Annotated in this window: 57 protein-coding genes and 3 tRNA genes (1 of these 60 running past the window's edge); 19 read left to right on the top strand and 41 right to left on the bottom strand. The window is 57.6% G+C overall.

The genetic code is table 11. From position 1 onward, the window contains the following. Positions 1-49: 49 nt before the first annotated feature. The 8 genes from ABF990_RS08965 to ABF990_RS09000 all read right to left on the bottom strand — a co-directional run bounded on the left by ABF990_RS08965 (position 50) and on the right by ABF990_RS09000 (position 7,111). On the bottom strand, positions 50-364 hold the full coding sequence (locus ABF990_RS08965) for a hypothetical protein (protein WP_415506556.1): 315 nt from the start codon (positions 362-364) through the stop codon (positions 50-52). A 21-nt stretch (positions 365-385) separates the two neighbouring features. Next, a complete protein-coding gene (locus ABF990_RS08970) occupies positions 386-763 on the bottom strand; it encodes a plasmid mobilization protein (protein WP_415506557.1) in 378 nt (125 codons plus the stop codon). 164 nt (positions 764-927) lie between these two features. Beyond that, on the bottom strand, positions 928-2,535 hold the full coding sequence (locus ABF990_RS08975) for a DUF6538 domain-containing protein (RefSeq protein ID WP_415506558.1): 1,608 nt from the start codon (positions 2,533-2,535) through the stop codon (positions 928-930). Positions 2,536-2,757: 222 nt separating this feature from the next. Continuing rightward, positions 2,758-3,384 (bottom strand): recombinase family protein, encoded by a 627-nt coding sequence (locus tag ABF990_RS08980; protein WP_415506559.1) that lies wholly within the window; start codon positions 3,382-3,384, stop codon positions 2,758-2,760. Next, a complete protein-coding gene (locus tag ABF990_RS08985; protein WP_415506560.1) occupies positions 3,381-3,926 on the bottom strand; it encodes a hypothetical protein in 546 nt (181 codons plus the stop codon). Before ABF990_RS08985 ends, ABF990_RS08980 begins: the two co-directional genes overlap by 4 nt. 292 nt (positions 3,927-4,218) lie before the next feature. Continuing rightward, positions 4,219-5,979 carry a hypothetical protein gene (locus ABF990_RS08990; protein WP_415506561.1) on the bottom strand — a complete coding sequence of 587 codons (1,761 nt, stop codon included), beginning with the start codon at positions 5,977-5,979 and terminating at the stop codon, positions 4,219-4,221. Then, on the bottom strand, positions 5,976-6,377 hold the full coding sequence (locus ABF990_RS08995; RefSeq protein ID WP_415506562.1) for a hypothetical protein: 402 nt from the start codon (positions 6,375-6,377) through the stop codon (positions 5,976-5,978). Before ABF990_RS08995 ends, ABF990_RS08990 begins: the two co-directional genes overlap by 4 nt. Positions 6,378-6,691: 314 nt before the next feature. Next, entirely contained in the window at positions 6,692-7,111 is a 420-nt protein-coding gene (locus tag ABF990_RS09000; protein ID WP_415506563.1) for a hypothetical protein, read from the bottom strand. 422 nt (positions 7,112-7,533) lie between these two features. Between ABF990_RS09000 and ABF990_RS09005 the strand changes: the two genes are divergently transcribed. Continuing rightward, positions 7,534-8,184 carry a hypothetical protein gene (locus ABF990_RS09005; RefSeq protein WP_395582538.1) on the top strand — a complete coding sequence of 217 codons (651 nt, stop codon included), beginning with the start codon at positions 7,534-7,536 and terminating at the stop codon, positions 8,182-8,184. Between the two features lie 36 nt (positions 8,185-8,220). Here the strand turns inward: ABF990_RS09005 and ABF990_RS09010 are convergent, their stop codons facing one another. Together ABF990_RS09010 and ABF990_RS09015 are read right to left on the bottom strand one after the other, a co-directional pair. Further along, positions 8,221-9,342 carry a hypothetical protein gene (locus ABF990_RS09010; RefSeq protein ID WP_415496662.1) on the bottom strand — a complete coding sequence of 374 codons (1,122 nt, stop codon included), beginning with the start codon at positions 9,340-9,342 and terminating at the stop codon, positions 8,221-8,223. Positions 9,343-10,160: 818 nt separating this feature from the next. Next, positions 10,161-11,522, bottom strand: a complete 1,362-nt coding sequence (locus tag ABF990_RS09015) for a hypothetical protein (RefSeq protein WP_415496661.1) — start codon at positions 11,520-11,522, stop codon at positions 10,161-10,163. A 508-nt stretch (positions 11,523-12,030) separates the two neighbouring features. Here ABF990_RS09015 and ABF990_RS09020 point away from each other — a divergent pair. Then, positions 12,031-12,384 carry a hypothetical protein gene (locus ABF990_RS09020; protein WP_415496660.1) on the top strand — a complete coding sequence of 118 codons (354 nt, stop codon included), beginning with the start codon at positions 12,031-12,033 and terminating at the stop codon, positions 12,382-12,384. 15 nt (positions 12,385-12,399) lie between these two features. On the opposite strand, the gene ABF990_RS09025 is transcribed toward ABF990_RS09020, so the two are convergent. Continuing rightward, entirely contained in the window at positions 12,400-13,164 is a 765-nt protein-coding gene (locus ABF990_RS09025) for a DUF4755 domain-containing protein (RefSeq protein WP_415496659.1), read from the bottom strand. Between the two features lie 211 nt (positions 13,165-13,375). Here ABF990_RS09025 and ABF990_RS09030 point away from each other — a divergent pair, with 211 nt between their 5' ends. Both ABF990_RS09030 and ABF990_RS09035 read left to right on the top strand, forming a co-directional pair. After that, entirely contained in the window at positions 13,376-13,948 is a 573-nt protein-coding gene (locus ABF990_RS09030) for a recombinase family protein (RefSeq protein ID WP_048854559.1), read from the top strand. Between the two features lie 144 nt (positions 13,949-14,092). Beyond that, a complete protein-coding gene (locus ABF990_RS09035; RefSeq protein ID WP_415506564.1) occupies positions 14,093-15,634 on the top strand; it encodes a P-loop ATPase, Sll1717 family in 1,542 nt (513 codons plus the stop codon). A gap of 48 nt (positions 15,635-15,682) precedes the next feature. On the opposite strand, the gene ABF990_RS09040 is transcribed toward ABF990_RS09035, so the two are convergent. The 7 genes from ABF990_RS09040 to ABF990_RS09070 all read right to left on the bottom strand — a co-directional run bounded on the left by ABF990_RS09040 (position 15,683) and on the right by ABF990_RS09070 (position 21,455). After that, positions 15,683-17,284 (bottom strand): DUF6538 domain-containing protein, encoded by a 1,602-nt coding sequence (locus tag ABF990_RS09040; protein ID WP_415506565.1) that lies wholly within the window; start codon positions 17,282-17,284, stop codon positions 15,683-15,685. 95 nt (positions 17,285-17,379) lie between these two features. Further along, positions 17,380-17,465, bottom strand: a tRNA-Leu gene (locus tag ABF990_RS09045). A 92-nt stretch (positions 17,466-17,557) separates the two neighbouring features. Beyond that, a complete protein-coding gene (locus ABF990_RS09050) occupies positions 17,558-18,253 on the bottom strand; it encodes a M48 family metallopeptidase (protein WP_415491882.1) in 696 nt (231 codons plus the stop codon). Beyond that, positions 18,240-18,761 (bottom strand): YcgN family cysteine cluster protein, encoded by a 522-nt coding sequence (locus ABF990_RS09055; RefSeq protein ID WP_415500722.1) that lies wholly within the window; start codon positions 18,759-18,761, stop codon positions 18,240-18,242. Before ABF990_RS09055 ends, ABF990_RS09050 begins: the two co-directional genes overlap by 14 nt. Further along, positions 18,758-19,183 carry a hypothetical protein gene (locus ABF990_RS09060; protein WP_415491880.1) on the bottom strand — a complete coding sequence of 142 codons (426 nt, stop codon included), beginning with the start codon at positions 19,181-19,183 and terminating at the stop codon, positions 18,758-18,760. Before ABF990_RS09060 ends, ABF990_RS09055 begins: the two co-directional genes overlap by 4 nt. Then, on the bottom strand, positions 19,180-20,157 hold the full coding sequence (locus tag ABF990_RS09065; protein ID WP_415491879.1) for an extracellular solute-binding protein: 978 nt from the start codon (positions 20,155-20,157) through the stop codon (positions 19,180-19,182). Before ABF990_RS09065 ends, ABF990_RS09060 begins: the two co-directional genes overlap by 4 nt. 179 nt (positions 20,158-20,336) lie before the next feature. Beyond that, the gene (locus ABF990_RS09070; protein ID WP_415491877.1) at positions 20,337-21,455 is read right to left on the bottom strand and encodes an ABC transporter ATP-binding protein; all 1,119 of its coding nucleotides are present in this window, start codon (positions 21,453-21,455) and stop codon (positions 20,337-20,339) included. Between the two features lie 75 nt (positions 21,456-21,530). On the opposite strand from ABF990_RS09070, the gene ABF990_RS09075 reads away from it, so the two are divergent. The 6 genes from ABF990_RS09075 (at position 21,531) to ABF990_RS09100 (ending at position 25,707) form a co-directional block, all read left to right on the top strand. Continuing rightward, positions 21,531-21,833: a hypothetical protein gene (locus tag ABF990_RS09075; RefSeq protein ID WP_415500723.1), complete on the top strand. Its 303-nt coding sequence runs from the start codon at positions 21,531-21,533 to the stop codon at positions 21,831-21,833. A gap of 40 nt (positions 21,834-21,873) precedes the next feature. Further along, a complete protein-coding gene (locus ABF990_RS09080; RefSeq protein WP_415491875.1) occupies positions 21,874-22,299 on the top strand; it encodes a phage holin family protein in 426 nt (141 codons plus the stop codon). A 146-nt stretch (positions 22,300-22,445) separates the two neighbouring features. After that, positions 22,446-23,006: a MarR family winged helix-turn-helix transcriptional regulator gene (locus ABF990_RS09085; protein WP_415500725.1), complete on the top strand. Its 561-nt coding sequence runs from the start codon at positions 22,446-22,448 to the stop codon at positions 23,004-23,006. 31 nt (positions 23,007-23,037) lie between these two features. After that, positions 23,038-23,232, top strand: coding sequence for a DUF1656 domain-containing protein (locus tag ABF990_RS09090; protein WP_415491872.1), 195 nt, complete (start codon positions 23,038-23,040; stop codon positions 23,230-23,232). A gap of 26 nt (positions 23,233-23,258) precedes the next feature. Beyond that, the gene (locus ABF990_RS09095) at positions 23,259-24,170 is read left to right on the top strand and encodes a biotin/lipoyl-binding protein (protein WP_415491870.1); all 912 of its coding nucleotides are present in this window, start codon (positions 23,259-23,261) and stop codon (positions 24,168-24,170) included. 22 nt (positions 24,171-24,192) lie between these two features. Beyond that, positions 24,193-25,707 carry an efflux transporter outer membrane subunit gene (locus ABF990_RS09100; protein WP_415500726.1) on the top strand — a complete coding sequence of 505 codons (1,515 nt, stop codon included), beginning with the start codon at positions 24,193-24,195 and terminating at the stop codon, positions 25,705-25,707. A gap of 446 nt (positions 25,708-26,153) precedes the next feature. Here the strand turns inward: ABF990_RS09100 and ABF990_RS09105 are convergent, their stop codons facing one another. From ABF990_RS09105 to hpnA, 7 genes are all read right to left on the bottom strand, one after another. Further along, on the bottom strand, positions 26,154-26,861 hold the full coding sequence (locus tag ABF990_RS09105; RefSeq protein ID WP_415500727.1) for a hypothetical protein: 708 nt from the start codon (positions 26,859-26,861) through the stop codon (positions 26,154-26,156). Positions 26,862-26,866: 5 nt separating this feature from the next. Then, positions 26,867-28,837 carry a squalene--hopene cyclase gene (shc, locus tag ABF990_RS09110; protein WP_415491867.1) on the bottom strand — a complete coding sequence of 657 codons (1,971 nt, stop codon included), beginning with the start codon at positions 28,835-28,837 and terminating at the stop codon, positions 26,867-26,869. Between the two features lie 80 nt (positions 28,838-28,917). Beyond that, positions 28,918-30,216, bottom strand: a complete 1,299-nt coding sequence (gene hpnE, locus ABF990_RS09115; protein WP_415491866.1) for a hydroxysqualene dehydroxylase HpnE — start codon at positions 30,214-30,216, stop codon at positions 28,918-28,920. Between the two features lie 17 nt (positions 30,217-30,233). Then, positions 30,234-31,133: a presqualene diphosphate synthase HpnD gene (gene hpnD, locus ABF990_RS09120; RefSeq protein WP_415491865.1), complete on the bottom strand. Its 900-nt coding sequence runs from the start codon at positions 31,131-31,133 to the stop codon at positions 30,234-30,236. A gap of 109 nt (positions 31,134-31,242) precedes the next feature. Then, a complete protein-coding gene (hpnC, locus tag ABF990_RS09125; RefSeq protein ID WP_415491864.1) occupies positions 31,243-32,103 on the bottom strand; it encodes a squalene synthase HpnC in 861 nt (286 codons plus the stop codon). Positions 32,104-32,263: 160 nt separating this feature from the next. Next, the gene (locus ABF990_RS09130; RefSeq protein WP_415491863.1) at positions 32,264-33,520 is read right to left on the bottom strand and encodes a glycosyltransferase; all 1,257 of its coding nucleotides are present in this window, start codon (positions 33,518-33,520) and stop codon (positions 32,264-32,266) included. 17 nt (positions 33,521-33,537) lie between these two features. Continuing rightward, entirely contained in the window at positions 33,538-34,533 is a 996-nt protein-coding gene (gene hpnA, locus ABF990_RS09135; protein ID WP_415491862.1) for a hopanoid-associated sugar epimerase, read from the bottom strand. 211 nt (positions 34,534-34,744) lie between these two features. Here hpnA and ABF990_RS09140 point away from each other — a divergent pair, with 211 nt between their 5' ends. Continuing rightward, positions 34,745-35,851 (top strand): lysylphosphatidylglycerol synthase domain-containing protein, encoded by a 1,107-nt coding sequence (locus ABF990_RS09140; RefSeq protein WP_415491861.1) that lies wholly within the window; start codon positions 34,745-34,747, stop codon positions 35,849-35,851. Positions 35,852-35,984: 133 nt separating this feature from the next. Beyond that, on the top strand, positions 35,985-36,884 hold the full coding sequence (locus ABF990_RS09145) for a prephenate dehydrogenase/arogenate dehydrogenase family protein (protein WP_415491886.1): 900 nt from the start codon (positions 35,985-35,987) through the stop codon (positions 36,882-36,884). Between the two features lie 106 nt (positions 36,885-36,990). Here ABF990_RS09145 and ABF990_RS09150 read toward each other — a convergent pair whose 3' ends face one another. The 3 genes from ABF990_RS09150 to ABF990_RS09160 all read right to left on the bottom strand — a co-directional run bounded on the left by ABF990_RS09150 (position 36,991) and on the right by ABF990_RS09160 (position 39,080). Then, complete coding sequence (locus ABF990_RS09150) at positions 36,991-37,698, bottom strand: hypothetical protein (protein ID WP_415506567.1); 708 nt, start codon at positions 37,696-37,698, stop codon at positions 36,991-36,993. 94 nt (positions 37,699-37,792) lie between these two features. After that, a complete protein-coding gene (ykgO, locus tag ABF990_RS09155) occupies positions 37,793-37,918 on the bottom strand; it encodes a type B 50S ribosomal protein L36 (RefSeq protein ID WP_003625637.1) in 126 nt (41 codons plus the stop codon). A gap of 193 nt (positions 37,919-38,111) precedes the next feature. Then, positions 38,112-39,080: a hydrogen peroxide-inducible genes activator gene (locus ABF990_RS09160; RefSeq protein ID WP_415500497.1), complete on the bottom strand. Its 969-nt coding sequence runs from the start codon at positions 39,078-39,080 to the stop codon at positions 38,112-38,114. Between the two features lie 190 nt (positions 39,081-39,270). Here ABF990_RS09160 and ABF990_RS09165 point away from each other — a divergent pair, with 190 nt between their 5' ends. Further along, positions 39,271-39,813: a peroxiredoxin gene (locus tag ABF990_RS09165; protein WP_415491682.1), complete on the top strand. Its 543-nt coding sequence runs from the start codon at positions 39,271-39,273 to the stop codon at positions 39,811-39,813. A gap of 345 nt (positions 39,814-40,158) precedes the next feature. Then, complete coding sequence (locus ABF990_RS09170) at positions 40,159-40,686, top strand: carboxymuconolactone decarboxylase family protein (RefSeq protein WP_415491683.1); 528 nt, start codon at positions 40,159-40,161, stop codon at positions 40,684-40,686. A 399-nt stretch (positions 40,687-41,085) separates the two neighbouring features. Here ABF990_RS09170 and ABF990_RS09175 read toward each other — a convergent pair. Beyond that, positions 41,086-41,162 (bottom strand) — tRNA-Asp (locus ABF990_RS09175). Between the two features lie 207 nt (positions 41,163-41,369). After that, the gene (gene ppa / locus ABF990_RS09180) at positions 41,370-41,897 is read right to left on the bottom strand and encodes an inorganic diphosphatase (protein WP_415491684.1); all 528 of its coding nucleotides are present in this window, start codon (positions 41,895-41,897) and stop codon (positions 41,370-41,372) included. Between the two features lie 178 nt (positions 41,898-42,075). On the opposite strand from ppa, the gene ABF990_RS09185 reads away from it, so the two are divergent. From ABF990_RS09185 to ABF990_RS09195, 3 genes are all read left to right on the top strand, one after another. Continuing rightward, a tRNA-Ile gene (locus tag ABF990_RS09185) sits at positions 42,076-42,149 on the top strand. Positions 42,150-42,211: 62 nt separating this feature from the next. After that, positions 42,212-43,891 carry an energy-dependent translational throttle protein EttA gene (ettA, locus tag ABF990_RS09190; RefSeq protein ID WP_415491685.1) on the top strand — a complete coding sequence of 560 codons (1,680 nt, stop codon included), beginning with the start codon at positions 42,212-42,214 and terminating at the stop codon, positions 43,889-43,891. Between the two features lie 51 nt (positions 43,892-43,942). Next, a complete protein-coding gene (locus ABF990_RS09195; protein WP_415491686.1) occupies positions 43,943-44,440 on the top strand; it encodes a GNAT family N-acetyltransferase in 498 nt (165 codons plus the stop codon). A gap of 13 nt (positions 44,441-44,453) precedes the next feature. Here the strand turns inward: ABF990_RS09195 and ABF990_RS09200 are convergent, their stop codons facing one another. The 8 genes from ABF990_RS09200 to queA all read right to left on the bottom strand — a co-directional run bounded on the left by ABF990_RS09200 (position 44,454) and on the right by queA (position 52,176). Continuing rightward, entirely contained in the window at positions 44,454-45,149 is a 696-nt protein-coding gene (locus tag ABF990_RS09200; protein ID WP_415491687.1) for a VIT family protein, read from the bottom strand. A 502-nt stretch (positions 45,150-45,651) separates the two neighbouring features. After that, positions 45,652-46,281, bottom strand: coding sequence for an MlaC/ttg2D family ABC transporter substrate-binding protein (locus ABF990_RS09205; protein WP_415491688.1), 630 nt, complete (start codon positions 46,279-46,281; stop codon positions 45,652-45,654). A gap of 25 nt (positions 46,282-46,306) precedes the next feature. Beyond that, positions 46,307-47,140 carry a VacJ family lipoprotein gene (locus ABF990_RS09210; protein WP_415491689.1) on the bottom strand — a complete coding sequence of 278 codons (834 nt, stop codon included), beginning with the start codon at positions 47,138-47,140 and terminating at the stop codon, positions 46,307-46,309. 279 nt (positions 47,141-47,419) lie between these two features. Next, the gene (locus tag ABF990_RS09215; RefSeq protein WP_415491690.1) at positions 47,420-48,247 is read right to left on the bottom strand and encodes a TerB family tellurite resistance protein; all 828 of its coding nucleotides are present in this window, start codon (positions 48,245-48,247) and stop codon (positions 47,420-47,422) included. A 116-nt stretch (positions 48,248-48,363) separates the two neighbouring features. Continuing rightward, positions 48,364-48,648 carry a ribbon-helix-helix domain-containing protein gene (locus tag ABF990_RS09220; RefSeq protein ID WP_415491691.1) on the bottom strand — a complete coding sequence of 95 codons (285 nt, stop codon included), beginning with the start codon at positions 48,646-48,648 and terminating at the stop codon, positions 48,364-48,366. A gap of 61 nt (positions 48,649-48,709) precedes the next feature. Next, positions 48,710-49,819 carry a tRNA epoxyqueuosine(34) reductase QueG gene (gene queG, locus ABF990_RS09225; protein ID WP_415491714.1) on the bottom strand — a complete coding sequence of 370 codons (1,110 nt, stop codon included), beginning with the start codon at positions 49,817-49,819 and terminating at the stop codon, positions 48,710-48,712. 123 nt (positions 49,820-49,942) lie between these two features. Next, positions 49,943-51,103, bottom strand: coding sequence for a tRNA guanosine(34) transglycosylase Tgt (gene tgt, locus ABF990_RS09230; RefSeq protein ID WP_415491692.1), 1,161 nt, complete (start codon positions 51,101-51,103; stop codon positions 49,943-49,945). After that, entirely contained in the window at positions 51,100-52,176 is a 1,077-nt protein-coding gene (gene queA, locus ABF990_RS09235) for a tRNA preQ1(34) S-adenosylmethionine ribosyltransferase-isomerase QueA (RefSeq protein WP_415491693.1), read from the bottom strand. The genes tgt and queA overlap by 4 nt, the downstream gene beginning before the upstream one ends. A 209-nt stretch (positions 52,177-52,385) precedes the next feature. Here queA and ABF990_RS09240 point away from each other — a divergent pair, with 209 nt between their 5' ends. Together ABF990_RS09240 and ABF990_RS09245 are read left to right on the top strand one after the other, a co-directional pair. Then, positions 52,386-52,598 carry a hypothetical protein gene (locus ABF990_RS09240; RefSeq protein ID WP_415491694.1) on the top strand — a complete coding sequence of 71 codons (213 nt, stop codon included), beginning with the start codon at positions 52,386-52,388 and terminating at the stop codon, positions 52,596-52,598. Between the two features lie 13 nt (positions 52,599-52,611). Then, the gene (locus tag ABF990_RS09245; protein ID WP_415491695.1) at positions 52,612-53,106 is read left to right on the top strand and encodes a kinase inhibitor; all 495 of its coding nucleotides are present in this window, start codon (positions 52,612-52,614) and stop codon (positions 53,104-53,106) included. Between the two features lie 184 nt (positions 53,107-53,290). Here ABF990_RS09245 and ABF990_RS09250 read toward each other — a convergent pair whose 3' ends face one another. From ABF990_RS09250 to ABF990_RS09260, 3 genes are all read right to left on the bottom strand, one after another. Further along, positions 53,291-54,040 carry a methylenetetrahydrofolate reductase gene (locus ABF990_RS09250; protein ID WP_415491696.1) on the bottom strand — a complete coding sequence of 250 codons (750 nt, stop codon included), beginning with the start codon at positions 54,038-54,040 and terminating at the stop codon, positions 53,291-53,293. Continuing rightward, positions 54,037-54,960 (bottom strand): bifunctional methylenetetrahydrofolate dehydrogenase/methenyltetrahydrofolate cyclohydrolase, encoded by a 924-nt coding sequence (locus ABF990_RS09255; RefSeq protein ID WP_415500496.1) that lies wholly within the window; start codon positions 54,958-54,960, stop codon positions 54,037-54,039. The genes ABF990_RS09250 and ABF990_RS09255 overlap by 4 nt, the downstream gene beginning before the upstream one ends. Before the next feature lie 112 nt (positions 54,961-55,072). Beyond that, positions 55,073-55,589: the 3' portion of a GNAT family N-acetyltransferase gene (locus ABF990_RS09260; protein ID WP_415491698.1), read on the bottom strand. It continues 644 nt past the right edge of the window; only the last 517 of its 1,161 coding nucleotides appear in the window; the start codon falls outside the window, past its right edge; its stop codon occupies positions 55,073-55,075.

A 55,589-nucleotide genomic window follows, 5' to 3' on the forward strand; every position in this document is an offset into this window, starting at 1 on the left:
ATAAAAAACGGGAACTCTCCTTTTGAGTGGATACAAAAAGGGGGGCACGTCAGTGGCCATGAGTGCTGCCATCCTTCTGATGGATGACCAGAGTCATGTGCTCCGGGTCTCCATGGAATTCGTGACAAATCCTTCTGGCAAACTCTTTCAGTTGGGCGTCTGTCATGGGTTCATCGGGATTGAACGCGATGTGACGCAGACCGTAAGTTAGTTTTTCCCGTTTTGCTTCTCGCATAGCATCATGAAGCAACCAGTCTGACCCGATCATGATTCTTATGGCTTCATTTTTTGGGCCATGGAGAACATGTCGGGCAATGGCGTCGGCACCGCTTTTTGTCCTGATCCGACTCTCCTGAATAATCATGGCTCACGACCCGGACAGCTTTCAATGAAGTGTCTTGGCAGACCGGGCGCACCTGCGCCGGGGTGGGCGGCTTCGTGATTGTACCAGAAGTCCGTCAATCTGATGCAGTCTGTCCTCAAGTTCGATGAGTGTTTCCCCGTAGTGGATATGGTCACCACAATGAGCGGAGTGGGCCAACTGATTCAGATTGTTGCCAATGCGTGAGAGGGCATGACGCAGACTGCGAAGTTCTGAGCCGACCTGCTGGCCATCGTCGCCAGCCAGTTCAGAGGTCGTCAGGAGTGCCCTGATCCAATGGGCGGTGGTGGCGTGACCGAGGTGGCGGGCAACGCTATTCCAGCGTGCTAATTCAGAAGGACTGGCTCTGACAGAGAGGCGGGAAGTTCGGGTAATCGGCATAACAAGGTTCTCCTTAAAGGGGGTCAACGGGGGAAGTATTCCCCCTTGTCAGATGTTGAATGGGTAGCCATTCAATACTGCTGGCTCCCTGTAAGGGTAACCTATTCAGATACCTGATTTCCGAACTTTCTTTTTATACGAAAGAGACTGTCACCATAAGGCTTTCAGAAAGGCATAATGCACTTGGGCGGATAGGTCAGGGCTTCAATAACTTGCTGAAGATTGGCAACGTCAATTCCGCTTGTGTAGTTCATGGTTCCTTGAGATTTGTGGGATGCTTCATGTCCCAGAACAGTGTCGATCCACAACCCTCTGATATGAGCTTCCTGATTGCGCAAACGGGTGGAAACGGTATGGCGGAAGGAATGAAACGTCACATCTTCGGGGATGCCAATGCGCTTTTTGTGCTTCGAAAAAGCCCGAGCAAAATTGTCTCCACGCTCACCTGTCGATGAAACCGTGAGGTCAGGAAACAGGTAGTGCTCCCCGGTATCCCTGAGCAGGTCGAGCCCTTCCATGGTGAGCAGGTGCGAGTGAATGGGAATGATCCGTGTGCCCGCTGATGTTTTGGGAGACCAGTTGTCCTCGGGGTGCGGGCGGACATGAAAGCACGGAACCCCTTCAATAACGTCTATATCCTGCTTTCTCAGATTGCAGATTTCGCCCAGACGCATTCCCGTGAACATGCCAACGTTGATGATCCCCGCCCATGTGGCTCGGGAAACCGATGTGCCATTCCATGGCGTGTGGGCAAGCAGTGTCAGCTCATCATCTGTCCAGCCTCGCCGTACGATCTTCTTTGTGATGTTGAAGTCCCAACCAGCCCACGGATTCCGGTCAGCCATTTCTCGTTGCACAAGATGCATCCATAGAGCGGACAGACGGGAGAAATGGTTTTTCACAGTCTTCCCGCTGACGGTTTCCTGCCCACGTTCGCGGGCTTGCGCAACGGCTTCACGGATGGGGAGGCCGGTTCCTCCTTTGCCGTGTGTTGCCGGGAGATCAGAGAGCAGGTCGAAAAATTCCCCAGCAACCGTGCCCGTGATCTGTTTCACCGGCATGTCCCCGAAGGCTTCAATAAAGAGGTCCACGGTTTTGCGTGTAGATTTTCTGGTATCTTCGCTCTTGTCTTTGTCTCCAAAGACAAACTTTTCTGCCATGATAGACAGAGGTGGAGAGGTTGGTTTGCGGGCTTTGGGCTGTTCATCTTCAATCGCGCTTCCGGCTGGTGCATCTGTCGAACCAGCGGAGCGATGTTTGCCCAGATCGACAATCAGGGTGGAGAGGCTCTTGATCTGCTCGCGCAACATGTCCTTTTCTTTTTTGCTCACGGCTCTGTCCGTAAAGACTTTCTGCATCATGCTCTGAAGCCGGGCTTCCAGTGCCTTGAGTGAATCTGTGGCGAAAGAGATGAAAGCGCCTTCCTTCTGCGCCTGATCCATCAGGGTCATGGCGTGATCGGCTTGCAGGGCGCGTTTTTCGGCCCGGAAGGCATCATCGGCAAGGGTGAGGAGTTCTTCCTGTTCCGCGATGATTTTGCCCTGTTCGGTCAGGAGAGCAATCAGTTCCTCGCGTGACAGGTCAGTCTCCATCGTCTTTGCCTTCTCAAAAAGTGCGCCGGTTCGGGCGTAAAGGGCTGCTGCCCGTTCACGGGCCACCAGCTTACTCTGAGTCTGCAAGGAGAGAGAAATTTCGGTTCGGCCCAGTCTGGCCTGAACGGCAACGGGCACAGCACGGCGGAAATGGTAATGAGACCCGATAAGGCGGAGCATCTGCGGGATTTTCCCGTTCTGGGAAGACAAACGGGAAAATCCCGCAGACCCGTCAAATTCTCATTTTACTGTTATATTTCAAGTGGTTAGTGGTGCGAACTGCGGGACTCGAAAGTCAAGAATCCCGCAGTCTCCTAAATAACATACTGATATTAAAGACTTTTATAATCCTGACGTGAAGGAAATTGTAGAAGACCTTCGTAGAAAATCAAGACCTTTCTGTCAGGAGGCTTCCTGCTTCAGTGTCTCAAAAATACTGGTCTGGCGTGTAAACTGGTTTTTCTGTTGCATGGACTGAACACGCCTGACCAATGTGGCTAAAGACACACCAGCAATGGAAGAGGCATGTCTGTAACTTTTCCCTGATGCTAAAAGATCAAGAGCATGTTGCACTTTTGCAGAACTGGCTTTGGGTCTGCCTATGGGACGACCTGTTTTTGTTCCATATTTCTGAGCATGGTCTATGCCACTTCTAATGCGCTCATTAATCGTCTCGCGTTCATTCTGGGCAATGACAGACATCAACAGATAACTGACACGGCTTGACCTGTCTGACGTATCCACACCCTCTGTCAGACTTCTGACTGTTATCCCTTTCTGATCAAATTCTTCCAGCAATCGTGCGAGATGGGCTGTCCTTCTTCCAAGCCTGTCCACCTTCCAGACAGTCAGAACATCCCCCTTGTTTAACAGAGACAGCAAACTGTTTAACTGTGGCCTGTCTTCTGTTGCACCGGAAATGATATCCATGAAAATTCTTTCTTTTGGAATCCCGGCTTCCAGCAATCGACTGACCTGCATATCAGTCGACTGATCTCTGGTGCTGACACGTGCATATCCATAAATCATTGCACACCGCCAAAGACATGCAGGGCTGTCACTCTGTCCGCAAGGAAATAGCGGGCCAGATAATCTCCCAATGCATAATCATCAGCAAAGTAGCTCTTCAGGACAGAAGCACAGCCACAATCAAGGTCAAGATTGAAATAGGACATGCGATTTTTGCCATCCCCCTTTATGATTTCAATGTCCCTTAAAACGCTTTCCAGAAAAGCCACTATGAAAACGGATAACTGGTCTTCGCCATATTTTTCAATAAGCTGTGGAGCGAGCACGTCCAGAATATTCTGGATGGCATCAGAATGATATAAATCCAATAATTTATAGGCTTGGTCTTCTATCGTGCCTTCAAGCTTGTTGCTTTCGGAATATACCGGGAATTCACGCAATGCGGAAATATAGGCTTCCTGCATTGTTTTTGTAATTTTGGATGATTGCAGGAATGTCCTAAAGTCTTTGACATATCCTGGTGCGATGTCATCAAATCCCTCAACAGGTGAAAAAATATGATGGACGGTCAGGTTTTTAGTGCGGAATGTAATTTCACTCATAAAATATCTCCTTAAATTGTTAATCAGGGATTATTTTCTAAAATACTTTTGAATATACAATATTGAATACGATTTTCCCTTTGTATTTATATGATAAGGGTTATGTATTCAAAAAGTCAAGTTTTTGAAGCAGTATTTATTTAATTATTTTAAATAAAATAGATTTATTTCCAGTAATCATGTCTTTTTAATTTTTGGCACTCTCTCACAAGGAAGAAACTCTGTTTCTGACTTGTCACGCACAAAGCAGGGGAACAGGAGATTTGTAAAATCTCCGGCGTGCGTATGGTGCCTAGATTTTTAAAATATTCTCATGGCTTTCAACCTCTGAATTATTCTGTTTCACCCATGTCATGGCGTTATTTGTTTCCTGAAGAATTTTCGCATTTTCCGCGTCCATCTTTCTGTTCTGCCAGTCGATGAATTTGTTTTTCAGATAGTCCGTATTTTTGGAAACCATCTGTGTCAAAACATCCTTTCCATGCAGGTTCAGAAAATACTCAAACGTAACAGGAATCCTGTTCTGTTGGGCATGTAACTTCTGATGATTCCTGTAGGATGCCCTGTATAAAAGGAAGCTCTGAAACAGGATATTTTCCTGCTGATCATCACTCATCATGTTCCATGTCGCATCACTGATGGGAGCAGGAAGTCCAAAATTCATGGCAATGGGATAAGGCTTGTTTCTGATAGTCACAGACCCACCAAAAAACAGGCTTAGGAACAGTTCCACCAACAAAAGCAGAATGTTGCTGTCAATGCTGTTGGTGCATTGGTCAAGCCAGTATTGCTGGTCTTTAAGGTTCTGATAGGCTCTGCGATAAAAATACCAGTCTTCCTGTTTTGTCTGTTTCAATCGTGCTTTTATGTCCTTGATATAATCCGGAGTAATCAGAATAATATGGGATAGACTGGCAACGTGGGTGACGCCTCTGTTCAGCTTTCCAGTGCTGATAGCCTTTGCAAAATTTTCCCCTGTGATGACAGGATTTGAACCTGTTGCTGTGCGATGGTTTCGAGCAACTGCTGTATCTGGTCGATGGGTGAGGGTTTGTCTCCCACTTCTGCCAGTAAGCCCAGGATTTCCTTTGCTGTGCTGTTGGCTCCAGAGGCTTCCTGATAGGTCTGTTGATAAAGAGTGATTCTGTTTTTCTGTTCGTTTTCCTTCATGATTTTTCTCCTTTTTTGCATTTGAATAGAGGGGTAAATTAATATGATTAAAGTAGGTTCTGGCTTGTTCCATGGTCATTTTCAGAGGACGTTTATGTCCACTGGCTTTTGAGCCAAGATTGACCAGCCTGTTAAAGGCATGAACGTTACCTGACTGGTCAATCACAACAGGACCTTTCTCGCCCATACAGATACGACAGTTAAATTGTGCCAGTTTTGCCATGAGTAATTCGGGTTTGTATTTTTTACAGCCAGTCAGAACAAGACGGGCAAGACCAGCCTTATCAATATGGGTGCGTTCCTGTTGAGCACGTTCCTGGGGCTTTAATCGGGCTTGAGGCTTCTGAATTTCCCAAAGACCTGCATCTCTTAAACGTTGTGCTTGGGCTGTTTTCCCTTCTGCTTCCAGAGCCTTGATGACCGAACGATTATGGGCACCCGGTGTTATGGCTTCCCCTGTGCGAAGTTCTGCCAGTCTGTTGATTTTCTCGCGTCTGGCATGGTCATGATCCATGCGAAGACAGGAGCCGGATGGAAGGAGCAGGGAATAAACCCTGTGTCTGTGTTCCCTGCCATGTTTGACATGGATGGATTCAGAGAAGGGCTGTTTTGTCAGAGAAAATTCTTTCTCGTAATCCTGCCAGTAGGCTTCCCATTCCTGAGCCGTCCAGTCCTTCGCAGGGTCAGCGTGAACATGGTAGAGAGGTTTGGAGTGGCTGGCATAGCGTCCAATGTTCGTAAGCTCTTTAATCTGGTCTGTAATGCCCTGCTGAACCAGACCACGTGACGCCCCTGCAAAGGTCGCATCATTCTGCTTTTTGTCATCGCGGAGATGACGCCAGAGGTTAGACCCTCCCTTGCCTCGGGTGGCTCCTCCAATCATCCATGTCTCTCAAGCTTTCTACGTAGGGTATCAAGATTGAGCACAGCCTGACGCACATCAGGAATAAGTTTCTCGGCCTCCTCATGCGCCATGACATGACCATCCTGACGTGATTTGATGGCATACTGAACCAATGCTCCACACAGTTCAGCCGTGCTTTCCCTGAGCCTGTAAAGTTCCTTGATGTATTCCGGCTTGGGTGGTGTGCGTGGACTATAGGCTTTGACTGGCTTGATCCTCTGATATGTATCAGAGGGATAAAGAGCACCAGCCAGACACTCACGGACCAGACTGTTGGCTGTGATGTCACGTTGTCTGGCATGGTTTATGATGCACGCATATTGCTCATCATCCAGACGAACCAGTAATGATTTTTTCAGTTTTCTTTTTTCACTCATGCAATGGGTCTCCTGCTTAAATGGGGGTCAACGGGGGAAAAGCATTTTCCTCCTTGCCAGCTACCAGAAGACGCGAAGCGGATACTGGTATGGCTGGCTATATTCAAAAGATAACAAAGGAGATGGCAAACAAGATAAGAAAACAGACAATAAGGAAAAAAGGTATTTTACAGGTATAATGCAGGTGATTTTTATAAAATGTGTTTCTTGTCTGGAAACTTAAACAGCATTGTGTGTTGATGAAACATTATAAAAATAGGGAAACAGTCAACATTAAACACTGTTGACTATGAAAGAGAAAACATAAGGAAAGGTCAAGCGGGAACGCTGTTGACTGCTTCCTGATTTTTCTGTTGGCGTGACTTCTTGCGAACAACCTTGCTGACAGCCTCTTTCAACGCATAAGCATGGTTTTTGAGTTCTGCCAGGTCTTCAGGACTATCCTGGATAACGTCCAGTAAGGTGCCAAGGTCCTGGAAGATGGAAGGAAGGGTTGTAATCTGTCTTCTGACACGTTCCCTGTTCACGGCTTCACTGGTGACACGCCACCATTCCAGAACCTCAGCCTTTTCCTGCGTGGTGCATTTATCCAGAATGGCACTTGAAACCATGGAATAACGGCAGGGGAAAGAGCCAAGGGTTTCCTTGATGGCTCGCTTCTTTTCAGGGCTGTAGGTCCAACGACTGATTTCCCATTTGGGTCTGGCTTTGTTCTCTAATAATCGAAATTGCATGGTAAAATCTCCTTATAAAATAAATAGTCAACATTTTATGAACGTGACGTTCAAATATAATTATAAATAAATATCAGGAATAATTTCAAATATATTAATTCTATTATTTGATATTATATAATCAACAGGATTGCATGGTGATGTGTCATGCTGTTGTTTGCAGGATACTCAACACGAGAGAGCCACCAGAATATGGTTCATCAGCCTATCCCGAGAGACGACTTTTCATCGTCGCGCCAGAAGCTATAGTGGCTGGATAAACATTTGTCTGACCCATTCAAGGTGCGTATCCTGATGTCTGCTCTGTCTGAACTGCTTGATCCCCTTCGTGATTCTGCTGTGAGTGAGAGAGTCACCCATTTTGATGGCTGTCATTGTCAGCTTAGAAACTATAAATAATTTTCCATCACTGGATATCTTTGATGATTAATCAAATTGATATTGAAATAGAAAAAATCCGTAATAAGGAGCTTTCTGTTTTTGCGAGAACAATTAACGATGCAATGAAAAGCTGGGAGACATACAAGGTGTTGCAGAAAAGCAGTATGTTTTTTCAGTCAGTTTTTGACAGAAGCAGTGCTCTTCATGCATATAATAACATTCAGTATTCATTAATTATCAATACATGGATGTCACTTTTTAAACTCTGGGATAAAAGAACGAGAGGTAAAGAGAACGTCGTATTTTCTCGGATATATACATTAATCAAGCCCAATACATTTCTTTTGCATGTTTCTCAGATATATAAAAATGATAACATAATAGAAAAATATAGGATAAACATCGATTTTTTTATAAGAAAATATGATAAATATACTAATGGAGAGAGAAAAAATTTATATAAAGAGTTTGAGGGGATTAGGAATGAATTTATTGCTCATGCTGGACCAGATGGTTTGTTGACGTATGAACATACCCTTAACGATCTTGATGAATTTTATCAGGATTCTATAAAAATGATAGAATCAGTTTATATAATATTTAATAATTTTATATCTTTTAATGATATTTGTCACTCTTATCAGAAGCAGGCAGAGAAATTAGTAGATATACTTAGACAATCAACGACATAAAAATTATATGACTGGCATTATGTAAATTTTAATGTTTTAAAAATTAATAATGTTTTCCTCTGAAAACTGTTGCCAACGGTGAGCCGGAAAAGGAATAATCTGAGCCGGTTCATCAGTGGCTTTTTCATACTTTGCAACCAGTTCTCCGGCTAACTCCCTGCCAATACGGGTAGCAGAGTTCAGGAACAGGTTCATGTCTTTCCACTGACAGGTTTCCATCCAGGCCGTATCAAGATTAAAGGCTCTACAGCTACTTTTGATCATGTAGCTGTCAAAATCCACCCTGTAAGCCCTGATGGTTCTTCCTTCAAGCAGACTGACAATCTCAGGGTAAATCTCCGGCCATGTGGAGACCTTGTTATTATCCATACTCGCACCATACTGGAGCACGTCTTTGGTCATGTGATGGTAGTTGCTGGCTCCCTTTGCAATCGCCACAGAAGGCTTGCAGAAACGATTAAGCACCAGTTGCCCCTTATGGTCTGTAATCGTAATCTGAAGCACCTGGTCATGGGGTCCCTGACCTGTTGTTTCCACGTTCAGCACCAGATGCGTTTTTGCGTGAATTTTCTTCCTTTCTGACATGGGACACTGAGCCAGTTTTCCGGGTCTTTCTATCTGTCTCAACAGGGCTTTCAACGCCTTGTCAGTGTCCAGACTGGTCATGAGACGGGAAAAATCATTGTTCCACCACAACATGGAAATCTCTGCGGGTTTCAACCCTTCCCATATGGCTCTGAGAGTGGCTTTCTGAACCTGTGAAAACGATTTACGACAATCACCCAATGCGGGCATCAGCATCCTGTCATAGGTAAAATCCATGCCTTTTTTGATGATGAAAGGCTGAAGATAAGGTTCAACCAGTTGTTCCAGCACTGTGCGTCTGTAGGCAGTTCTATCCTGAACTGTATCAGGAACCTCTATGAACTCAGGAAACATCCAAAGAATGTCACGTCCCAACTCTACCAGTTTATTGACAACAGCCGTTCTTGGGGCATTCACCATGACAAAATCACGAATGTAGAAACTGCTACTATATCCGACTTCACGCGCAGAAGAGAAACAACGCAGGTAACGTCCAGCCAAAGGACAGGAACGATTATCCGGGATTCTGATGCCTTCAGATAACAGGGAAAAAACAGTGCTGTAATTTATCATAATATTACTCCATTCAATAACTCCTTAAATATACGTTATTTATAAACTATATTTATAGGTATTGCAATATTTATATGTATTTATATAAATAAATATATCAAATAGTTATAATATTAATGGGGATAATCAACGAGTTTGTTTGTTGTTTCAGTGGTGTGTTTTGCATGAAATGGTCAACAGGATTTTCTGTTGACTGATAAGAGAAAAAACACAGCAAGGTTCAACAGGAAACCTGTGCGACTATGTGTTGAAAAAATCAGAAATAGACAAAATACCCTGGATATCATTCGAAAACAGGTTTGCAGGAATAACCCGGATGGGAAAGCATCGGACATGCTGTTTCAACGAGCAATAAGCCACGGAGAGAAACAGAACAGACTTTCAGGGAAGATTATAGCCTTCACGGGAAAACCATGCTTCTACGGTTCATTTATGGAGGAAACCGGAAGTTCACTACAAAATAAAAAAATCTGTAGTGACCTTTGAAACCAGAAACAGGTTTTCCAGATGAATCTGGTGAATCAGATAAAACGCGAAATAAGCCACACAGAGACACGCAACAGGAACGAAGGGTATAATCTTCCCCTGTCGGGTAAAAACTCTCTCCACGGGTCAATTATGGAGCTTTACGGGGGATATGGAACGAACCTGATAGAGTGAATCACAAGAAACAGAAAAAATGAGCTTGATTCATCTGAAAGTGATATGGAAAAAGAAAAGAACCAAAAGAAATAAAGAAAAAAAAGAATGTTGGGTGGATTTCATAATCCATAGTTATCCGTCCACACCTGTCTCACGTCAAAAACAAAACCAGAACCTTACAAAACTCCTGATTTTTTCATTCTGTAATAAGTTGCTCTGGAAATGTTCAGGGCTTCCCATGGTTTGGAGACTGACAGATTATTGTCCGCAAGCCATGCTTCTCTGCTTTGTCCCTGACTGGTTGGTCTTTCCACATTTCCCTGTTCATGACGTTTTGTGCGTTTTCTGAACAATCTTTCCTCATGGTCAATGAGAACGCTCAGATGTTTCATTTCCTCGCGGGAAATGCCTAATTTCTGAATGATGGTCTTTGTGCCAGTCGTGTAGCCCTTGTGTCGTTTTTTGGCTGAATAGTCCTGACCGGCTTTCTTGTAGAGGGTCTGCATGGCGTTGTGCATATGTTTGGCAATATATCCCTCATCAATCACGCCTTCAGCCCATTGTTCCAGATTGGAGGGAAGATTGTCAGGATTGGATATCTGAGCCAGCAGGATGCCCGCTTCATGGCAGAAAATATCACATTCCCCTTTGCGAACTGGTCCCCTGTAGCGCAGGAAGCCAAGCGTTTTCAGGTCACACAGTCCTTTCTTGGCCCATGAGGCCCATCCCTTGAAACCCTGGGCTCCACGTTCGTCAGGAACAAGCGCATTGGTTTTCCTGCGAGCCAGATATTCAACTCTGGCTTTTTCACGTCTCTCCTGTCTGGCTATCTTCTGTTTTTTGTAATCCTCGTATTTCTTTGGAAGAACCATGTCGCACAGATTCGAGAAGTCATAGAACTGACCTCTGTAATCAAGGAACTCGCATCGATGACGCCTTGGATGATGGGAGTTCACACTCCCAGGAAGACGAAAGACACGTGAAAAATCATAGGTTGCCTGGTCTGCTCCCCATGGGATGAATTTTCTTAACAGTTCTCTGTGGGTGGCCTGAAAGCGTCCCTTGCATCGTGCTGGAACAGGACATTCAAACGTATAATGCAGATAAATCCCTCTGCCAGAACTGAGGATATTGGAGGGACGGGGGATATTGTTGTCATCACAGAACTTGAGCAGGATTTCATAATTCTCCCCAAGGTCATGATATTGAATGGTGGGGTTGGTTTCATATTTGTAGCAATCAAGATCGATGCAGATATGGTCAAAAACCGCGACAAACTCGCCCCTGCGACTGCATTTGTAAAACCAGTTCATGGAGATATAGGAATCTTCAATGTCCTGGGCCATGTCAAAAACGGTTTCGTATTCCGAGATATGGTAAGGTTTATCCCACCATGTTCTGCCTTTTGCATCAGGCTGTTTTAATTTCTGACCCATGATGAAAAACAGATTGGCATTGTAAGGCATGAACCTTTTCATTCTCCAATCGTATGGATATCTGTCGAGGGCTACTTCAGGTTTTTTAAATGCTAATCCCATAAAATTCTTCTCCTTTAATCAGGATGAAGAAAAAATCACGAGAACTACATTTTTTTACTTGACTAATTCATTTAAATACTACATAATCAATTCATAAAAACAGTGCTTGTTTTGCTCTCGGTGGTTTCGTCTCCATCGCATTTGTTAAAGTCAGATGTTTCTTGCATCTGGCTTTTTCCATTATTAAAGCATGAAATGTTAATTTATGCAAGTAAAATATAAACTGTAGTTATATACACATCATAAAATTGATAAATATGTATTTTTACTTGACAAAATACCCAAGATTGTGCATGATGAACTTACACAAAACAGTAGTTTGGATAGATTAGTTCCCCATCTGTGTTATGGAAGCCAGATTCTCACAAGTCTGGCTTTTTTGTTGTCCGGATTTCAGAGCATCTTTTGTTAAACTGGTTGTTGAACCATTCTTTGCAATATCCAGTCTTCCTTGCTTGTTTTGCTGTCATACTGGTTGGACAGGTCTGTTCAACAGGGAAGGAAACATATGGAAGACACTACGAAAACATGGGGCATCAGGGGAATTTCTGCTGATGTCCGGCAAGCTGTCATTACACAGAGCCAGAAGCAGGGCATGAAAGCCGGAGAGTGGCTGACATTGGCTATTCTCGAAAAAATCAAACAGGACAGAAACGCAGGGAAAGCCTTGGTGGCTTCCAATGGGAAACCTGCTGTCAGTGCAGAGGATGCCTCTGCTGTTCTGGCTTTGCTGGAACGTCTTCAAGGTATGGGGATTGAACCTCCTGAGCGCATGAAGAAGCAAGCCACCATGCTGGTCAGGAAGTGCATATCCTCCGTCAGAAAAGGAACATCAGCCAGACAGGAAATGGGAGGTGTCTGACTGATGTGAATTCATTCAGGCCTGGAGTTTCAGGGTTCCGTCTTTGACCTGACGGAAGATTTCCATCCATTTGTTTTGGAGAGCTTCATTTGTAGTCGTGAACTGCCATTTAGGTTGATTGACATCCTTGATGGTCACAAAGAAACCACTGGCTTCTGCATTTTCTATTCTCTGTTGGATATTAGCAAATGCATTGCTAATCTGATCGGATTGGGTTCCACCATATAACATTCCACCTGTTTGTGTGCCGTTACTCCACTGGCGAACGTCATCCCAGTTAAACTTGACCATGCGACCTATATTGTCGGTCATGAAGAAGTCTCGTCCATTGAACGCAATGAAGTTGGGGTAGCCAATGACTTTTGACCAACTGTGCTTAACAGTGTTCGAATTAAGCGGTTGCATATCAAAATAAATCAGGGGTTTTTGATATTTTTCGGCGAGGTATTTTTTAATTCTTGAATACTCACTCTCACTCAAGGGGAGTAATCTGTTGTGTGCTCTCTTGCCCCCGTAAGAAATTATATAAAACATACGGAAAAAATAAAATAGTGGTAGAGATACAAAGAAAAAACCATACATAAACCATAAGGTATAAAACAAATCATACAGGTAAGAATGTGCAGGTATCCCCCGATAATCTTCGGAAGAACGGTGAATGAAAAAAGCTATGATCAGGGAAGCAAAAATAGGCATTTTAATGCAAATAGTCACAAGAATATGCTTGTCTGTTGCCTGTTTGATATTGATTCCATCCGAGATTTTTTCAATAACAATCATGACAAAATTCCCATGTCAGAGGACAGGGAACAGCACATCTTTTTGAGCCTGTTAAACGTCACGCAAGTCTCCATCATGTAAAAAATTCTTTCAATATAGTATACCAGAAACACATATTTCTGATATTGTAGAATAAGTGCATTTTTATTGATGAAACTTCTGTATCGTAAATCTGTATCACCAATGGAGTAATTATTGATGGAGAAATAACATGGATTATGGCTATGCCCGCGTATCAACTGATGACCAGACCAATGACCCACAAATCAAGGAACTGGTGCGTTATGGTCTGACTTCCCACACAATCAGGACAGAGAAAATTTCAGGGAGTGTGCTGGCGAACCGGAGACCTGTGCTCTCAGGACTGCTCAAGGCTCTGAGGAAGGGGGATACGCTGACAGTGGTGAAACTGGACAGGCTTGGCCGTAATGCAGTGGATGTCCTGTCTTTGATTGATACGCTTCATGAAAAAGCCATAAGCGTGCGTATTCTCAATCTTGGGGTTGATACGGCCAAACCATCGGGAAGGCTGTTTCTGACCCTTCTGGCTGGCTTTGCGGAGTTTGAGAGGGAGATTATAAGGGAACGCTGTATAGCTGGTCTGGAGTCAGCCAGGGCCAATGGTGTGCATCTCGGGAGAAAGAGTTCCCTGACCAAACATCAGAGAACACACGCCCAGAGGCTCAGGGAGGAAGGGAAGTCTGTCAGTGAGGTCGCCCGTATCCTGAATACCTCACGCATGACAGCCTGGAGAGCCATGAATCCCGCTCAGGCTGTATCATAAACCGCAGTTCTGATATGAAATCCAGACATGACAGCCAGAGCTTTTCTGCCATGTCCCGGAAACGTGGGGTTTTGATACAGATTGACAAATGGTAATGTTATATAGAAATTTAGGTTAAATTTGGAGATACTGGGAGTTTTTGTAATGGCCCTACCTATTAAGCTGTTAAATATTCATTTTGGGGAACGCGACGCACTTCATGAGTTTATGAAGCAAGATAAGGATGATTTATCTATACTTGATAATTCTTTTGTTGTGCCTCCAAGAGTGCGTATAGCTGAATTAGAGTCGGGCTCTAGGTATTTTGTACTGGGACCAAAAGGGAGTGGTAAAACGACTCTTCTTTGGCATCTTATGAGAAAAGAACAAAATTCTAGTCATCGAATTATTTTATTTAAATCTGAAATAAGGAAAGAAGATAGAGATCGCTTGGATAAAATGGTAGGCTGGGTAGTAGTTGAAGATCAAAAAAAGATAAAAACCGAATCTGATTATAAATCAGTTTGGGAGTGGTATTTACTAAAAAACATATTTTCTCTAATAAAAAGAGAAGATATTATATCTGGGCATAATATATTCCATGATATTCAGAAAATACTAAATATAAAAACAAATAGAATAAATACTATATTTGATAATTTTCATATTAATTCAGTAAAAGGAAAAATTAATTTTGGATTTGCGCATGGTGACTTCAAGTCAGAAATCGGTGCTGAAATAGAGGCACGACAAAAGGACGCAAATGCGAATCTTGATTTTCTGGATGTATTGAGAATTGTAAAGCAATTCACCCAAGAAATAATTTTCAGAAATACTACTCGTGTAAGGCTATATTTTGACGAATTAGAGTTTTTTATGAGTAGTGATGATGATGGAGAACGTGATAGAAGATTAATTCGTGATCTAATATTTGCTATTTACTATATTAACACTTTATTTTCAAAATGTGATGCTAATATATGTATCTTGGCAAGCTTGAGAACTGAAATATTAAATTCCTTACATGCAAACAACCAAGAGGTGGAAAAAATAATAGATGCATTTGGTGTTAAAATAAGTTGGTATAATAAATCTGAGGCAAAGCAAAAAATTATAACAATATTTGAAAATAAAATTAAATATTCTGAGGTGATGTTAGAGGCGCGTCATTCATATCATCCTTGGGCAACATATTTTCCGGAAGCAGTCGAAGGAAAAGAAATAAAAAGTTACCTTTTGGATTTGGGCTTGCATCGTCCGCGAGGTGTCCTTTTACGGCTTGCTGCGGCTCTAGAGGTTATTGAGGATGATGACTGTAAATTTGAGGAAAGTCACTTTCTTGATTCCGAAGAGAGTTTTGGACGATTCATGCTCCAAGAGTTTACAGAGGAAATGTCAGCATTCTTTGATAATAAAGAGAGAGAGTGGATATTGTCTCTCTTTAGAGGGCATGATTTCGCTTTTGATTATGAGGAGTTGCAGAAGAGAGTTTTGTATTCAAAAAGGAAACACAATCAAATTTCAGCAGAATATATAATAAAATCTTTGTATAGAATTGGAATGATTGGTAATCAGTTTACTGTAAATTCTGATTCTGGTTATGAAAACTATAGAGCATATTGGTCATATAGGGGTAATATTGATCCTATAATTGAAGAGAGATTCGTTTTGCATCAGTCTGTCAGAAAGGTATTGCAAGCAGTGTAATTTCTTGCTTATCTTTCTTAATATTTCTTGAAAGATAAGCATGTTTTTCTATCCATTACTTTTCATTGAAAACAAACTTCCGGCATCCCAAAACTCAGGATATTTCACGCTTTCCGCAACCCTTTTGAGGTTCACAATATCCACATCATCAAAATAGACAGTGCTTCCGACTGACTTGTCGTGGCTTTCATGCCCCAGAAAGTCATCAATCCAGGATTCACGTAAGCCACCCTCGCCATGCTCATGAATGTTCCTGAGTTTGGTAGACACGTTATGCCTGAAAGAATGGAACACCACGCTCCTGCCGATGCCCAGACGTGATTTGAACTTGCTGAAGTCCCTTTGGAAGTGTGCAGAACGCTTGTTGTCCTGCCCCTTAAAATCAATGTCATGGAACAGATAGTGACGTTTCTGGTTCGTGGCTCTTTGTGCAAGGTCCAGCAATCCGGCTTCCTGTAAGGCCGTGCAGATGGGAACGACACGTTTCCCGGCTTCAGTCTTCGCACTCCATTCTGTCCAGGGTTTGCCTTTCAGGGCAGGGTGATCCTGCACCAGAATGCAGGGAATACCTTGAATCTCCTGAATGTCCTGTGGTCTTAAACGACAGATTTCTTCCAGTCGCATTCCTGTGTAAGAGGCAATCCCCACAATCATGGACGCTGTCTTGTGGCTGATGGTGCCAAACTGCCAAGGCTGACCAGCAATGGCCTTTAAGTCGTTATCACTCCAGCGCACACGATTGGTTTTGGACTTGGTGTCAAACTGCCAGCCACCTGTGAACACATTGCGATCCACAAGGTCACGCAGAAGGAAATGCTTCCAAAGTCCCGAAAGCTTGGTGAAATAGTTTTTGACTGATTTCCCGGAAATACGGGCCAGTTTGCGTTTCTTCGCATCTGCCACAAATTCCTGAACTGTCCGGGTGTCATTGCGCTGTTTGCCATAACTTTCCGGTAGCTGTTCCATCAGGGCTTTGAAATGCCCAACATCTGCCCCGGTATAATCTCGCATGGGTTTATCCCCACAGACCTCCAGAAAGCGTTTGAAGGTGCGTTCGTAGGATTTGACCACAGTGGATTTGACTGTGGTGTCCTTGCTTTCCAGGAAAATTTTAATAGCTTCTGAAAACAGAGGAGAAGGTTTTTCCTTCGGAGCCAGAAAGGCTTTCATGTCCTTAATCTGGCTCTGGATATCCGTCAGGGCTGGAAGGCTGGCTTTGGCCTTTTTCAGGTCTGTAACGGTGCGTTCCAGCAGATGCACACTTCTGCCAGTCAGATTTCTGGCTTTCTCCAGCTTTTCCACCTGTTCCAGACTTTCCATGGAATGTCTGAGCTTCTGATGGTCGTATTGCGCCTGTAAGGATGCAATCCTGTGCTGGTAGTCCTGAATAAGCAGGTCAAAAAGTTCCTGCGCGTCTTCGGGCAGTTCATTCCTGATAAAATTTTCGTTTTCGCTGAGTTCTGTTTTGAGGTGCATTACGGAACGGAACAGCCTTTCGGTCTCTGCGAAAACTGCACACGCATATGGTTTGGCAACCTCGCGTTTGTTAGTCCCAAGAGAGAGCCATAGCTCCTTTTTGCCTACAATATCACGGATATGTGAAGGAACGGCTCTGCGGAAATGATACCCGGATTGGAGACGAATCAACATACAGACGGCTCATTTTGTAGAAGCCGATTGTAGAAGGTTCGGCTTTTATGGTTATGGAAAGACCATAAAAGTCAATTAAATCAATATGTTATGAGTGGTGCGAACTGCGGGACTCGAACCCGCACGCCCGTACGGGCTGGAGATTTTAAGTCTCCTGCGTCTACCATTCCGCCAAGTTCGCGCAGGCTGGGGGTGTATTTGCCATGCCGCGTCAGTGAGGTGCTTGTAGCAACGCTTTGGAGGTGGGGCAACTCTTGCTTTGATGACTGTCGGTCATCCCGCGCGCAGCAGGAGGGGGCCGTGGTAACGGAGCCATGCTTCTGCCTGTTGCCTGTGTGGGGTCAGGCTTGCGACCTGTTTCCAGAACTGGGGACCATGGTTCATATGCACCAGATGGCTCAACTCATGCGCGATCAGGTAGTGTCTTACAGGGTGTGGCGCCATGATCAGGCGCCATGACAGCATGATGCGGCCGGTACTCGAACAGCTTCCCCAGCGGCTGCTGGTATCGCGGATATCGAGTTTGGTAGGGCGGAGTTGTGCTGCGCGTGCCATGTCCCTGACTTCTTCGCCCAGAACGCGTGCGGCATGGGTGCGCAGAAAGTCTGTCACGCGGCGATTGATGAAACTGGCATCTCCGCTGACAAAAAGGCGGTTTTTTTCAATCCATGCCCCTCCGCGGCGTGTCGGGTCATGGGTAATGCGGTGGGGTATGCCCTCAATGGGGATGAGACTGCCATCTGTGAAAGATGGTGTTTTTTCCAGACGTTGCAGGCGGGATGCGATCCATCCGCCGTGCTGGTGTACAAAGTCGTAAGCCTGTGTCGGGGGGCACGTCGGCGGCAGGGTGACGGTTATGGCGTTTGCCTTGGGTGCAATCCGTAGGGCCAGCCGCCTGGCGCGGCTTGAAACCCGCCATTCGACATCAACCTTGCCGACCCCTTCTATTGTTATTTCATCTGGCAGCACCGGACCGTGCTCCCGTTATGGAGCCGGCGGCATCGGGCGTTATGTCCGGTGTTGCCGGTTCTCCGGGCCAGGTGACGATATAATCTTCCAGCGCGCCAGCCCGGCGTTCGCTGATACAGCGACCAGCGGCGGATGCGCCGGATGTGATGACCGTCTGTGACGTGCCGCTCAGTAACGGGTGCCATTGGGGCAGGCCCTGCCCGTTGGCGAGGCGGCGATAGGCACAGTCGGGCGGCAGCCAGTCCAGTTCGGGGATCATTGAGGCGGTCAGGGTTATGCAGTCCTGCACCTTGCGCAGTCGATTGGGGTAGTCAGTGCACTGGCAGGTTCGCACATCCAGCAACCGGCACGCCACGGACGTATAGTGCAGTTCCTCGGTATCGTCGTCACGCAGCTTGTGCAGGCAGCACCGTCCGCAGCCATCGCACAGGGATTCCCACTGCGCGCGCGTCATATCCGCCAGAGCCGTGGTTTCCCAGAAGGGGCGGGGGACGGAGGGAGAGGTCATTGCAAAGCTCCGCAGGCCAGGGCCAGGACAAGGCTGGTCAGAAAAGGTTTTTTAAGCAGGGGCCACCATAGCAGGCGTAGGCGGGTGGAACGCGTATCGGCCCCGAGCGCCCGTGCTGTTGCGACCCAGTTGTCCTGCACGGTGCGCAAGGGCAGCATGAAGGGCAGGATCAGCAGCGGGGCCAACATTATCCCCTGCAGGACGGGAACGCCAGAACTGTCTAAAAACAGCGGCAGCAGGAGCGCACCTGCTGTCGCAGGCAGCACCATAAGTAGGGCGAACGTAGAGGCCATAGCGCTTTTGCGTGTTGCGAGAGCCAGCGCCACAAGCAGGCAGGCAACCCCCAGCCCGATCGCGATCATGATCAGGCCCGAGGCCAGGAGCGGGTAAGGGGGTGGGGCAGCGCCCATCAGCGGGATCACGCGTGGTCGATCCAGTGGGCGAAGCGTTCGGCAATGGCAGGCAGGTTGTGGCTCCAGAACAGATCATCAACCGGGATGGCGGGTGGCAGGCTTGCCAGCCTGCCACCTGATGCCTCGATATCCCTCATGGACGGCAGCGATGGCCACGCATTCGCAAAGGCCTGCTGCTGTGCGGGCTGCTCCAGCCAGGATGCAAGGGCAAGGCCCGCACTGTTTTCCGCGGCACTATGGGGTACCCCCCAGCCGTAATGGAGCAGCAGGCGCTGGTTCCAGTTCAGGTTGAAGCGCTGGCGATCGGCCTCTTTCGCGCCAAGGATTTCACCCGTGGGCACGAAACCCGTCAGCGCCCCGCCGGATGTCAGGATGCGTGCGGCCTCATTGGGGGTGTTCCACCAGATCAGATACGGCCGGATCTGTTCCAGCTTCATAAAAGCACGGTTCAGCCCGTCGGAGGTAGCCAGCACGCGGTAGAGCGCATCCGCCGGAACCCCGTCTGCCAGCAACGCAATTTCAAGCGTGGTACGGGGGTCGCGCCGGAGGCTGCGCCGGCCGGGGTGGCGTGCGACATCCCAGAAATCCGTCCAGCTTGGTGGAGCGTCAAAACGCGCACGGTCCCAGGCCATGGCATAGTCGATCGCGGCCGACATCGGACCGCATGCATTGGGTGCCGTTCCCGTATCGTCCCGGGCCAGCAGGCCCAGCCCGCAGCAGAGCTGAAGCATGCTGCCTTCCATCATTACGGCGGCCCAGTGCCCTGGGGCATGCTTTTCCTGTTGCTGGAGGCTTTCCGTCGTGCCGTCCCAGGCACGCGCTACAATGGCGTGGCGCGTCAGTTGTTCATAGGGCGTGAACAGCACCCGGCGCTGGGTGTCCGTTATTTTGCCGGCAAAGGTCAGTACGTTCAGGCGGGGCACGGAGCCACGCCTGCGCGAGGGGGCCTGCGGCTTTGCAGCCTCCGCCAGCGTCGGCAGCAAGGTGCCCAGCCCGGCCAGCAGGAGCGTGCGGCGGGCAAGAGGGGGCAGGGCGGGTCTTTGCTGCGTTCCGGCGGGCGAGGCTGGTCCTTCCGGGCGAGCCTTACGAAGAAAAGGAAAGGAATGCAGGGGAAACCTCGCGCGCGTCTGTCTGGATAAGCCTTGGAAAGCGGATAATGGTTTTAGCCTATTTTCTGATCCATCGGAAAGGCAATGGCGTTCTGTGCCTGCCACGCCAGCAATCCCTCCCGCCCGGGTGCCAGGTCCCGCCGGGTATGAACGGGCGGACGGCGGGCAATAATCTCTGTTCCGTCGCGGGTACGCAGCCGCATGACAACGCTCTGGCCAAGATGATGGGCCGAAACGAGCGTGCATGGGACATCGCCCGTCTCGGGGGTTTCGACCGTGCCCTGGCGCATGAACAGCACGGAAAGTCGGTCCGGCGGAATGCAGATGCTGGCCAGGTCATCGCCATGCAGGTCGGCGGCCGCCTGGGCCTGCACCGTTTCGCCCGAAGGCAGGCGCAGGGTTGCGATATCGTCCTCGCAGTCCAGCACCCTGCCGGTCAGGACGTTGGCGTCGCCCATTGCCACAGCGACGGGGCAACTGGCGGGGCGGTTGCAGAGTGTTGCGGCATCCGCCAGTTGCAACAGGGCTCCGTTTTCCATGATACCGATCCGGTCCGCCGCCATCAGGGCCTCGGCGCGGTGGCGGGTCAGCAGCAGGATGCTCAGCCCCAGAGCGTGACGCAGCCGGTCCAGCATGGCCAGCGAGCGGTCCCGGCCCGGTGGCTCCATGGCGTCGAAGGGCTGCATCAGCACGATAACCGTCGGCATGCAGGCCAGTGCGCGCGCCAGCCCGGCCCGAAAAATCTGTTCGGCGGATAACTGGTGCGGGTATCGGGTACGCACCGCATCCAGCCCGGTCAGGGCCAGCACCTCGCCAGCCCGGCGCAGTCTTTCGCTGGCGTTCAGTGCGTGCATGGCCCGCAGGGGGAAGAGGACATTGTCCATTACCGACAGGTGCGCGAACAGGGGCGCATGCGGCCCGACGCTGGCTATGCCGCGCCGTCCGGCTTTGTGCCCGTTCACGGTCTCGCCGTTGATACGGATTTCACCCTGGCAGGGGGCCAGCCCGGTCAGGGCGGTCGTCAGGCGCGGCATGTCCTGCGTGTCCTGCCCGATTCCCAGCAGCGCAACGCAGTCCTGTTGGCGCAGAATCAGTGCCAGAGGCGGTGTGGCGGGCTGGAAAACGAAATTGTGCAGTACCAGGGCAGGGGGCGAGCCATGCGTAACCTGCATGCAACCGGACTCCTTGTCTGCGGGTTTAATGGAGAGTGTGCATCTCTGTACACGATTATAGACGAGGTTTGATGCATGTCTTACGACAAAATCAAGGATGTCAAAGCCGCTGGCGAAGCGGTGACAGATACGGCGCGCGAGGAGCTTGACGCCGTAAAGGCCCATCTCGAATGTCTGGTCACGCAGCATGTCGTGCCAGCCCTGACCCGGGCGGGCGACAAAGCCGGCACGCTGACGGAGCAGGCGGTTGCCAATGCGCGCGAACTGGCGGATCATACGCGCCAAGATCTCGCTAAGCGAACGCGGGGCCAGACGTCCTGGCTGTCTATTGCCATTTCCGGGGTGGTGGGCTTTATCCTGGGGCGGTTGTCTCGCTGACGCTCATGCGTCACCCGAACGTAAGGTAACCGCAAAGCCCATGCATATTTTTGACCTTGGTAAATCCGCCCTGAACGCCCAGTCCAGCGTGATGCAGCAGATGGCCATACGATACGGCCGTCAGGTCGCGTTCCTGATCATGGCGGCTCTCTTCGGGTTTTTCGCCCTTATTACGGGGCATGGGCTTGTGTGGATCCTTCTGGTTTTTGTTGCTCATATGGGGCCTGTCGGCGCGTCGTTCACGGTTTTCGGCCTTGACGTGCTGGCGGCCCTCATCTGCGTGCTGTTCGGCCGGCGCACCTACCTGACCGTTGCCGAGGTGGATGCCCGGATCGCCCGCGACCGCTATCTGAACCAGATGCGCGACTCCATGACCATGGCCGCCGTGACCGCGACCGTCGCCTCGGCCATGGGCCGTGGTGGCGCGGGCAAGGCATGGAGCATCCTGCGGCGCAAAAAGGGCTGAAAAAGCGTTCAAATTGCCTGTACGGGCCTAGCCCATAGGTTCCATTCCAAATTTGCATTGGCGTGCGTCATTGTTTCTGTAAATGATGGCGCTGTCATTTAATGAGCGTGTAAATTGTTTGCATGCTTTCAGGCGTTGTGCAGTGAATGGACGTTGAACATAACTTTGTTATGGCAAGCGAGACGCGGCGGTTTTTCGGCTACCGGCTGGCTCGGCTTGCGGCAGTATGGCGGCGCGAGATTGACGCCGACCTGCGCGCCTTCGGTCTGACCGACGCAACATGGCGCCCCATTTATTATCTCAATTTCTCCTCTGCCCCCATGCGGCAGACCGATCTCGCGCGTTCGCTCCTGCTGGAAGCGCCATCGCTTGTCCGTCTGCTCGACGTGCTGGAAAAGCGCGGCTATGTCGTGCGCGAAACGGATGAGGAAGACCGCCGTTCCAAGCTGGTCAGCATTACGGACGAGGGGCGGCAGGTCGCGGCCCTGGTCAACCGCGTGGCCGATACCGTGACCGCGCGCCTGACCGATACGGTCACGGACCACGAGCTTGAGGCATGCTGTGGTGTGCTGGACCGGGTGGAGCAGGCGGCGCTGACGCACAGGGACACGCCTCGCCCCGACACAGCCCCCAGGTGGAGTGCGGCGCATGCGCCGGCCCTGTCCCGGGCAGAAAAAAGCACACAAAAAAAAGGCGAGCGGCCATGAACGGCCCGGCGCTCGTGACCAGGACCGTGCAATGCTGACGGAATTCAATCTCTTTGGTGTCTTCATGGCGCCGATTGTCGTGTACGCGCTGGCGGCTTTGCCGCTGACCATGGGCGTGCGCTTTGTGCTCTGGTGGAGCGGCCTTCTGGGCTGGTTCTGGCATATCGCGCTGTTTGAAGTGTCTCTTTACGTTTGTATTCTTTGCCTGCTGATTCTCTACATCTGACCTGAAAAGGCTTTTGAGTCGTCGCAATGCCCCTTCTGCGCACCCTGATAAGAATTGTTCTGACCCTGGCGGTCGTGTCCCTGGCGATTATCCTGGGGATCACATTATGGAACGTCTACATGATCGCACCCTGGACCCGTGACGGGCGCGTGCGGGTGTATGTTGTGGATATCGCCCCCGAAGTTTCGGGCACCGTGGTGCAGATTCCCGTCGTGGACAACCAGTTCGTCCATAAGGGCGACCCGCTGTTCGTGCTCGACCCGGTCCGCTTCCGCCTTGCAATCCGCGAGGCACAGGCCCGTCTGGACGGCGCGATGGAAGACCTCAAGCTCAAGCAGAACGACGCCAAGCGCCGTATGGGCCTGGGCGGGATCGTGTCGGCCGAAGAACAGGAAGTGTTCAACTCCAATGTGGCAACCCAGATCGCCTCAGTCGATGCGGCACGCGCGGCGCTCGATGTCGCCAAGCTGAACCTGCAGCGTTCGGTGCTGTATTCGCCGGTGAACGGGTATGTGACCAACCTCAACCTGCGGGTGGGGGATTACGCCTCCGCCGGGCAGCCACGTATGGCCGTGATCGATTCCGACTCTTACTGGGTCTACGGTTACTTTGAAGAAACCAAGATGTGGGGCGTCCATGTCGGCGACGAAGCCCGCGTGAAGCTGATGGGCTACAAGCCGATCCTGCAGGGCCATGTCATCAGCATTTCCCGCGGTATCGACGACACCAACGGTTCCCCCGACAAGCTGGGGCTGCAGGCGGTCAACCCGATCTTTACCTGGGTTCGTCTGGCCCAGCGTATTCCCGTGCGTATTCACCTCGACCATGTGCCCGATAGCGTGACCCTGGCTGCTGGCATGACCGCCACCGTCAGTGTCGGTCCCGAGCCTACGGGGCGCAGGGGCAAGCTGACGACCTGGTTGCAAGACCATCTCTGAGCGTGGGCAGAGGATGAAAGTCATGAAGGTTCATCGCCGCCTCGCGCTTGGCTTGGCAACGTCGCTGTTGCTGTCGGCCTGCACCGTCGGGCCGAATTATCAGCCCGACCGGATGAAGCTGCCCCCGCAGTTCAAGGAAAGCGCGGAAGAGCACATCGCAACGCCCGAGGAAATCGAGCGTACCAACAAGGAAATGACGGAATGGTGGTCCCTGTTCAGGGACCCGATCCTGTCGCATCTGGTCGAGCAGGCCATCAAGGGCAATTACAATCTGCAGATCGCAGGGGAGCGTATTCTGGCCGAGCGGGCGGTGCGTGACCGTTCGGCGGCGCAATGGTACCCGCAGCTTGACGCCAACATGGGTGGGGGCGATGTCCGTTATTCGCTGAATATCGACAACTGGCCGCTGCGTCCGGGCAATCCTGCCAACCGTCCCGAAGCCTCCATGTTGACCTATGGCGCCACCGCGTCGTGGGAACTGGACATGTTCGGCCGTATCCGGCGGGATGTGCAGGCCCATGAACACCAGGTGGAAGCCACGATCGAAGCACGCCGTGCCGTGCTGATGGGGCTGCTGTCCGAACTGGCGTCGGACTACATGTTGCTGCGCGTCACACAGTTGCAGATCAAGATCGCGACCGACAATATCCGTGTCGCGCAGGACGCTCTGAACCTGACCAACCAGCTTTACCGTGAAGGTGTGGGCAACAGCCTGCAGATCGCGCAGGCCCAGGCAGAGCTTGATGCCCAGATTGCCGCGCGCGAGCCGCTTAAAACCCGTGTTTCGCAGGTGACGCACGCCATTGCCGTGCTTCTGGGCCAGATGCCCGGCTCGCTGGAGGATGAACTCAAGCAGCCCAGGCCGCTGCCGGTGGTGCCGGAATTCCCCGCGACCCTGCCGTCCATCGTGATCGCGAACCGACCCGACGTGCGTATGGCGGAACGGCAATATGCCGTGGCCACGGCCCAGATCGGTGTGGCGGTAGCCAATCTCTACCCGCATTTTGTGGTGCCTCTGACTTTCAACCCCAATGCGTCGGCCATGTACCAGGCTTTTCAGGTCAATGGCATGAGCTGGCAGTTCCTGTTGATGGCCAGCCTGCCGCTGATGCACGGCGGCAAAATGACGGCCGAAATCCGCGCGGCCCAGGCCTCGGCCGAGGCCGCACGGCTCGGGTACCGCCAGACCGTTCTGACGGCGTTCAAGGAAGTCGAAGACTCCATGGCCGCCTGGCATGACGATATCGAATATGCAGAACAACTGCACAAGGCGGCGGAAGACAGCGCCACCGCCAGCGAACGCGCCCGTAAGCTGTACGGTGCGGGTCTGGTGGGCTTTCTGGAAGTGCTGACAACCGAACGCACGACCCTGAACGCCCAGAACATGGAAGCGCTGGCAAGGCTTGAACGCCTGCGTGATGCCGTGAACCTGTACACGGCGCTGGGGGCTGGGTGGAAAGGCGTTGCACTGACCAACTCCACGCTTCCTGTCTCGCTGGAAACTCAGAATATTCTGGCGCGTGCGTTCAAGCAGTAACGTCGGGTGATGCTTACGTAAGACAGCGCCTGTCAGGTACTGTTTTACGCGGCCTCTTTTTCGGCCTGCATATGCCGGGTTATGACATGGCGTGTATGTCCGGCATGGCGCGAGGCGTGCAAAGCTCCGCTATGACCGAACCCATGACATGTGACCGGACCGGTGCGTAATCGGCGTTTTTGTGTTGGGGTCGTATGCTTGTCTGGACAGATTCCCGTGCCCGCAAAGGGATTGGGAGTCTGTTCCAAATACCGATGAAAAAGCACGAAAATTTCCGGGTGCGGCTTTTTGGGAAACAGACTGCGGTCTTCGCAGGGCTTTGAAAAAAGCCGGATCAAAAATTCAGGAATTCACGCAGCGTTTCACGGGCTGTTTTTTTTAAGCAGCATCCGCTTCCACATGTCTTGCGGGCGGGGCTCGTATCGGGCGTTGTGCGCTTGTGTGCTTTATGCGGCCAGACGCTGGAAAGCCGGACGGCCTGCCTGTGCGCGCAGGAACGTCACCATGGCTTTGCGGGCCATGGCGGCGTCCCGCCCCAGGCGGATCAGCCCGCCGATCTGGCCCGGGTAACGTAGCAGGTCGCGCAACAAGGCACCAATTCTTAATCCGCCGTCGGGCGAGAGCACGCTGGCCGCAATGGGGGGCAGGGAACGGCTGGCCGGGTCGCAGATGACCCGCAGCACCGCGAAGGGAAGCCCGGCTTCTTCCGCCGCGCGGGCAAGAAAGGCGCTTTCCATGTCCAGCGCCGCACAGCGTGATGCGCCGAACAGTTCTGCCTTGTGTGCTGCGTCAAGCACCACATCGTCGCTGTGCAACAGGGTGCCACCGATCGCGCCCGGCTGGTCGCCCCCCAGAATATGGCGCAGGGTGGGGTCGCATGCCCAAGTGGACTGCCAGCCCTGAACCGCGGCGGGCACGACAATCGTTCCCGCAGGTAAAGTCGGGTCCAGCCCTGCGGCCAACCCGAAGGAGAGCAGGCAGTTGGCCCCGCAGGCAGCCAGCCGTGCGGCCTCGCGCTGTGCGCCGGTGCGCGTAGCCCCGCTTGCGGCAATGGCCGCATGCGGGAAGACCGAGCGGATAAGCCCGGCCTCGGCCTTCAGCCCGACCAGAATACCGGGCCGGGACAGGGAGAACGGAACAGCGGCCAGCGCCATGGCGGTCAGAACCCGAACGCCACGCGGCGCGTATTGCTGCTTTCAAGGTTGCGGTAACGCGCCAGCGCCATAAGCGGGAAAAACTGCTTGTAGCCATGGTAGCGCAGGTAGAACACCTTGGGAAAACCTACGGCGTTGTATGGGTCTTCGTGCCATTCGCCGTTGTCGTCCTGCTGGTCGGCCAGCCATGCCATGGCGCGTGTCACGGACGGGTCATCGCGTCGGCCTGCGGCCATCAGCGCCAATGCGCCCCATGCCGTCTGTGAAGGCAGGCTTTCCTTGTAGGTACCGTGTGCGCCGCCTTCGTAGGATTCGCAGCCTTCGCCCCAGCCGCCATCGGGCCGCTGGACCGAACGCAGCCATTCCACCGCGCGGACAACGGCCGGATCGTCGTGGGAGATCCCTGCGGCGTTGAACGCGCACAGCACGGACCATGTGCCATAAACATAGTTGGTGCCCCAGCGGCCGAACCATGAGCCGTCGGCCTCCTGATCCTTGCGCAGGTATTCGATACCGCGCTGGATCACGGGCTCATCCGCCGGGTTGCCAAGCTGGGCCAGGAAGGAAATGCACCGTGCGGTCACGTCAGCGGTGGGCGGGTCCAGCAGCGCACCATGGTCGGCAAAGGGAATGTGGTTGAGGATATCCTTGTTGTTGTCGATATCGAACGCACCCCAGCCGCCATTGCTACTCTGCATGCCCACGATCCAGACACGGGCGCGCTCTATGGCTTCGGCATTGGCGGGGTCGCCCTCGCGGTGGAGCAGCATGCCCACCACGGCGGTATCGTCCACATCGGGGTAATGGTCGTTGCCGTACTGGAACGCCCAGCCGCCGGGTGCAAGGTCGGGGTTGCGCACGGCCCAGTCGCCCTTGACGTCCAGAATCTGCTTGCTGCGCAGCCAGGCGCTGGTTTTTTTCAGGGCGGCCAGCGTTGCCTCGGGGGCAATACCGTTCGGGCCGGAGGCGGCCTCGATCATGGCGTGGCCCGACAGGCCCGTATCCCAGATGGGGGAGACGCAGGGCTGGCAATAGGCTTCGTCATCCTTGGAGACGACAAGCTTCTGCACTGCTTCCCACGCGGTGGCGGCGCGCGGGTCGGTGTCGGGCACGCCCAGCGTGCGATACATCATGACCGTATTGGCCATGGCGGGGTAAATGGCCCCGATGCCGTCCGTGCCGTTCAGGCGCGGTTCAATGAAATCGATCGCCGCCTTGATGGCTTTCTTGTGCGTTTTGGCGGGAACAAGCGGCAGCAGCGGGCGCATGGCCATGTCCAGCCCTTTGAACACATAGCCCCAGGCCGAACGGTACGGGCCGCGAATCCAGTCCTTGACCTTTTCGGGCGGGGTCAGGAACAGCTCGCGCACATGGATGCGGCGCGGGTTGACGGCAACGGGCCGCAGGGCCGCCAGCACCAGCAGGGGGGCTATTACCGTGCGTGACCAGTAGGACATGTTCCAGACGGAAAAGAACGCCGAAGGCGGCAGCAGCATGATCTCGACCGGCATGACCGGGGTTGCGCGCCATGGCACATCCCCGAACAGGGCAAGCTGGAAGCGCGTGAACACGTTGCTCCGCTCCGCCCCGCCATGATCCAGAATGGCCTCGCGCGCGCGCTTCATGTGCGGGGCGTTAATGTCCTCCCCCACGGCCTTGAGCGCGAAATACGCCTTGACCGAGGCGGAAATATTGAACTCCCCGTCATGGTAAAGCGGCCAGCCCCCGTGGTCCCTGCTCTGGATACGGCGCAGATACACCGCCATTTTCTGTTCCAGTTCGTCATCGATCCGGTCCAGGAAGTGTTCGAGCAGGATATACTCGGCCGGAATGGTCGCGTCGGCTTCAAGCTCGTATACCCAGTGCCCGTCATCCTGCTGGGCGTTGCCAAGGGCTGTATGGGCGGCGGTAACCACGCGGTCCAGTTCAGCCCCGGACAGTTGGATATCGGAAAGAGCGCTGCCGTCGGCGGCCATGTCAGGTGTTCCTTTATGCTTGGCTGGCGTGGTGGGCGTGGCCCGCGACCACGCATCAGGAATGGGCGTCAGGTCGGGTGTCAGTCAGGTGTCTTCAGGCCGAGGGCATGCACGGCCCTGACCCCCGATCGCATTGCACCTTCAAGGGTAGCGGGCAAACCGGTATTGGTCCAGTCTCCGGCCAGAGCGAGGTTGACCAGTGCGGTGGCGGGGCCGGGGCGCAGCCGGTTCTGCTCCGGCGTTGCGGCAAAGGTCGCGCGTTTTTCCCAGACGATCCGCTGGGCTGCCGGGGCTTCGGGCAGCGGGTGGGTCAGGGTTGCGTCACACGTGCGGCGCACGTCATGCCATATGGCGCGGGCCAGGTCTTCGGGGTCGCGTTTGGCAAGGTGGTTGGCGGCGCTGACCGTGACGGACAGGATATTGCCGCGCAGGAACACCCATTCCGCAATGCCGCCGATCACCCCGATAAACCCGCATCGTGCGAAAGAGCCGACCGGAACCGGTGCATCGTCCAGGCGGAAATGCAGGTTGAGAATGCTCTCGAATGCCGTGGGGGTACTCAGCCCCGCCAGCCTGTCGGCCAGCAGGTCGCGCGCCACAGGGGCAGGGGCCGCCATGATGACGCGGTCATGGCCACCCAGGGCAATGACGCCATCCGCCGTATTCAGCGCGGTTACGCGGTTGCCCGATACGTCCAGTCCGGTCACACGGCTCTGGGTTCTGACTTCTGCCGTCATGGCGCGCAGATGGGCCACCGCCGGATCGACCAGGGATTCGGACAATCCGTCGCGCGCGAACCAGGGTATGCACGCATCGCCCCCAAGGGAGAGGGATTCGCGGATGACAGCCCCCAGCAGGGCAGCGCTGCCGCTGTCGCAGTCGGTGTTCAGCGCCGAGATGGAAAACGGGGCCAGCAGGCGGCGCGAAAAGGCCCCCGGTGCAAGGCATTGCGCAACGGTGGTCGCGCCTTTTGCCTGCATGAGGGTGTACAGGCTGCGCAGTTCGGGCAGCCGCATGTCCGGCACGCGGCGGTGGGGCTGGAACACCCACCACGGTGCGCGCCCGCGTGAGAGGTCAAGCGTCCAGCGGTTGTCTTCCGCCAGGTCCACAAACGGAAAAAGCGGAGCCCTGGGGCCGGTCAGCGTGTCCAGAGCGCCTGTCAGGCCCAGATAGCGGAAGACCGTCCTGTTGGCGGACAGCAGAAGGTGGTTGCCATTGTCGATCCGGCAGCCAAGCTGGCGGTCGTCGTAGGAGCGGGCGCGCCCGCCGCAGGCCCGACCCGCCTCATGGACGATGACATGCGTGCCCGACCCCGCGACCTCCACCGCCGCGCAAAGCCCGGCCATGCCGCCGCCGATGATATGTAATGTACCTGCCACAGGCCCGACCTTCCGGCTTATGGAATATAGGAGCAGGCAAGACCCTTGACCTTGCCCAGCAGGGTGGAGCGCGGGCGGTCACGCAGGACGGCAGGCGCCCAGCCCCGCTTGCACAGCTTGAGCAGGACCGCCCTGTAGCCCGCCCCCATGATGCGGGCCGGCATGATGGTGCGCCCCCGGCACGCTTTCATGATGGTGAAGGCGGTGCGGAAATGGTCTTCCGCGCGCGTGGCCAGAACACGGCACACGCCTTCAAGCCCCGGCGCGTCCATGGCCTTGATCGGGTCGTGCGGCACATTAAAGCGGGTCAGCAGTTCGGCGGGCAGGTACAGCCGGCCGCGTGCGGCATCCTCGGGAATGTCGCGCAGGATGTTGGTCAGTTGCAGGGCGCGGCCCAGATGGTAGGCGATGTCATCGCCGTTCTGCGAGCTTTCGCCGAATATCCGCACCGACAGCCTGCCCACGGCGGACGCCACGCGGTCGCAGTACTGGTCGAGGGTTTTTTCATCCGGCGCGACAATGACGGTCTGCGTATCCATGATCATGCCATCGATCACGGCGGCAAAGTCTTCCTGCCGGAGGGCGAAAAAATGTACGGCGGCCAGCAGCACGCGGTCCAGCGGTTCATGCAGGGGGGCGGATTGTTGGCCGTACAGGACGGCAATACGCTTGTGCCAGTCTTCCAGGGCCTGTGTGCGTTCGGCCAGCGGGGCGTGGCCGTCGGCGATGTCGTCCACCACGCGGCAGAAGGCATAGATGGCGTACATGCCGTAGCGGCGCATGGGGGGCAGGATGCGCATGCCCGCCGCAAAAGACGTGCCCGCCTGCTTAACGGTGCTTTCCACCCATGCAAGATCGGCAGGATCGCACCCCAGGGGGGTGGGCTCGTCATGCGTTTGGATGCTGTCAGATGTCACGCGCGTTTACCTGTTTCGTTCAGTCACAAGGGTATCGGTCACAAGAGTGCAAGGTCCTACAGGGCCCTGAACCGGCTTCTTTTTACAGAAGTTTCATCGTTCGGGAAGGTCAGCGCCATGTACGCAGGGCCGCAAAGGCCGCATGCATGGCGTCTGTCCGGCGCAGGGCCACCCGGCCGGCCAGCGGGTCTTCGCGTCGCAGCCGTAGGGTCAGGCGTTCGGCAAGGGTGACAATGGCCGCGCATTCCATACGAAAGCGGCGGTCATGGATATGGGCGGGCAGGGCGGCGGCGTGCCTGTTCAGCGCGTCCACGCCATCGAGCATGGTGTTGAACACCCTGCGCATGGCGGGGGAAAGACGACCGGCCCGCAGGTCGTCCTGTGTGGTGCCAGCAAGGCGCATCAGCCCTGCGGGAACATAGCACCGATGCAGTTCCGCCAGATCGCCGGCACAGTCCTGCAGGTGGTTGAGAATCTGCAGCGAGGTGCACAGCGCGTCGGACGGGCCGAAGGCCGAAGGGCTTTCCCCGTGCAGGCAGATCAGGTAGCGGCCGACCGGGTTGGCGGAATAGCGGCAGTAATGCAGCAGGTCTTCCCAGGTTTCGTAAGTTCGCCCGCGTGAATCGTCGCGAAAGGCGATGAGCAGGTCGGTTGCGGTGTCGAACGGCACACCCGTTTGCAGCAGGGAGGCCCGCAGGCGTGAGGCGCTGAGCGCGTCGGCCCGGTCTATGGGGTCGCGCTGCCCGTGCAGGACCTCCTCCATCGCGTCCAGGCGGGCGATTTTGTCGGCCGGGGCCAGGGTCGTGCTGTCCGCGATGTCATCAATGACGCGGGCATAGGCATAATAGGCATGCACATGCGGCCGCAACTGCTTGCTGATCAGCACGGAGCCGACGGGAAAATTCTCGTCGGACTTGCCCTTGCCGGAGGAGACGTCGGCTATGCCCCATACGCTTGTGTCTTCAGTCATACCCTGGCTCAATATATACGCACCTCAACGGCAGTCAGTGGTTTACACGACGCCGCCGTGGCTGCCTACCCTTCGTGCCGGGCAGCAGGGCCTTGCCGCTGTCACCCCCCTGCCGGTTCCGGGCCCGCCCGTGCGGCGGTGGACTGTCAGGGGCTGGCGCTCATGCGCTTTCGCGCGTCTGGCTGTCCGGCGCGGGGGCTGTGCCGGTGGGTTCGGACGGATTTGTGCGGCCGTCATGCGGGATGGCCTGCGTATAGGCCCGGTTTTTCCAGACCACCCCGCGGCCCCGATGGTGGTTGACGGCCGAACCGATGGTGGCAGCCGTATAGAACACCGCAATCAGCGGCAGGGCCACGGCCCACAGGGGCGAGAGCCGGAAACGCCGCAATGTGGGCACGAACGAGCCGATGGAGACAAGCCAGGTCGCAGCCCCGATCCACCGGGCGGGACCGTGGGCGAACAGCGCCAGCATGGCCGGGGCAAGCCAGACCAGCACCATGCCCAGCACGGTCAAAACCAGCAGGATGGGTGAAAACCGTAGCTGCACATAGGCTGTGCGTGCGATCATGCGCCAGATATCGGCAGGGCCAGGATAGGGGCGGATGGATCTGGCCAGGCAGGAATGCCCCAGATACAGCAGACCGCCAGCCTGCTTGACGCAGGCCGCAAGGGTGCAGTCATCGATCAGCGCCCCTTTGAGAGCCGGAATCCCGCCTATCCTGTGCAGCATGTCGCGGCGCAGCAGGATCGTGCCGCCCGCGGCACCTGCCGTGCGGCTTTTGGGGTTGTTGACCCGGGCAAACGGGTACAGCAGCGTGAAAAAGAAGACAAAGGCCGGCACCAGCGCGCGTTCCGCCAAGCTTTCGCATTGCAGTTCCACCATTTCGGAAACCATGTGCAGCCGGTCGGCCTGCGCCTTGGCCACCAGGGTTGCGACATGCTCCGGGGCATGAATGATGTCGGCATCCGTCAGCAGGATATAGCCGCTGCCGTCGGGGTTCTGCCGTTCCGCTTCCGCCACCCCCTGCGAGACCGCCCAGAGCTTGCCGCTCCAGCCCGGTTCGGGGTTGGCGCCGTCCAGTACGCTCAGGCGGCCATGGGGGTCGGGCAGGGCGCGGGCCAGCCCCGCCGTGTCGTCCGTGCTGCGATCATTGACCAGAATGACCGAAAGCCTGCCGGGATAGGCCTGTGCGAGCAGCGATGCCAGCGCCGTCCCGATCGACTCGGCTTCGTCGCGGGCAGGCACGACAATGGTGACATCGGGCGCGATTTCGGCCGGTCGCGGGCCCGTGCTACCGGCCAGGCTGTCCTGGATCTGGGGGGCAGGGCGCAGAATCGGCCCCGCCTGCCAGAACCTGCCATGGCAGAAAATCAGACCTGTCCAGATCAGGGCGCACAGAACGGCCAGAGCCATCATGACGGTCTTGTCCCCTGTTACTTCAGCATGCCGCTGGTTCGGAACCAGGTAATGGCGTCTTCCACCGCCCGGTCCGCGGAGCGCGGGGCATAGCCCAGATCCCGCGTGGCCTTGTCCGAGGAAAAGAACATTTTCTTGCGCGACATCGCGAGCATTTCACGCGTGACGCGCGGAGAGAACCCAAAGCTGCGTGACAGCCATTCCGATGCGACGGCCACAGGCCAGATCACCTCCTGCGGCAGGCTGATTTTGGGCGGGGGCACATGCGCTATTTCGGACACCATGGCAAACAGGTCGCGCAGGAGAAAGTTCTGCCCGCCCAGAATGTATTTTTCCCCAATCGTCCCGCGCTCAAGCGCCAGGGCGTGTCCCTCGGCCACGTCATCCACATGCACGATGTTCACGCCGGTATCCACGTAGGCGGGCATGCGGCCGGCCGCGCAGTCCAGGATCATCTGGCCGGTGGGGGTGGGCTTGATGTCGCGCGGCCCGACCGGCGTGGACGGGTTGACGATCACGGCGGGCAGGCCGCACTCACGCACCAGCCGCAGGACTTCCTGTTCCGCGCGGTATTTGGACCGTTTGTAAATGCCGATAACGGCGTGTTCCTCGATGGGCGTGGCTTCGTCGGCGGTGGTGCCATCGCCGATCAGCCCCAGTGCCGCAACGGACGAACAGTAGACGATCCGCTCCACCCCGGCGTTGCGGGCGGCCAGCATCAGCAGGCGCGTGCCTTCGACATTGGCGGTCATCATGGGGGCAGGGTCGGGCACCCAGAGCCGGTAATCCGCCGCGACATGAAAGACATAGCGGCAGCCTTCCACCGCACGGGCGAAGGTGTCCGGCCGGGACAGGTCGCCCTCGACCAGTTCGGCGGGAATATCGGCAATATTGCTTCGGTCGCTGCCCTCACGCACCATAAGCCGGAGTGAATGGCCCCGTTCGAGCAGAGTGCGGGCTACGGCGGAACCGACAAAACCTGTGGCGCCGGTCACAAGCGTATGACCTGTCATAATGGCGGGCTCTCCCGGAAAAAGGCTGAAGGGAAAGGAAAGGGGCATGCCCCCAAGCAACGTGGTCTGCTTCTTTATCCTGCCCCCCGAGGTGGCGCCAGACCCTGTGGTGGTGTAAGGGGGCGGTTCATTCACACGCGCGCCCCATGGGCCCTCTGTCGTGCCAGGTGCGGCAGGGCTATCCGGCGTGCGGGCAGACAGAGCGTGGGTTTTGAAGAAATTTACGGTTTTTCTCACCTTTTTGGGGCTTGTCGCCATCACTGCGGCCATGGCCTGGAGCGGGTTCGATTCCGTTCTGCGGGCTGTCATGCGCGTAGGGATGATCGGCTTTCTCGTTGTGGTATGCGCCCAGCTTGCCGTGAACGGCGTGCTGGCCCTTGCATGGCGGGCCGCATTCCCTGAAATCGGGTACCTGCGCCTGCTTGGCGCGCGCATGATCAGGGATGCCGCGGCCACATGTCTGCCTTTCTCCCAGGTCGGGGGTATGGTGGCGGGGATCAGGGCCACGTGTTCGGGCCACGGGCTGGATATGGGCGACCGGCGCGAGGTGGGCCTGCCTGAGGCAACCTGCGCCAACCTGGTGGACATCACCACCGAGGTCATGGGGCAGGTGGGGTTTGTCCTGCTGGGTGTGGTCTGCCTTGTGGCGCATACCCGTTCCAGCCCGCTGGTGGTGCCCGTTGTCTGCGGCGTGGGTTTTCTGGTGGTGGGCGTTGCCGGGTTTATCTGGACCCAGCGGCGCGGTGGCTCGCTTTTCCGCCGGTTCGGCGGCGCGATCACCCGGAATATCGCAGGCCAGTGGCAGGACAGCCTGCAACAGGGTGCCGATAACATGCAGGACCTGCTGGAAACCGCATGGAGCCGGCCATGGAATATCGTGCGTTCGGCTCTGTACCATCTGCTGGCATGGCTGGGCAGCGCAGGCCTGCTGTGGCTGACGGCGTGGTTCCTGGGCGCGCGGCTGACAGTGCCCGATGCCGTGGCGGTGGAAGGTGTGACCTGTGCGATCATGTCGGTCGGCTTTCTGGTGCCGGGCAGCCTGGGTGTGCAGGAAGGCGCTTACATGGCGCTGGGGCATGCTTTCGGTATCGAGCCCTCTGTAGCACTCGGGCTGTCGCTGCTGCGGCGCGGGCGCGAGATCATGATCGGCATTCCTGTTCTGCTGCTGTGGCAACTGACCGAAATGCGCGGTCTGCGCCAGCGTGACTCGCAGGCCCGTACCTTGGCTGGCGGCGCAGCGGCCCTGGGGGACAGCGTCAAACCGCGCGATGCGCAGGGGGCCACCGCCCCGCTGGTGAAGGATGGGCAGGTTGGTTGACAATTCCCCCCACGCCGGTCAGGCATCCACGCCCGGCCAGCCTGCGTTTTTCCGCTCGGTACCGACGCAGGCTGTGGCTTCCCCTGCGTTAGATGCCGCTGGCGTGTCCCGATCTGTGGGGGAGGGATCGGCCATGGCCTGCCCGGCCGGGGCGCCGGTGTTCGGCACGCTTGTCGTTGTAGGGCCGGGGCTGATCGGCTCATCCGTGCTGCGCCGCGCCCGAGCGCGGGGGGATCTGGCGCACAGGCTGATTGCCGTGGACAGCAGCGAACAGGTCTGTGCGCGCGTGCGCGAACTTGGACTGGCCGACGACGCCACGACCGATGCGGTGGCCGCAGTGGCGCAGGCCGACTGTGTCATGCTGTGCGTGCCGGTGGGGGCCATGGGGGCTGTGGCCGCGACCGTCGTGCCCGCCATGAAAAGTGGTGCGGTGCTGACGGATGTCGGCTCCACCAAGGTATCCGTGATCGAGGCCATAACCCCCAGCCTGCGGGCCGATATTGCCTATGTGCCGGCGCATCCCATGGCAGGCACCGAGTTCTCAGGCCCCGATGCGGGGCTTGTCGACCTGTTCGAGGACCGGTGGTGCCTGCTGACACCGCTTGAATGCACGACCCGGCAAAGCCTGAGAGACATCCGCACCCTGTGGGAACGCTGTGGCGCGCGCCTGCGGGAAATGACCCCCTCCCACCATGACCGTGTCTGCGCCATTGTCAGCCATCTGCCGCATCTGCTTGCCTTCACCATCTGTGGCACGGCCGATAATCTGGCGGGGGAGACCCGGTCCGAGGTGCTGGATTTCGCGGCATCCGGTTTCCGTGACTTTACCCGTATCGCCGCGTCCGACCCGATCATGTGGCGCGATATTTTTCTCGCCAACAAGGTCGCACTGCTGGAAATGCTGGGCCGCTTCATGGAAGACGCCAAAGCCATGGGGCAGGCGATCGAGAACGGCGATACGGCCTATATCGTCAGCCGCATCGAGCAGGGCCGGGCCATTCGCAAAAGCCTGAAGGAAAACAGACAGGCCTGACCGCCGCATGGCCGGCCATGCTCCATGAGTCTGGCGGCCAGTTGTGCACAGGCCAGAGGTAACCGGCCCATGTCAGGTTTTCAGGCATGGCGTCAGGCAGGCTGGGTCAGGTCGGCTGACCGAATGCCTTGATCTTGAGCTGGTCCAGCCGTTTATGGTTCGGGTCCAGCATGGGGTTCAGGCTCATGGCTTTCTGCCAGGCCTTGAGTGCGGCGGCGCCGTCGTTACGCCGTTCCTCGACCGTGCTCAGCAGGGACCAGCTCTGGGCATCCAGCGGATCGCGCGCCAGAGCCTGCCCCAGATCGCTGATCGCGCCGTACAGATTACCCGCCACAAAGCGCATTTGCGCTCGTCCGCGCCACAGCACGGCCTGATCGGGCTGGAGGGCCAGCGCATCTCCCAGGTCTTCCACCGCATCGTCAGGCTTCTGGGCTGCCAGGTCGCTTGCGGCGCGGTGCATCAGCAGACGCGTGGTGGGTGACAGGTGGAGAGTGCGCAGGGTTTCCAGCTTATCCTCGATCGCATGCGCGTCCTGCACGGTTTTGGCGTGGGCAAGCTGGTCCGCGAGGGTGGCAAGCAGGGCGGCCTGTGCGGACGGGCGGGAGGCAGGGGGAGAGGCAGGCGCGGGCGTGGTCCCGGCCCCCGGTGCCGGGGTGGCGGGGGATGCAGCCGTGCCGGGTCCATAGGGTGTCCACGCGCCGAGTGGCGTCCGGGGGAGGGACGGTGTCGCGGGCGGGTTCCGCGGGGCGGTCTCCTGCGCATGGGCAGGGGTATGGAGTGTGGTGGCCCCGGTCAGGATTGCCAGCAGCGGCACAAACAAAAACCCGTTTCCCCGACAGGCGGGAAAACGGGTCATGTACATGGCAGGCATGCGAAGCCAGCCATAAAGGGCTGGTTCGGCCACAGGCTTAGCCCTGGCGAGCCTTCATGCGGGGGTTCTTTTTGTTGATGACGTAAACCCGGCCACGACGACGAACCACACGGCAGTCCTTATCGCGTACCTTGGCTGACTTCAGGCTGTTTCTGATCTTCATGGCCCGTATTCTCCGCCGGAACTGGTTACTCTTTAAACAAGTTGGTTCGGCACATACCGGCCCGGCGGTGGTGAGTCAATATTTCCGCGCCGTCGGGAGCGTTTTTCTTGCCCGAAACCGGGTGTGGAGGCGCCGTGTTGTCCCCCATGGCGTCCCCCATGGCGTGCGGTCCCTGATCCGGATCGCGACTCCTTCAGCCCTGCGCAGGACTGTCATGGCGGGTGCGCTCGGTCGGGCCGGGTGCCGGGGCCAGGGTGGCCAGCGTGCTTGTCAGGGTCTGGAAATCCGGCGTACGGGGCGAGCGCGGGCGCCATGCCAGGCCAATGGTGCGCCATGCCGGTCCCCCGGTCAGCGGGCGGGCCACGATCTGTCGCCCTTCCAGAACGCCGGCATCGATCGCCAGGGCGGGCATGATCGCAATGCCCAGGCCAAGCTCCACCATTTCCGCCATGCTGTGCAGCGACATGGCGGTAAAGGTCGTGTCGCTTTCCCCTTCCGAGCCATTGCGGTTGGGCCCCTGTCGGCAGATGGACAGGGTCTGTTCGCGCAGGCAGTGGCCGTCCTCCATCATGACCAGGCTCTGTTCCGACAACCGCTCGACCGGTACGGTCTTCATGGCCGCGAAAGGGTGGTTCTGCGGCATGATGACACGGAACGGGTCCTGCCAGAGCGGGCGGGTTTCCGTGCCGTCGCACAGGCAGGGCATGGCCAGAATGAGCATGTCCAACTGCCCGAGTGCCAGCTTTTCAAGCAGGTGTTCGGTCGTGTCCTCGGTAATGGACAGCAGCAGGTGCGGGAAATGCTCGCGCAGGGTCACGACGGCCTGCGGAATGAAAAACGGACCGATGGTTGGAATAATGCCGAGTCGCATCGGGCCGGTCAGGGGGGCGCGGGCGGCGGCGGCCATCTGGGGCACGGCTTCGAGCGCGGCAAGCGCCTGCCGGGCCTTGAGCGCTATTTCGTGCCCCAGCGGGGTGAACACCACTTTCTTGCCCACGGCGCGGTCGAGCAGTGTTGCGTCAAGCTGGCGTTCCAGCGCCATGATCCCGGCGGAAAGGGTGGACTGCGTTACGGCGCAGGCCGCCGCCGCCCGCCCGAAATGGCGCAGTTCCGAAAGGGCGATCAGGTAGCGCAGTTGTTGGGCGGAAGGGAGCGGCAGCATGGTGGAGTTCCTGATCGAGCGGCAGGACCGCAGGATGACGTGTTCAATCGATGGTCTCAATGATTCTTATATAAAATATTCATTGGCTTAAATGAAAAAGCTGCGCCATACATAATCCCGCAGCCGCCACTGCCGGGTTATCCCAACCGGGCGCTGGCGGCACAAAGCCTGTAATGCAAGGAGCAAGATAATGCTGACTGTTGGCGATAAATTCCCAAGTTTCGACCTGACCGCCGTACCCGGTGGCCCCGAAGGCCTCAAGGGCGAGTTCGTCCAGATTTCCGACGCGACGGATGCCGGCAAGTGGAAGATCGTGTTCTTCTGGCCGAAAGACTTCACTTTCGTCTGCCCCACGGAAATCGTGGCGTTCGGCAAGCTGAGCAAGGAATTCGCCGATCGTGACGCCGTTGTTTACGGCGTGTCGATCGACAGCGAGTTCGTGCATCTGAACTGGCGCCTCCACCATGACGACCTGAAGGATCTGTCGATCCCGATGCTGGCCGACATCAAGCGCGAGCTGACCGAAGGCACGGGCGTGATGGCCAAGGACGCGGGCGTTGCCCTGCGCGCCACCTTCGTGGTCGACCCCCAGGGCGTGATCCGTCACGTTTCTGTCAACGACCTGTCCGTTGGCCGTAACCCGCAGGAAATCCTGCGTATCCTCGACGGTCTGCAGAGCGACGAGCTGTGCCCGTGCAACTGGAAAAAGGGCGACGACTTCCTGAAAGTCTGAGCCGGGTTTTCCACTCCGGTCCAGTTTGGGCCGGGGCATGGCACGGGGTGGTTCTTCCATTCCGTGCCGTGGCCTCTCCCGCCTGTCAGGCGGTCTGTCCGGACCCAGAGGTGTTACCTGATGGCGGGTCTCCCTGTGGACCTGCTGTCCGGACCTGTTCCGTGGGCCGCCTGACAGGCGGGATCTGGTTTGCCGCCCCGCACCATGCTGCCAAGCCGCTCTATCTTGCCGTGGTTATGCTCCCTGCCGCCGGGCATCCTGCCCGGACCCGCACATTTCCGGCCCGCAGTCTGACCGTGTTCCGGTCCTGCCGTCCGAACATCACTCCTGATACGGAAGAAAACAATGTCTCTCGATATCCTTAAAGATCGTATTCCCGATTACGCCAAGGACCTGCGTCTCAATCTCGGGACATTGGCCAACGACATCACGCTGACGCCCCAGCAGCTTGCGGGCACGTTCGTGGCCTGTGCCATTGCGTCGCGCAACGATGCCGTTACACGTGAAACCATTGCCCATTTCAAGGATGTCCTGTCCGCCCAGGCCCTCTCGGCTGCCCAGTCGGCGGCCGCTATCATGGGCATGAACAACATCTACTACCGCTTCGTGCATATGGCGGGGGGTGAATATTCCAAGATGCCGGCCCAGTTGCGTATGAGCGTGATCGGGAATCCGGGCGTGGACAAGGTCGATTTCGAACTCTGGTGCCTTGCCGTTTCGGCTATCAACGGGTGCGACCTGTGCGTGACGAGCCATGAGAAAATCGTGCGTGAGGCCCTTGGCAGCGGGGCCGTGCAGACCGCCGCCCGCATTGCGGCTGTCGTTCATGCCGTTGCCGTCACCTTGCAGTCCGCGACCGCGCAGGAAGGCTGAGGTTTCCTGTCGCCCATGTAACAGTGGGGCAGGGGCGGGTGTTGGCCCGCCCTGGGCCGGGATCAGGTCAGGCAGCCCGCTTTTGCGGTTCTGCTTCATCGGGCCGCCATACCTGTGGGCTGGTGGTTCGGTGCATGGCATGCTGGGGGCTCGCGCAAGGCCCGTCCAGGCCGCTGGCCGGCAGGTTACGCTTGCAGACATGACACGCGGGTACAAAAGCACGTGCCGGTCTGGATCACGGTCCTGTCGGAGCGCTGAGTTCAGCAGCAATATATATCGGGGGGAATGATGCCCACGGGCCGGGGTGATGCCGGGCTTTGCCGGGTATCGTTATGCAGCGGTCATCACCCGTAGGGGTGGTGCGCACACTTTCCGGTAAAATCGAATTTTCAGGAAAAGTGGCGCGAGTGACGGGGCTCGAACCCGCGACCTCCGGCGTGACAGGCCGGCGCTCTAACCAACTGAGCTACACCCGCAATCCTGACGCTCACTCTCGTGTGCGTCGGTATGTGCCGCTTTATACTGATGTTTTTTCGTTTGGCAACAGGGGTGGACGAAAAAAATGAGAGATCCGGTTTTTCCCGCCGCGCGGGGCCATGAACCGGTCAGGACCCCAGGCGGGAGCCGGGTCGTATGGGCGCTTGCGGCCCTGCGCCGCCCCCATACGACCCGGTCATGGTGACTTATTTGCCTTTGGCGGCTTCAAGCGCCTTGAGAATGAAGGCACCTGCTTCTTCCTTGGTGCCCCAGCCCGTCACCTTCACCCATTTGCCAGCTTCAAGATCCTTGTAGCGGGTAAAGAAATGCTCGATCGCCTTGACGGTGATCTCGGGCAGGTCGTCCACCGTCTGCACCTTGGTGTATTCGGGGTGCACCTTGTCGTGCGGCACGCAGATGATTTTTTCGTCCTGGCCGGATTCGTCTTCCATCTTCAGCACGCCGATGGGCCGGGCGCGGATCACGCAGCCCGGCACCACGTTGGTGGGGGTCAGCACCAGGGCGTCCGTCGGGTCGCCATCGGCGGCCAGCGTGTTGGGAATAAAGCCATACGCGGTGGGGTACGCCATGGGCGTGAACAGGAAACGGTCCACGACCAGCGCGCCGCTGTCCTTGTCGATTTCATATTTGACCGAAGAACCCTGCGGAATTTCAATAACGACATTGATGTCGGAGGGCACATCCTTGCCGGGGGAGATTTTCGAGACGTCCATGAATGCGGTTCCGTGCATGAGAATTGCAATGCAGCCGACCCTATCGGGCCGCCCGCCACTTGCCAAGAGCGAGAGCAGGAGCCACGTTCAGGCATACGCCCAAAGCGGGCCAAGGCGGATTTTCCTGCTCAAGGCCCTTGCAAAACGGCTCTGGTTGCGTAATCAGGAAACCGCCTGCGCGCCCGTAGCTCAATTGGTTAGAGCGGGCCGCTCATAACGGCTTGGTTGCGGGTTCAAGTCCTGCCGGGCGCAGGCGTTCCTGCCGCATCGCGCGGCGGTCATTTCATGTCCATCTGCATACGGGGCTCATCATCATGGCATCCTACCAATACGTCTATGTGATGAAGGACGTCACCAAGTCCTATCCCGGCGGGCGCGAACTGTTCAAAGGCATTACGCTTTCCTTCCTGCCCGGGGCCAAGATCGGCATCCTGGGTGTGAACGGTGCGGGTAAATCCACCCTGCTCAAGATCATGGCCGGTCTGGACAAGGAATACGGCGGCGAGGCCTGGGCGGCCGAAGGCGTGCGCGTGGGCTATCTGGAGCAGGAACCCAAGCTCGACAACTCCCTGACCGTGGGTGAGAACGTCGCTCTGGGCTTTGGCGAACTGAAGAAGGCGGTTGACCGTTTCAACGAGATTTCCGCCCGCTTCGCCGAGCCGATGGACGATGACGAAATGAATACCCTGCTGGCCGAACAGGCCGAACTGCAGGAAAAGATCGACGCCGGGGACGGCTGGGAACTGGACCGCAAGCTCGAGATCGCACTCGACGCGCTGCGCTGCCCGCCTGCCGACAGCCCCGTGGACAAGCTTTCGGGCGGGGAACGCCGCCGTGTGGCCCTGTGCCGCCTGCTGCTTGAAAAACCCGACCTGCTGCTGCTTGACGAACCGACCAACCATCTCGACGCCGAAAGTGTCGCCTGGCTGGAAAAAACCCTGCATGACTACGACGGCACCGTCATGGTCATTACCCATGATCGTTACTTCCTCGATAACGTGACCAACTGGATTCTCGAGGTCGAGCGTGGGCGCGGGATTCCGTTCGAAGGCAATTATTCCGCCTGGCTGGAACAGAAGCGCAAGCGTCTGGCACAGGAGGAAAAGGAAGAAAGTGCGCGCCAGCGTGCCCTTGCGGCGGAGCAGGAGTGGATTCAGGCCAGCCCTAAGGCCCGTCAGACCAAAAGCAAGGCCCGTATCGCCAAATACGAGGAAATGCTGGCCGCCAGCGCCGACAGGGCAGGTGGCGTGGCCGATATCGTCATTCCGCCCGGCCCGCGCCTTGGCGGCACCGTGATCGAGGCCGATCATCTCACCAAGGGGTTTGGCGACCACCTGCTGATCGACAACCTGAACTTCAAGTTGCCGCCAGGTGGCATTGTGGGGGTGATCGGGCCGAACGGTGCAGGTAAGTCCACGCTGTTCAAAATGATCATTGGCCAGGAAAAGCCCGATTCCGGTGATCTCAAGATCGGGGAGACCGTCAAGCTCGGCTATGTCGACCAGTCGCGGGACGATCTGGACCCCGACAAGACCGTGTGGGAAGAAATTTCCGGCGGCACGGATGTCATCTATCTGGGCAAGCGGGCCGTGCCGTCGCGCGCTTATGTCGGGGCGTTCAATTTCAAGGGCTCCGACCAGCAGAAAAAAGTCGGGCTGCTGTCGGGGGGTGAACGTAACCGCGTGCATCTGGCCAAGATGCTGCGGCAGGAAAGCAACGTGATCCTGCTTGACGAACCGACCAACGACCTGGACGTGGACACGCTCCGCGCGCTTGAGGACGCCCTGGCCGAGTTCGCGGGCTGCGCTGTCGTGATCTCGCATGACCGCTGGTTCCTCGACCGTCTGGCAACGCATATCCTTGCGTTCGAAGGTGATTCCCACGTCGAGTGGTTTGAGGGTAACTTCCAGGCTTATGAGGAAGACAAACGCCGCCGCCTCGGCCCCGATGCCACGGAGCCAGGCCGTATCCACTACAAGCCGCTCGCCCGCTGACACGGGTAAGACGCGGGCGGCGGGTGCCGCCTGCGTTGCCGGGGGCTGACGGTGGACCTGCGTTCCCTACGAACCCCCAGGCTGCTGCTCCAGCCCGTGACATGGCGGGATATGGAGGACATGGCCCGGCTCAAGGCCGATAGCGGGGCCTTCGGGCGGATGCTGGGTGGGGTCTGCACCCGCCAGCAGGCCGAGCGCGATATGGCCGATGACATTGCATTCTGGGCCTGTCACCGGGTCGGTATTTTTACCATCAGGGAAAATGGCCGCTTTGTCGGCATGACGGGTATACACGACCGGCCGGACGGGCGTGGCTTTGCCCTTCGCTTCGCGCTGTTTCCCTGGGCCAGTGGCCGGGGGCTGGCACGGGAGGCGGCCAGTGCCGCGCTCAATTTCGCACATGATGCGGGCCTGCGGCGCGTGCTGGCGGTGGCGGCGGAAAACAACATGGCGTCGCGCACCATTCTGGGCGGGATCGGCATGCATGTCAGCGACACGTTCGTGCGGGACGGCCAGACCATGATGATGTACGAAAGCAGACGGCCGTAAAGGCCATTGCGCGTCACACCCCGAACAGGTGACCGATACCGCCTGTCACAAGCATGGCGACGATCCCCCAGAATGTCACGCGTACCGTGGGCCGCAGGGGCGGTGCCCCGCCCGCCATGGCGCCGACAGCGCCCAGAACGGCAAGGGCCACCACAGATGTCAGCGAGACACTCCACGAAACCCATGCCTCAGGCGTAAGAACGGCCGCCAGAACAGGCAGCACCGCGCCGGAGGCAAAGGCCGTGGCAGACGCACATGCCGCTTGCAGGGGTTTTGCCGCTGTCAGGTCGGACAGGCCCAGTTCGTCCCTGGCATGTGCGCCCAGCGCGTCATGATTCATGAGTTCGATTGCGACCTTGCGGGCGAGATCGGCACTCAGCCCCCGCTGCTGATAGATCCCGGCCAGCTCGGTCACCTCGCCGTCCCAGTGCGTGTCCAGTTCCTGCTGTTCCCGCGCAAGATCGGCCCGTTCCGAGTCCGCCTGCGAACTGACGGAAACATATTCGCCCGCCGCCATCGACAGGGCGCCGGCCACAAGGGCAGACAGACCCGCGATAAGAATGCCCCCATGCGTCGCATGGGAACTGGCAACCCCGACAATAAGACTACCGGTTGAGAGCGTGCCATCATTGGCGCCCAGGACAGCCGCACGCAGCCATCCCAGTTTTTCGACGGCATGGCGTTCTGCCAGCGGGTGAAGGCGTGACATCAGAAAAGCAGGTCCTTGTGGTGACTATACCGCAGGATTAGGCGGAGAAATTCTACAATACAACAGATATTTTTATTATGAAATTGAGACTTGTTTTCATTATTATCTTGAGTTTTACAATGTATTTTCTGTTCAGGTTCGCGTCAGGAAAGCATGATACGGCTGAGGATTTATATTGTCCGGCCCTATGCCAGTCCCTCTGTTGCGATTTTCGCATGCCGACAGGGTTGAGGCGCGTATCGGCGCCTGCCGTGGCGACCATCAGTCCCGCAGGAATGGTGCTGCCGGGTGAGGGGGAGAATTGCAAAGACAGAAGTGGCCCGTCGAAAACGGCCCGATTCAAAATCGCGGCGTGTCCTGGCCGGATACAAAAACGGCTTTCAGGCAAGGTAAAAGCCTGAAAGCCGCATGGTTATCGTCGTGTCGGGGTGCCAACCGGGTTCGCGCTGGCGTTATGTGATGGCACGAGCCTGAGCCTGAACCCGGGGGCGGGACAAGCCGCTCAGTCGGCAGCGGCTGCCGCGGTATGGGCTGCGACCTGTTTCTGCAACGCCTTGATCAGGGTTGCCACGTCGCCACCATTCCGGCCGATAAAGGCTGCATAGCTGTCGCGCTCGGTATTGCGCAGGCTGGCGCCCTCACCGATCATGTCCACCACCTTGGGTGCGCCGGCTGCATAGCTGACAATCCATTTCACGTCCGCGGGCGGTTGCTGCGGGAGCATGAGCGTTGTCTGCACCGCGTCTTCATCCCCCTGCTTGGACACAGCGCCAAGCGTGAAGGTCACGCCGCGATAAGCGCCCAGCTTGTCGATAATGGTGTTGACCAGCACATCGTGGAACAGGGAAAGATAGGTCTTGCGCTGGTCCGGTGTGGCCAGTTTCCAGTACCGGCCCATGCAGTAGCGGCCAATGGCGTCGATATCCACATTCTGCTGCACCAGCGGCAGAATCTTGACCTTCTTTTCGCTCATGGGAATGGGGCTGTTCACAATGCTGACCAGCGTGTTCCCGAATGTCTGGACAAAGGCCCTGGAGTCTTGTGCGGCGCGCGCCGGCATGGAAACCAGCAAGGCCGCGCATGCCAGGGCCAGGGAACCCAGAACGATACGTCGGCCGGCTTTAAAAATCATGGTGCGCTACCTTGTGTTGCTGCTGTTACTGGTACCAGGCCGGCACGGTGGCACGGTGGTCGTTCTTGATCGCCTCGGCCTGCGCCTTGCGCTGCTGCTGGTATGCACTGCGGATGGTAGCATAAGGGTCCAGCGCGTCGCGTTCCAGCGCGTCCAGGTCGTCAAGATGTTCGGAACGACCATGCACGACACCGAACATGTTATAGGCCCAGTTAAAGCTTATCAAACCGTAACCGCGCGGCACATAATTCCACGGTGACAGGCCCTGATCGATACCGTAGCCGATTCCATCGCGGAAAGACGACGGGCCCATGGGCAGGAACAGGTATGGGCCGGAGGAAATACCCCAGTTGGCCAGCGTAAGCCCCGCGTCGTTGTCATGGTGCGGGTAGCCCGCCATTTTGGCGACGTCGATCAGACCGCCAATGCCCACGGTCATGTTCAGGCACCACCGCACGAACGAATCCCCGGCGCGGCGGGGCCTGCCCGCGCCCACGTCGTTAAAGAACACGGATGGTTCGTTCATGGTGGTGACCATGTTGCCCAGCGAATTGCGCACGGGCCGTGGCACGGTCCACACATAGGCCTTGGCCACAGGCCGCAGGGCCCATTTGTCGAACTTCATGGTCAGGTTATAGGTCTTGCGGTTCAGCGGCTCGTACGGATCGTTCGCGGCCTTGTATTCGGCCAGCGCGTCCGGGTCCGTGGGAACGGGCGCCTTGATGGAACTGCATCCCGCAACGCCGAGAAGAACCAGCGCGAGCCCCGCCCTGCCCATACGGAAGCGGCCTGATGCCGAGGAACCCTCCCGCGTCTGACCGCGAGGGCGGAGCCGCGAGCCGTTCCGTCCTGAAATCATAGTCACCGTCGCCTTTGTTTTATGCTCATGCATGGTCCGTTCCTGCCGGACGGGGCCGTTTCAACTGTCTTGTGTAGCATGAGACGCGTGGCACGCAATGGCAGGGCTTCCCTGCGTGAATGGCAAGGGCGTGAAAACCGGGGTCATAGGGCGGGTTTCTGCCCGGTGGGTGGGATTTTTGTCGGGCCTGTTGCCTGAAAGTCGCTCTTGACGATGGCGCAGGCCTGCCCGGTGGAGACTCCGGTACGCCGCCCGCCCCGGTCAGGAGCGGGGGTGCTCTTACAGGCCGCGATCGCGTTTGATGATATCCCACGCCGCATTGATCCGGGAGATACGGACGGAGGCGGTGCGGATTTCCTCCGCGCTGGCCCCGCGTGCGGCCATGATATCGGGGTGGTACTGGCGCACGAGCTTTTTCCAGTGCGCGCGCAGTTCCTCGTTGCTGAGCGATGCGCTGACTTCCAGAATGGTGTAGGCGTCTTCCTCCCCCATGGCGGGGCGGGCGCGGCCCTGTTCGACGCGTTCCCACGCCCCGCGCCCCAGCCCGAACAGCGCATGGACACGTTTGAGAAAGCGCAGTTCCTCGGGTGCCAGCGGGTCGTCCGCCGCCAGATCGGCGCGGGCAATGGCGAACAGGATACCCATCAGGTCTTCGAGCGGCTGCTTGTCGTCCCCATAGGCGTTGCCCAGTTCGCGGGCAAAGGCCTCGTAATCGTCCGTGCGCTGGCGGGCCATGTCGAACAGGCGGCCGATCTCGCGCATGTTCTCCTGCGGGACCTGCACACGGGCCTTGAACACGTTGATCTCGCGCCGGTTGACCGGGGCGTCGCATTTGGCCAGCTTCGCGCTCAGGATCACGCAGCTCAGCCCGTAGAGCTGCTCTTTCTTTCCGAAAGCCGCCGCCAGCTTGGCCGCTACAAAGGTGGCCGCCCCACTGGGGTCAGGCCGTGCGCGGGCCGACCACCGATCGCTCCACCCGCCGGTAGGGGGCTGGAGCAGCCTGCCCGTATCGGCTGCATGCCCCAATGCGGTCCCCATGACAGCCCCGAGCGGCCCGCCCATGGCAAAACCGCTTACCCCGCCAAAAATCTTGCCCCATATCGCCATGACTCTCTTCTACCATGTTCCGCCCCACACCCCCAAGAGCGCAGTGCGCAGGGTCTGGGTTTCGGGTACTGGCGCGGCAGTGCCCGAACGCCGGTCCGGCTGTCCCGCGGGCTGCCTTAATGGGCGTCCTGCGGGGTGTCCTTGTGGCGTCCCGCCTCGTCTTTTATCTGGGCCGCGGCCTGGGTCTGGGCGCGCAGCCACTCCAGCGCATGTACCCGCAGGGCCGAGGCAAGGGACTGTTCCGGTGCCCGCCCGGCATCGACCTGGGTGACAATCTGGGCCAGTGGCTGGTGGTGTCGGGTGGCCAGCAGTTCGAGCACGGACCAGAACTCCCGCTCCAGCGCCACACTGGTGTCATGCCCCGCCAGCACCAGACTGCGTTTTTTCAGATGCGCGCTCATGTCCCGTATACCATGCCCGTGGTGTCGTCCGTCATGCCGCTGTTCCGCCTTCGGTCATGTCTCATGGCGGGGGAGTATCCGGCGTGTGGCCCAGCCGCGCAACGGCCCAGCATGCGGCGTCTGCCACCACGGGGTCCGGGTCGTGCAGCAGGGCTGCGGCATGGGGCAGCAGGCGGGGCAGGCCGGAATTGCCTATGGCGATCAGCACATTGCGCACAAAGCGGTTGCGGCCGATGCGCTTGATGGGAGAGCCCGAAAACAGGCTGCGAAACCCCCCGTCGTCCAGTGCCGCCAGCATGGCAAGGTCGGGGGCGATCAGCTCTGGCCGGGGCTGGAGCCTGGCCTGTCGCGCGCTCCGGGCGAATCGGTTCCAGGGGCAGACGGCCAGACAGTCGTCGCAGCCGTAGATATGCGTGCCAATGGCCGGCCGCAGGTCGTGGGGAATGGGGCCTGCGTGTTCGATGGTCAGGTAGGAAATGCAGCGCCGGGCATCCATGCGGTAGGGGGCGGGAAAAGCCTGGGTGGGGCAGGCGGTCAGGCAGCGCGTGCAACTGCCGCACCCCCCGCCCGACGGGGGCGACGGGGTCAGGTCCAGCGTGGTGTAGATCTCGCCCAGAAACAGCCAGCTTCCCTCCCGGCGGGAGACCAGGTTGGTGTGCTTGCCCTGCCAGCCCAGCCCGGCCTTGGCCGCCAGCGGCTTTTCCGCCACCGGGGCGGTGTCCACGAACACCTTGACTTCGGGCTGGACGGTGCCGTCCGGTGCGGTGCGCGGGCGGCCTTCGCGCACCATGAACTGCGCCAGATGCTTGAGCATGCCCTTGACCACGTCATGGTAATCGCGGTTGCGGGCATAGACCGAGATATTGCCGCAATCCCGGCGTTGCAGGGTTGCCAGTGCATCGCCCTCGGGCGCGTACGACAGGCCCAGGGCGACCACGCTGCGTGCTTCGGGCCAGAGTTGCGTGGGCTGGCTGCGCTGTTCCGTGCGTTCGGCCAGCCAGCCCATGTCGCCGTGAAAGCCGCTGGCCAGAAAGTCCTGAAGCCGCGCGCGCGTATCCGGCCCCAGATGGGCCGGGCAGAAACCCACCGCGTCAAACCCCAGGTCCAGCGCCTTGTCGCGGATTTTCTCCGTCAGCCGGGTTGCGGGGTGCGGCGGGGTGGCCTGCGGCATGGCGCGGGTCACGGTGGGCACCATGGCATGGCGCACGCCACCCCGCCCGGTCTGGCACGCGGCGCGCGGGCCGAGCCGGGTGCCATTGCCAGTGCCGATGCCGATACTGGCGTCCGGGCCGGTTCAGGCGACGGGTGGAATGACGGGTTGCCCCATTTCATCTTCTGTCCAGTCATTGGCCTGCCATTGCGCACGCAGCGTATCGGCCAGTGCGCTCAGGCGTCCCTGCCCGATAGCCTCGCGGATCTGGCGCATGAGGCGCTGGTAATAGGCGATGTTATGCCATGTCAGCAGCATGGGGCCGAGAATTTCATTGGTTTTGAACAGGTGGTGCAGATATGCGCGGCTGTGGCGAGAGCAGGCCAGGCAGTCGCAATGGGGTGACAGGGGGCGCGCATCGGCCGCGTGGCGGGCGTTGCGCAGGTTCAGCGTGCCGCGTTCGGTATAGGCGCGGGCGGTGCGGCCGGCGCGTGTGGGCATGACGCAGTCGAACATGTCCACCCCACGCTGCACGCTGCCCAGCAGGTCGTCTGGTGTGCCCACACCCATCAGGTAGCGTGGGCTGTCCTCGGGCATGAGCGGAGTTGTGGCGTCCAGGGTCGAAAACATCAGCTCCTGGCCCTCGCCCACGGCCAGACCACCTATGGCATAGCCCTCAAAGCCGATTTCGGTCAGGGCGCGTACGCTTTCGGCCCGCAGGTCGGGTTCCGTCCCGCCCTGCACAATGCCGAACTGGCCATAGCCTTCACGCGGGATGTAGGCCTGGCGCGACCGCGCGGCCCAGCGCATGGACAGGCGCATGGACGCGGCAATGGCCTCGGGCGGGGCGGGCAGGGCGGGGCATTCGTCGAAGCACATGGTTATGGTGGCATCGAGCATGTGCTGGATTTCGGTCGAGCTTTCGGGGGTCAGCCGGTGTTCCGACCCGTCGATATGCGAACGAAAGGTCACACCGTCCTGGTCCAGTTTGCGCAGGGCCCCCAGTGACATGACCTGGAACCCGCCCGAATCGGTCAGGATCGGGCCTGACCAGTCCATGAATCGGTGCAGACCGCCCAGGGCCCGTACCCGCTCCGCGCCGGGGCGCAGCATCAGGTGGTAGGTATTGCCCAGCACGATGCCCGCCCCTGTGGCGCGCACCGCGTCCATGGTCATGGCCTTGACGGTGCCGACCGTGCCGACCGGCATGAAGGTGGGGGTGGGCACGGGGCCGTGGGCGGTATGCAGCATGCCCGCGCGGGCCGCGCCATCCGTGCTTTCGCAGGTCCAGGCAAAACGGGTCATGGGGTGGCTTTCGCGTGGGGGGCAATGGGGGCGGCGCAGCGCAGCAGGCAGGCATCGCCATAGGAATAGAAACGGTAGCCATGCGTTACGGCATGGGCATAGACCTGCCGTGCCCGCTCCACCCCGGCAAAGGCCGAAACCAGCATGAACAGCGTGGAGCGTGGCAGGTGGAAGTTGGTCATAAGCAGGTCGACCGCCCGGAACCGGTAGCCCGGGCGGATGAAAATGGCGGTGCTGCCATCGAACGGGTGAACGATACCGTGCTCGTCCGCCGCGCTTTCTAAAAGGCGCAGCGTGGTGGTGCCAACGGCCACGATACGGCCCCCCGCCCGGCGGACGGCGTTGATACGCTCCGCCGTTTCGGCGGTAATGACACCGCGTTCGGAATGCATGCGGTGGCGGCTGATATCCTCTTCGCGCACGGGCAGGAACGTACCCGCGCCAACATGCAGGGTCAGCGTGCAGCGCGTGGCCCCCGTGGCGTCTATGGCGTCCAGCAGCGCGGGCGTGAAGTGCAGCCCCGCCGTGGGGGCGGCCACGGCGCCCCTGGTGTGTTCGAAAATGGTCGCGTAGTCCTGACTGTCCTGCGCGGTGGGCCCCTGCGGGCGGTGGATATAAGGCGGCAGGGCCAGCACACCGGCGTCGCGCAGGAATGCATCGAACGCATCGCCCTCGGCACTGAAGCCAAGCACACCGCCGCCGCCTTCCTCCAGTGCCTGTACCTGCGCCGTGTGGGCGGTGTTGAGGAAAGTGAGCGTATCCCCCACCTTCAGTCGGCGTGCGTTGCGGATCAGCACATGCCATGACCCGTCAGGGCGGATCTGGTCCAGTGTAATGCCTATTCTGGCCTCGCCCCGCATGGCGTGAAGCTGCGCGCGCAGCACGGCGGTATCGTTGGCGACCAGCAGATCGCCCTTTTCCAGCAGGCTGGGCAGGTCGCGCACATAGCGGTCCCGCAGGTGGGCGGGGTCCGTCGCATCGAGCAGGCGGGCGGATTCGCGCGGGCGGGCCGGTTCCTGTGCGATCAGGTTTTCGGGCAGGTGAAAATCGAAATCTTCGGTGCGGTCGCTCATGATGGGGCCGGGTTTACGCAATAGGCCGCGCGAACGCCAGCGGAAAGCAGACAGGCTGGCGGCACCCAAAAACCCCGCACCCGGTTTACGGCGGGGCAGCATGACGCAAGACAGGGGTTGAAGAGTGCAGCCACCCGCGTCAGTCTGCCCGCACAGCCACGTCATTGCGTGGCGCAAGACTGAACAGTGACCAGCAAGGAGAATACCCCATGTCCTACGCCCTGCTCGATGCCGCCCGCGTGGCCAAGGCCGCCGGTGTTTCGCTCAGCGTTCTCAAGACATCGGGTGAAACGTCTGAAGCGCATGTGCGTAAGGTTGTCATGATCGAACGGATCGAGGCTCTGGCCAAGGCCGCCGCTGAGTCCGCCCAGGGCGTTACCCTGACGTCGGAGGAATTCTGGCTGATAAGCCGCAACTGGTAAGGAACCGCCCGCCATGGCGTTTACGCTGACAAGTCCCGCTTTTGTCACGGGCGATGTGCTGCCGCAGGCCCAGGTTTATAACGGCATGGGCCAGACCGGGCAGAACCTTTCGCCCGCGCTGGCATGGACAGGTGCCCCCGAAGGCACGCAAAGCTTTGTCGTGACCGTATTCGACCCCGATGCCCCGACGGGTTCGGGCTGGTGGCACTGGGTGGTGGTGAACATTCCCCCGACCGTTACCACCCTGCCTGAAGGGGCCGGGTCGGGTCGGGGCGGCCTGCCCGAACAGGCGTTGCAGATCCGTACGGATTTCGGGGTGCCGGGTTATGGCGGCGCCGCACCGCCGCCGGGGCGCGTCCACCGTTATGTCTTTACCGTCTACGCGCTGGATGTGCCCAGGCTTGAAGTCAGCGCCGACTCCAGCCCGGCACTGGTCGGCTTCATGGTCCATCACCACCAGCTTGCCACCGCCAGCCTGACCGCGCTGTACGGCGGCCCCGCGAAGTAGCAAAGAGGAAGGGGCTTGCGCCGCAGGTGGGCATGCCGGTCAGGCGGTCTCCAGCCCGCGTGCCTTCGGTCCTGGTTTTTGCATGACCTGATGGCGCCCTGTGGCCCGCCTGCCCGGGGAGCCAGCTTATTCGGTGCGGTAGCGGGCTGATGGTGGCAAAGACTGTGAGCGCGCAGGCGCTCTGTCAGCCCAGAAGCTCGGCCAGTGCGGGCAGGTAGTGTTCGAGCTTGATCCGCACGGGCATGAGATAGGCGCTGCCCCCGTCCTTGCCGAGTTCGCGCAGGACTGTGGCCGCAAAGGTGATGTTGGCCGCCAGCGTGGGCGAGAAATCGCGCGGGAACACGACATGGTTCGTCGTTTCCCAATACGAGCGTGAGCGCGGGCCGATAACGGGTGAAAGCCCCCAGAACACGGTTTCCCCCCCCAGCCATTCGCGGCACAGGTCGAACAGTTTGAGGTCGAAGACCGGCTGGGTGAAAAAGCCCGTGGCGCCGGCCTCTTTCTTGCGGGCCACGTCTTCAAGCTCGTGCCAGGGGGCACGGCGGTAGGGGTCGAACGCCGCGTAAATGCGCAGGTGCGGCGCTTCACGCCGGTAACGGCGGATAATGCTTTCCGTGCTGTTGGGGTAGGTGCGGCGCGACAGGTCGGCCGGCGGATCGCCATGCACGATCAGGATCTCGGTCAGCCCCGGCTGGCTGGCGCCGGGCAGCGGAGCGTCGGGGGCGATGTCGATGGCGCGGATATGGGGAATGACCTGGCCGAACAGGGGCCGTGTCAGGGCTGCTGCGTCCCAACTGCGCAGGGGGAAGCGCATCAGGTCGGGGATGTTGAGCGTGTCGGCCGCGGGGAAATGGGCTTTGACAAGAGCCACATCCTCCATCAGCGCTTCAGCCGAGCGGGGGATAAGCTCGACGGAAAGACGGTCGAGGCTCACGCCTGTGTTCCTTCCACTTGCAGGCGGGCGGCGGCCAGTGTGTTGTTGAGCAGGCAGGCAATGGTCATGGGGCCGACGCCGCCGGGCACCGGGGTAATGCGGCCGGCCACTGTCACGGCTTCATCGAACGCCACGTCGCCTACCAGCCGGCTTTTGCCTTCGGGGGTCTGTACGCGGCTGATGCCGACATCGATCACCGTGGCGCCGGGCTTGATCCAGTCCCCGCGCACCAGTTCGCGGCAGCCTGTGGCCACCACCAGAATATCCGCCTCCCGCGCGAGGGCGGCGGTGTCGCGTGTGTGGATATGCGCGATGGACACCGTGCACCCTTCGGCCAGCAGCAGAAGGGACAGCGGCTTGCCCACAAGGTTGGAACAGCCGATGACCACCGCGTGCAGGCCTGTCATGTCGCCAAGCTGGTCGCGCAGCAGCATCAGGCAACCCAGCGGCGTGCAGGGTATGAGCCCCGGCTGGTTCACGGCAAGCCGCCCGGCATTGACCACGCCAAGCCCGTCCACATCCTTTTCGGGCAGGATGGCGTTCGTCACGCGGCCCGCATCCAGCCCGGCGGGCAGGGGAAGCTGGACCAGAATGCCGTGAATTTCAGGGTCCTTGTTCAGGCGTTCGACCAGGCCCATCAGCTCCGCCTCGGACGTGCTTTCGGGCAGCATGTGCATGAAGGAGCGCATGCCCGCATGGTGGGTCTGGATGGCCTTGTTGCGCACATAGACTTCGCTCGCCGGATCGTTGCCAACCAGAACGACCGCAAGACCCGGCGTGACGCCATGCCTTGCGCGAAAGTCCTGCACGTCCTGCCGGATTGTCTCGCGCAGGGTCGTGGCGAAGGCCTTGCCGTCGATCAGGCTGGCCTTGTGGTCGGGCGAAAGGGGGGGAGGGGTGCTGCTCATGGGTCCTGTCATGTGTCGCGTATGGCCTGTTACGCCATAATGGGCCGGACATACGCAAAAAAACGGCTTACGGCAATGACAGGCGCTGCCTGCCGCCATTTTCGGGTATGAAACGGGTGCCGGATCAGCCCGTATCGCCATCCTGTTCCTGTCGGTACGGGGAAAGTTCGCCCAAGGCCTGTGCCTCGGCCATGACTGCGGAACGCTCGGCGGTCAGGAAAGTCGCCACGGCGCTGCGCAGGCCGGGGTTTTCAAGCCAGTGGGCGGAATGGGTCAGCACCGGCAGGTAGCCGCGCTGGATCTTGTGTTCGCCCTGTGCCCCGGCCTCTACCCGTTCAAGCCCCCGCGCAATGGCGAAGTCTATGGCGCGGTAATAGCACAGTTCGAAATGCAGGAACGGCCAGTCCCCCCTGCAACCCCAGTTCCGGCCGAAGAGCGTGTTCCCGCCCACGAAGTTCAGGGCCGCGGCCACGGGGGTCGCGCCATCACGGGCCAGCATCAGCACCACCCTGTCCCCCAGCCGTTCGGACAGGAGGGGAAAGAACTCGGCGCTCAGATAGGCGCTGCCCCATTTGCGGTCGATCGTGTCCTGATAGAAGCCGTAGAACGCGTCCCAGTCCGCGCGGGTGATTTCAGCCCCG

Source organism: Acetobacter sp. (genome assembly GCF_047723915.1).
GTDB lineage: Bacteria > Pseudomonadota > Alphaproteobacteria > Acetobacterales > Acetobacteraceae > Acetobacter.

What these genes read in the sequence shown, in the direction of transcription:
- ABF990_RS08965 (WP_415506556.1), bottom strand. Translation starts at nt 364, where the DNA reads ATGATTATTCAGGAGAGTCGGATCAGGACAAAAAGCGGTGCCGACGCC.
- ABF990_RS08970 (WP_415506557.1), bottom strand. Translation starts at nt 763, where the DNA reads ATGCCGATTACCCGAACTTCCCGCCTCTCTGTCAGAGCCAGTCCTTCT.
- ABF990_RS08975 (WP_415506558.1), bottom strand. Translation starts at nt 2,535, where the DNA reads ATGCTCCGCCTTATCGGGTCTCATTACCATTTCCGCCGTGCTGTGCCC.
- ABF990_RS08980 (WP_415506559.1), bottom strand. Translation starts at nt 3,384, where the DNA reads ATGATTTATGGATATGCACGTGTCAGCACCAGAGATCAGTCGACTGAT.
- ABF990_RS08985 (WP_415506560.1), bottom strand. Translation starts at nt 3,926, where the DNA reads ATGAGTGAAATTACATTCCGCACTAAAAACCTGACCGTCCATCATATT.
- ABF990_RS08990 (WP_415506561.1), bottom strand. Translation starts at nt 5,979, where the DNA reads ATGATTGGAGGAGCCACCCGAGGCAAGGGAGGGTCTAACCTCTGGCGT.
- ABF990_RS08995 (WP_415506562.1), bottom strand. Translation starts at nt 6,377, where the DNA reads ATGAGTGAAAAAAGAAAACTGAAAAAATCATTACTGGTTCGTCTGGAT.
- ABF990_RS09000 (WP_415506563.1), bottom strand. Translation starts at nt 7,111, where the DNA reads ATGCAATTTCGATTATTAGAGAACAAAGCCAGACCCAAATGGGAAATC.
- ABF990_RS09005 (WP_395582538.1), top strand. Translation starts at nt 7,534, where the DNA reads ATGATTAATCAAATTGATATTGAAATAGAAAAAATCCGTAATAAGGAG.
- ABF990_RS09010 (WP_415496662.1), bottom strand. Translation starts at nt 9,342, where the DNA reads ATGATAAATTACAGCACTGTTTTTTCCCTGTTATCTGAAGGCATCAGA.
- ABF990_RS09015 (WP_415496661.1), bottom strand. Translation starts at nt 11,522, where the DNA reads ATGGGATTAGCATTTAAAAAACCTGAAGTAGCCCTCGACAGATATCCA.
- ABF990_RS09020 (WP_415496660.1), top strand. Translation starts at nt 12,031, where the DNA reads ATGGAAGACACTACGAAAACATGGGGCATCAGGGGAATTTCTGCTGAT.
- ABF990_RS09025 (WP_415496659.1), bottom strand. Translation starts at nt 13,164, where the DNA reads ATGATTGTTATTGAAAAAATCTCGGATGGAATCAATATCAAACAGGCA.
- ABF990_RS09030 (WP_048854559.1), top strand. Translation starts at nt 13,376, where the DNA reads ATGGATTATGGCTATGCCCGCGTATCAACTGATGACCAGACCAATGAC.
- ABF990_RS09035 (WP_415506564.1), top strand. Translation starts at nt 14,093, where the DNA reads ATGGCCCTACCTATTAAGCTGTTAAATATTCATTTTGGGGAACGCGAC.
- ABF990_RS09040 (WP_415506565.1), bottom strand. Translation starts at nt 17,284, where the DNA reads ATGTTGATTCGTCTCCAATCCGGGTATCATTTCCGCAGAGCCGTTCCT.
- ABF990_RS09055 (WP_415500722.1), bottom strand. Translation starts at nt 18,761, where the DNA reads ATGACCTCTCCCTCCGTCCCCCGCCCCTTCTGGGAAACCACGGCTCTG.
- ABF990_RS09070 (WP_415491877.1), bottom strand. Translation starts at nt 21,455, where the DNA reads ATGCAGGTTACGCATGGCTCGCCCCCTGCCCTGGTACTGCACAATTTC.
- ABF990_RS09075 (WP_415500723.1), top strand. Translation starts at nt 21,531, where the DNA reads ATGTCTTACGACAAAATCAAGGATGTCAAAGCCGCTGGCGAAGCGGTG.
- ABF990_RS09080 (WP_415491875.1), top strand. Translation starts at nt 21,874, where the DNA reads ATGCATATTTTTGACCTTGGTAAATCCGCCCTGAACGCCCAGTCCAGC.
- ABF990_RS09085 (WP_415500725.1), top strand. Translation starts at nt 22,446, where the DNA reads ATGGACGTTGAACATAACTTTGTTATGGCAAGCGAGACGCGGCGGTTT.
- ABF990_RS09090 (WP_415491872.1), top strand. Translation starts at nt 23,038, where the DNA reads ATGCTGACGGAATTCAATCTCTTTGGTGTCTTCATGGCGCCGATTGTC.
- ABF990_RS09095 (WP_415491870.1), top strand. Translation starts at nt 23,259, where the DNA reads ATGCCCCTTCTGCGCACCCTGATAAGAATTGTTCTGACCCTGGCGGTC.
- ABF990_RS09100 (WP_415500726.1), top strand. Translation starts at nt 24,193, where the DNA reads ATGAAGGTTCATCGCCGCCTCGCGCTTGGCTTGGCAACGTCGCTGTTG.
- ABF990_RS09105 (WP_415500727.1), bottom strand. Translation starts at nt 26,861, where the DNA reads ATGGCGCTGGCCGCTGTTCCGTTCTCCCTGTCCCGGCCCGGTATTCTG.
- shc (WP_415491867.1), bottom strand. Translation starts at nt 28,837, where the DNA reads ATGGCCGCCGACGGCAGCGCTCTTTCCGATATCCAACTGTCCGGGGCT.
- hpnC (WP_415491864.1), bottom strand. Translation starts at nt 32,103, where the DNA reads ATGACTGAAGACACAAGCGTATGGGGCATAGCCGACGTCTCCTCCGGC.
- ABF990_RS09130 (WP_415491863.1), bottom strand. Translation starts at nt 33,520, where the DNA reads ATGATGGCTCTGGCCGTTCTGTGCGCCCTGATCTGGACAGGTCTGATT.
- hpnA (WP_415491862.1), bottom strand. Translation starts at nt 34,533, where the DNA reads ATGACAGGTCATACGCTTGTGACCGGCGCCACAGGTTTTGTCGGTTCC.
- ABF990_RS09145 (WP_415491886.1), top strand. Translation starts at nt 35,985, where the DNA reads ATGGCCTGCCCGGCCGGGGCGCCGGTGTTCGGCACGCTTGTCGTTGTA.
- ykgO (WP_003625637.1), bottom strand. Translation starts at nt 37,918, where the DNA reads ATGAAGATCAGAAACAGCCTGAAGTCAGCCAAGGTACGCGATAAGGAC.
- ABF990_RS09160 (WP_415500497.1), bottom strand. Translation starts at nt 39,080, where the DNA reads ATGCTGCCGCTCCCTTCCGCCCAACAACTGCGCTACCTGATCGCCCTT.
- ABF990_RS09165 (WP_415491682.1), top strand. Translation starts at nt 39,271, where the DNA reads ATGCTGACTGTTGGCGATAAATTCCCAAGTTTCGACCTGACCGCCGTA.
- ABF990_RS09170 (WP_415491683.1), top strand. Translation starts at nt 40,159, where the DNA reads ATGTCTCTCGATATCCTTAAAGATCGTATTCCCGATTACGCCAAGGAC.
- ppa (WP_415491684.1), bottom strand. Translation starts at nt 41,897, where the DNA reads ATGGACGTCTCGAAAATCTCCCCCGGCAAGGATGTGCCCTCCGACATC.
- ettA (WP_415491685.1), top strand. Translation starts at nt 42,212, where the DNA reads ATGGCATCCTACCAATACGTCTATGTGATGAAGGACGTCACCAAGTCC.
- ABF990_RS09200 (WP_415491687.1), bottom strand. Translation starts at nt 45,149, where the DNA reads ATGTCACGCCTTCACCCGCTGGCAGAACGCCATGCCGTCGAAAAACTG.
- ABF990_RS09205 (WP_415491688.1), bottom strand. Translation starts at nt 46,281, where the DNA reads ATGATTTTTAAAGCCGGCCGACGTATCGTTCTGGGTTCCCTGGCCCTG.
- ABF990_RS09210 (WP_415491689.1), bottom strand. Translation starts at nt 47,140, where the DNA reads ATGATTTCAGGACGGAACGGCTCGCGGCTCCGCCCTCGCGGTCAGACG.
- ABF990_RS09215 (WP_415491690.1), bottom strand. Translation starts at nt 48,247, where the DNA reads ATGGCGATATGGGGCAAGATTTTTGGCGGGGTAAGCGGTTTTGCCATG.
- ABF990_RS09220 (WP_415491691.1), bottom strand. Translation starts at nt 48,648, where the DNA reads ATGAGCGCGCATCTGAAAAAACGCAGTCTGGTGCTGGCGGGGCATGAC.
- queG (WP_415491714.1), bottom strand. Translation starts at nt 49,819, where the DNA reads ATGCCGCAGGCCACCCCGCCGCACCCCGCAACCCGGCTGACGGAGAAA.
- tgt (WP_415491692.1), bottom strand. Translation starts at nt 51,103, where the DNA reads ATGACCCGTTTTGCCTGGACCTGCGAAAGCACGGATGGCGCGGCCCGC.
- queA (WP_415491693.1), bottom strand. Translation starts at nt 52,176, where the DNA reads ATGAGCGACCGCACCGAAGATTTCGATTTTCACCTGCCCGAAAACCTG.
- ABF990_RS09240 (WP_415491694.1), top strand. Translation starts at nt 52,386, where the DNA reads ATGTCCTACGCCCTGCTCGATGCCGCCCGCGTGGCCAAGGCCGCCGGT.
- ABF990_RS09245 (WP_415491695.1), top strand. Translation starts at nt 52,612, where the DNA reads ATGGCGTTTACGCTGACAAGTCCCGCTTTTGTCACGGGCGATGTGCTG.
- ABF990_RS09255 (WP_415500496.1), bottom strand. Translation starts at nt 54,960, where the DNA reads ATGACAGGACCCATGAGCAGCACCCCTCCCCCCCTTTCGCCCGACCAC.